At 70.6% G+C, this 57,671-nt stretch carries 46 protein-coding genes and 1 riboswitch (1 of these 47 running past the window's edge); of the genes, 31 read left to right on the top strand and 15 right to left on the bottom strand.

Going from position 1 to position 57,671, the window contains the following annotated elements; translation table 11 throughout:
• Nucleotides 1-1,094 carry the 3' portion of a DUF4153 domain-containing protein gene (locus ACWEBX_RS03900; RefSeq protein WP_451883306.1) on the top strand. Its footprint begins 544 nt before the window's first position, so 1,094 of the gene's 1,638 nt are visible here — the last part of the coding sequence; its start codon lies off the left edge, out of view; it ends in the stop codon at nucleotides 1,092-1,094.
• 264 nt (nucleotides 1,095-1,358) lie between these two features.
• Here ACWEBX_RS03900 and ACWEBX_RS03895 read toward each other — a convergent pair whose 3' ends face one another.
• The gene (locus tag ACWEBX_RS03895) at nucleotides 1,359-2,906 is read right to left on the bottom strand and encodes an MFS transporter (RefSeq protein ID WP_451883305.1); all 1,548 of its coding nucleotides are present in this window, start codon (nucleotides 2,904-2,906) and stop codon (nucleotides 1,359-1,361) included.
• A 190-nt stretch (nucleotides 2,907-3,096) separates the two neighbouring features.
• Here ACWEBX_RS03895 and ACWEBX_RS03890 point away from each other — a divergent pair, with 190 nt between their 5' ends.
• The 3 genes from ACWEBX_RS03890 (at nucleotide 3,097) to ACWEBX_RS03880 (ending at nucleotide 5,355) form a co-directional block, all read left to right on the top strand.
• Nucleotides 3,097-3,720: a TetR/AcrR family transcriptional regulator gene (locus ACWEBX_RS03890; RefSeq protein ID WP_451883304.1), complete on the top strand. Its 624-nt coding sequence runs from the start codon at nucleotides 3,097-3,099 to the stop codon at nucleotides 3,718-3,720.
• A 238-nt stretch (nucleotides 3,721-3,958) separates the two neighbouring features.
• Complete coding sequence (locus ACWEBX_RS03885; RefSeq protein WP_389841119.1) at nucleotides 3,959-4,660, top strand: ribonuclease HII; 702 nt, start codon at nucleotides 3,959-3,961, stop codon at nucleotides 4,658-4,660.
• A 68-nt stretch (nucleotides 4,661-4,728) separates the two neighbouring features.
• On the top strand, nucleotides 4,729-5,355 hold the full coding sequence (locus ACWEBX_RS03880; protein WP_451883303.1) for a hypothetical protein: 627 nt from the start codon (nucleotides 4,729-4,731) through the stop codon (nucleotides 5,353-5,355).
• A 461-nt stretch (nucleotides 5,356-5,816) separates the two neighbouring features.
• Here ACWEBX_RS03880 and ACWEBX_RS03875 read toward each other — a convergent pair whose 3' ends face one another.
• Together ACWEBX_RS03875 and ACWEBX_RS03870 are read right to left on the bottom strand one after the other, a co-directional pair.
• Complete coding sequence (locus ACWEBX_RS03875) at nucleotides 5,817-6,443, bottom strand: hypothetical protein (protein WP_451883302.1); 627 nt, start codon at nucleotides 6,441-6,443, stop codon at nucleotides 5,817-5,819.
• Between the two features lie 223 nt (nucleotides 6,444-6,666).
• Nucleotides 6,667-8,871: a RecQ family ATP-dependent DNA helicase gene (locus ACWEBX_RS03870; protein ID WP_451883301.1), complete on the bottom strand. Its 2,205-nt coding sequence runs from the start codon at nucleotides 8,869-8,871 to the stop codon at nucleotides 6,667-6,669.
• Nucleotides 8,872-9,003: 132 nt separating this feature from the next.
• On the opposite strand from ACWEBX_RS03870, the gene ACWEBX_RS03865 reads away from it, so the two are divergent.
• The 7 genes from ACWEBX_RS03865 (at nucleotide 9,004) to ACWEBX_RS03835 (ending at nucleotide 20,417) form a co-directional block, all read left to right on the top strand.
• Nucleotides 9,004-11,061: a DUF4192 family protein gene (locus ACWEBX_RS03865; RefSeq protein ID WP_451883300.1), complete on the top strand. Its 2,058-nt coding sequence runs from the start codon at nucleotides 9,004-9,006 to the stop codon at nucleotides 11,059-11,061.
• Between the two features lie 647 nt (nucleotides 11,062-11,708).
• The gene (locus ACWEBX_RS03860) at nucleotides 11,709-13,682 is read left to right on the top strand and encodes a glycogen debranching N-terminal domain-containing protein (protein WP_451883351.1); all 1,974 of its coding nucleotides are present in this window, start codon (nucleotides 11,709-11,711) and stop codon (nucleotides 13,680-13,682) included.
• A gap of 126 nt (nucleotides 13,683-13,808) precedes the next feature.
• A complete protein-coding gene (locus ACWEBX_RS03855) occupies nucleotides 13,809-14,567 on the top strand; it encodes an NUDIX hydrolase (RefSeq protein WP_326785084.1) in 759 nt (252 codons plus the stop codon).
• Between the two features lie 123 nt (nucleotides 14,568-14,690).
• Nucleotides 14,691-16,472 carry an ABC transporter ATP-binding protein gene (locus tag ACWEBX_RS03850; RefSeq protein WP_451883299.1) on the top strand — a complete coding sequence of 594 codons (1,782 nt, stop codon included), beginning with the start codon at nucleotides 14,691-14,693 and terminating at the stop codon, nucleotides 16,470-16,472.
• Nucleotides 16,473-16,634: 162 nt separating this feature from the next.
• Entirely contained in the window at nucleotides 16,635-17,522 is an 888-nt protein-coding gene (locus ACWEBX_RS03845; RefSeq protein ID WP_451883298.1) for a FadR/GntR family transcriptional regulator, read from the top strand.
• A gap of 408 nt (nucleotides 17,523-17,930) precedes the next feature.
• On the top strand, nucleotides 17,931-19,466 hold the full coding sequence (locus tag ACWEBX_RS03840) for an RNA polymerase sigma factor (protein ID WP_451883297.1): 1,536 nt from the start codon (nucleotides 17,931-17,933) through the stop codon (nucleotides 19,464-19,466).
• A gap of 132 nt (nucleotides 19,467-19,598) precedes the next feature.
• Nucleotides 19,599-20,417: a serine protease gene (locus tag ACWEBX_RS03835; protein WP_451883296.1), complete on the top strand. Its 819-nt coding sequence runs from the start codon at nucleotides 19,599-19,601 to the stop codon at nucleotides 20,415-20,417.
• A gap of 108 nt (nucleotides 20,418-20,525) precedes the next feature.
• Here ACWEBX_RS03835 and ACWEBX_RS03830 read toward each other — a convergent pair whose 3' ends face one another.
• Nucleotides 20,526-20,756 (bottom strand): DUF7455 domain-containing protein, encoded by a 231-nt coding sequence (locus ACWEBX_RS03830; protein ID WP_121406526.1) that lies wholly within the window; start codon nucleotides 20,754-20,756, stop codon nucleotides 20,526-20,528.
• Between the two features lie 441 nt (nucleotides 20,757-21,197).
• Between ACWEBX_RS03830 and ACWEBX_RS03825 the strand changes: the two genes are divergently transcribed.
• The 6 genes from ACWEBX_RS03825 (at nucleotide 21,198) to ACWEBX_RS03800 (ending at nucleotide 28,380) form a co-directional block, all read left to right on the top strand.
• A complete protein-coding gene (locus tag ACWEBX_RS03825; protein WP_451883295.1) occupies nucleotides 21,198-23,321 on the top strand; it encodes a DNA gyrase/topoisomerase IV subunit B in 2,124 nt (707 codons plus the stop codon).
• A 481-nt stretch (nucleotides 23,322-23,802) separates the two neighbouring features.
• Nucleotides 23,803-24,366, top strand: coding sequence for a DUF1453 domain-containing protein (locus ACWEBX_RS03820; protein WP_451883294.1), 564 nt, complete (start codon nucleotides 23,803-23,805; stop codon nucleotides 24,364-24,366).
• Complete coding sequence (locus ACWEBX_RS03815; protein WP_451883293.1) at nucleotides 24,363-25,514, top strand: sensor histidine kinase; 1,152 nt, start codon at nucleotides 24,363-24,365, stop codon at nucleotides 25,512-25,514. The genes ACWEBX_RS03820 and ACWEBX_RS03815 overlap by 4 nt, the downstream gene beginning before the upstream one ends.
• Nucleotides 25,511-26,197 (top strand): response regulator transcription factor, encoded by a 687-nt coding sequence (locus tag ACWEBX_RS03810; RefSeq protein ID WP_451883292.1) that lies wholly within the window; start codon nucleotides 25,511-25,513, stop codon nucleotides 26,195-26,197. Before ACWEBX_RS03815 ends, ACWEBX_RS03810 begins: the two co-directional genes overlap by 4 nt.
• Before the next feature lie 105 nt (nucleotides 26,198-26,302).
• Entirely contained in the window at nucleotides 26,303-26,791 is a 489-nt protein-coding gene (locus ACWEBX_RS03805; protein WP_451883291.1) for a DUF485 domain-containing protein, read from the top strand.
• Nucleotides 26,788-28,380, top strand: coding sequence for a solute symporter family protein (locus tag ACWEBX_RS03800; protein ID WP_451883290.1), 1,593 nt, complete (start codon nucleotides 26,788-26,790; stop codon nucleotides 28,378-28,380). Before ACWEBX_RS03805 ends, ACWEBX_RS03800 begins: the two co-directional genes overlap by 4 nt.
• A 73-nt stretch (nucleotides 28,381-28,453) precedes the next feature.
• On the opposite strand, the gene ACWEBX_RS03795 is transcribed toward ACWEBX_RS03800, so the two are convergent.
• Entirely contained in the window at nucleotides 28,454-29,146 is a 693-nt protein-coding gene (locus ACWEBX_RS03795) for a response regulator (RefSeq protein WP_451883289.1), read from the bottom strand.
• Nucleotides 29,147-29,307: 161 nt separating this feature from the next.
• Here ACWEBX_RS03795 and ACWEBX_RS03790 point away from each other — a divergent pair, with 161 nt between their 5' ends.
• The 3 genes from ACWEBX_RS03790 to ACWEBX_RS03780 all read left to right on the top strand — a co-directional run bounded on the left by ACWEBX_RS03790 (nucleotide 29,308) and on the right by ACWEBX_RS03780 (nucleotide 32,157).
• Complete coding sequence (locus ACWEBX_RS03790; RefSeq protein ID WP_451883288.1) at nucleotides 29,308-30,123, top strand: ABC transporter ATP-binding protein; 816 nt, start codon at nucleotides 29,308-29,310, stop codon at nucleotides 30,121-30,123.
• The gene (locus ACWEBX_RS03785) at nucleotides 30,113-30,976 is read left to right on the top strand and encodes an ABC transporter permease (protein ID WP_451883287.1); all 864 of its coding nucleotides are present in this window, start codon (nucleotides 30,113-30,115) and stop codon (nucleotides 30,974-30,976) included. Before ACWEBX_RS03790 ends, ACWEBX_RS03785 begins: the two co-directional genes overlap by 11 nt.
• A 122-nt stretch (nucleotides 30,977-31,098) precedes the next feature.
• The gene (locus tag ACWEBX_RS03780) at nucleotides 31,099-32,157 is read left to right on the top strand and encodes an ABC transporter substrate-binding protein (RefSeq protein ID WP_451883286.1); all 1,059 of its coding nucleotides are present in this window, start codon (nucleotides 31,099-31,101) and stop codon (nucleotides 32,155-32,157) included.
• 104 nt (nucleotides 32,158-32,261) lie between these two features.
• On the opposite strand, the gene ACWEBX_RS03775 is transcribed toward ACWEBX_RS03780, so the two are convergent.
• The 4 genes from ACWEBX_RS03775 to ACWEBX_RS03760 all read right to left on the bottom strand — a co-directional run bounded on the left by ACWEBX_RS03775 (nucleotide 32,262) and on the right by ACWEBX_RS03760 (nucleotide 37,228).
• On the bottom strand, nucleotides 32,262-32,942 hold the full coding sequence (locus tag ACWEBX_RS03775; protein WP_451883285.1) for a response regulator: 681 nt from the start codon (nucleotides 32,940-32,942) through the stop codon (nucleotides 32,262-32,264).
• Nucleotides 32,939-34,663 (bottom strand): ATP-binding protein, encoded by a 1,725-nt coding sequence (locus ACWEBX_RS03770; RefSeq protein WP_451883284.1) that lies wholly within the window; start codon nucleotides 34,661-34,663, stop codon nucleotides 32,939-32,941. Before ACWEBX_RS03770 ends, ACWEBX_RS03775 begins: the two co-directional genes overlap by 4 nt.
• Nucleotides 34,664-34,863: 200 nt before the next feature.
• Nucleotides 34,864-35,808, bottom strand: coding sequence for a sucrase ferredoxin (locus ACWEBX_RS03765; RefSeq protein ID WP_451883283.1), 945 nt, complete (start codon nucleotides 35,806-35,808; stop codon nucleotides 34,864-34,866).
• A gap of 160 nt (nucleotides 35,809-35,968) precedes the next feature.
• Nucleotides 35,969-37,228: a citrate synthase gene (locus ACWEBX_RS03760; protein WP_451883282.1), complete on the bottom strand. Its 1,260-nt coding sequence runs from the start codon at nucleotides 37,226-37,228 to the stop codon at nucleotides 35,969-35,971.
• 97 nt (nucleotides 37,229-37,325) lie between these two features.
• Here ACWEBX_RS03760 and ACWEBX_RS03755 point away from each other — a divergent pair, with 97 nt between their 5' ends.
• Nucleotides 37,326-38,516, top strand: a complete 1,191-nt coding sequence (locus tag ACWEBX_RS03755; RefSeq protein ID WP_451883281.1) for a citrate synthase — start codon at nucleotides 37,326-37,328, stop codon at nucleotides 38,514-38,516.
• Nucleotides 38,517-38,604: 88 nt separating this feature from the next.
• Here ACWEBX_RS03755 and ACWEBX_RS03750 read toward each other — a convergent pair whose 3' ends face one another.
• The 3 genes from ACWEBX_RS03750 to ACWEBX_RS03740 form a co-directional block, all read right to left on the bottom strand.
• Complete coding sequence (locus ACWEBX_RS03750; protein WP_328671941.1) at nucleotides 38,605-38,844, bottom strand: hypothetical protein; 240 nt, start codon at nucleotides 38,842-38,844, stop codon at nucleotides 38,605-38,607.
• A 163-nt stretch (nucleotides 38,845-39,007) separates the two neighbouring features.
• A complete protein-coding gene (locus ACWEBX_RS03745) occupies nucleotides 39,008-39,208 on the bottom strand; it encodes a hypothetical protein (RefSeq protein ID WP_451883350.1) in 201 nt (66 codons plus the stop codon).
• 315 nt (nucleotides 39,209-39,523) lie between these two features.
• A complete protein-coding gene (locus ACWEBX_RS03740) occupies nucleotides 39,524-40,081 on the bottom strand; it encodes a DUF6082 family protein (RefSeq protein WP_451883280.1) in 558 nt (185 codons plus the stop codon).
• Between the two features lie 334 nt (nucleotides 40,082-40,415).
• Between ACWEBX_RS03740 and ACWEBX_RS03735 the strand changes: the two genes are divergently transcribed.
• Nucleotides 40,416-41,537: a CobW family GTP-binding protein gene (locus tag ACWEBX_RS03735; protein WP_451883279.1), complete on the top strand. Its 1,122-nt coding sequence runs from the start codon at nucleotides 40,416-40,418 to the stop codon at nucleotides 41,535-41,537.
• 25 nt (nucleotides 41,538-41,562) lie between these two features.
• On the opposite strand, the gene ACWEBX_RS03730 is transcribed toward ACWEBX_RS03735, so the two are convergent.
• Entirely contained in the window at nucleotides 41,563-44,022 is a 2,460-nt protein-coding gene (locus tag ACWEBX_RS03730; protein ID WP_451883278.1) for a DNA gyrase/topoisomerase IV subunit A, read from the bottom strand.
• 381 nt (nucleotides 44,023-44,403) lie between these two features.
• On the opposite strand from ACWEBX_RS03730, the gene ACWEBX_RS03725 reads away from it, so the two are divergent.
• The 4 genes from ACWEBX_RS03725 (at nucleotide 44,404) to ACWEBX_RS03710 (ending at nucleotide 49,189) form a co-directional block, all read left to right on the top strand.
• On the top strand, nucleotides 44,404-45,765 hold the full coding sequence (locus tag ACWEBX_RS03725; RefSeq protein WP_451883277.1) for a M16 family metallopeptidase: 1,362 nt from the start codon (nucleotides 44,404-44,406) through the stop codon (nucleotides 45,763-45,765).
• Complete coding sequence (locus tag ACWEBX_RS03720; protein ID WP_451883276.1) at nucleotides 45,762-47,150, top strand: M16 family metallopeptidase; 1,389 nt, start codon at nucleotides 45,762-45,764, stop codon at nucleotides 47,148-47,150. Before ACWEBX_RS03725 ends, ACWEBX_RS03720 begins: the two co-directional genes overlap by 4 nt.
• 214 nt (nucleotides 47,151-47,364) lie before the next feature.
• Nucleotides 47,365-47,521, top strand: a riboswitch (cyclic di-AMP (ydaO/yuaA leader).
• Nucleotides 47,522-47,533: 12 nt separating this feature from the next.
• Nucleotides 47,534-48,301: a M23 family metallopeptidase gene (locus tag ACWEBX_RS03715; RefSeq protein WP_451883275.1), complete on the top strand. Its 768-nt coding sequence runs from the start codon at nucleotides 47,534-47,536 to the stop codon at nucleotides 48,299-48,301.
• A 195-nt stretch (nucleotides 48,302-48,496) separates the two neighbouring features.
• Complete coding sequence (locus ACWEBX_RS03710; protein ID WP_451883274.1) at nucleotides 48,497-49,189, top strand: GntR family transcriptional regulator; 693 nt, start codon at nucleotides 48,497-48,499, stop codon at nucleotides 49,187-49,189.
• Nucleotides 49,190-49,416: 227 nt separating this feature from the next.
• Here ACWEBX_RS03710 and ACWEBX_RS03705 read toward each other — a convergent pair whose 3' ends face one another.
• Entirely contained in the window at nucleotides 49,417-49,698 is a 282-nt protein-coding gene (locus tag ACWEBX_RS03705) for an HPr family phosphocarrier protein (RefSeq protein ID WP_451883273.1), read from the bottom strand.
• Nucleotides 49,699-49,874: 176 nt separating this feature from the next.
• Between ACWEBX_RS03705 and ACWEBX_RS03700 the strand changes: the two genes are divergently transcribed.
• From ACWEBX_RS03700 to ACWEBX_RS03685, 4 genes are all read left to right on the top strand, one after another.
• The gene (locus tag ACWEBX_RS03700) at nucleotides 49,875-52,703 is read left to right on the top strand and encodes a bifunctional acetate--CoA ligase family protein/GNAT family N-acetyltransferase (RefSeq protein ID WP_451883272.1); all 2,829 of its coding nucleotides are present in this window, start codon (nucleotides 49,875-49,877) and stop codon (nucleotides 52,701-52,703) included.
• 326 nt (nucleotides 52,704-53,029) lie between these two features.
• Nucleotides 53,030-53,617, top strand: a complete 588-nt coding sequence (locus tag ACWEBX_RS03695) for a DUF5998 family protein (protein ID WP_451883271.1) — start codon at nucleotides 53,030-53,032, stop codon at nucleotides 53,615-53,617.
• Nucleotides 53,617-54,804 (top strand): alkaline phosphatase family protein, encoded by a 1,188-nt coding sequence (locus ACWEBX_RS03690; RefSeq protein ID WP_451883270.1) that lies wholly within the window; start codon nucleotides 53,617-53,619, stop codon nucleotides 54,802-54,804. Before ACWEBX_RS03695 ends, ACWEBX_RS03690 begins: the two co-directional genes overlap by 1 nt.
• 43 nt (nucleotides 54,805-54,847) lie before the next feature.
• The gene (locus ACWEBX_RS03685; protein WP_451883269.1) at nucleotides 54,848-55,495 is read left to right on the top strand and encodes a thymidine kinase; all 648 of its coding nucleotides are present in this window, start codon (nucleotides 54,848-54,850) and stop codon (nucleotides 55,493-55,495) included.
• Nucleotides 55,496-55,575: 80 nt separating this feature from the next.
• Here ACWEBX_RS03685 and ACWEBX_RS03680 read toward each other — a convergent pair whose 3' ends face one another.
• Entirely contained in the window at nucleotides 55,576-56,379 is an 804-nt protein-coding gene (locus ACWEBX_RS03680; protein WP_451883268.1) for a VOC family protein, read from the bottom strand.
• Nucleotides 56,380-56,701: 322 nt separating this feature from the next.
• On the opposite strand from ACWEBX_RS03680, the gene ACWEBX_RS03675 reads away from it, so the two are divergent.
• Complete coding sequence (locus tag ACWEBX_RS03675; protein ID WP_451883267.1) at nucleotides 56,702-57,529, top strand: sulfurtransferase; 828 nt, start codon at nucleotides 56,702-56,704, stop codon at nucleotides 57,527-57,529.
• Nucleotides 57,530-57,671: the final 142 nt, after the last annotated feature.

The following is a 57,671-nucleotide window of genomic DNA, read 5'->3' as shown; positions in this document are numbered from 1 at the left end:
TCACCTGGGGCTGGCGCGGGCTGCGGGAACGATTCGGCGGCGCCCGTCGCGGGGTCGGCGTCGGCCTGCGCGCGTTCGTGGTGAGCGCGGTCCTGCTGCTGGTCTTCGGCGCCCTGTTCGCCGGAGCCGACGCCGCTTTCGCCGATCTGCTCAGCGACCTGGTGCCGGACACCTCGGTCACCGGCGGACCCGTGCGCGTCGTGCTCCTGTTGTCGGGCCTGGTCGTGGCGCTGGCCGTGGCCCACACGGCGGCCGCGCCGGTGCGACTGGACCGTGTCGTGGTGCGCCCAGGGCGCCCGCGCAACCGTGTCGAGTGGGCGCTGCCGCTGATCGTGCTCACGGTGCTCTTCGCGGCCTTCAACGCGGTTCAGCTCGTCGTCCTCTTCGGCGGCTACGACGCCGTGCTGAAGAAGACCGGCCTGTCGTACGCGGCGTACGCGCGCCAGGGCTTCTGGCAGCTTCTGTTCGTCACGCTGCTGACCCTGCTCGTCGTGGTGTTCGCGCTGCGCTGGGCCCCGCGGGACGGCGCCGGCGACCGGAAGCTGGTGCGGGGTGTGCTGGGAACTCTCTGCGCGCTGGCGCTCGTTGTCGTGGCATCCGCTGTGCGACGTATGGACATGTATGTGGAGGCTTATGGGCTGACGCGGCTGAGGATCTCGGTGCTGGCCGGGGAGTTGTGGCTGGGCCTGGTCATCGTGCTCATCATGGCGGCCGGTGTGTGGGGTGCCCGCTGGCTGCCTCGCGTCGTCGCGGCCAGTGCGGCGGTCGGCGTCCTCGCGTTCGGGCTGATGTCGCCGGACAGCCTGATCGCCGAGAGCAACGTCCAGCGGTACGAGGACACGGGCAAGTTCGACATCCTGTACGCCCGCGATCTGTCGGCCGACGCCGTACCGGCCCTCGACAAGCTCAAGGAGCCGACGCGGTCCTGCGTGCTGAGAGCGATCGCCGACGATCTGGGCGAGGACGACACACCCTGGTACGCGACCAGTTGGGGTGAGGCCCGGGCCCGGGACATCCTCCGCGAACGCCCGCCCACCCCGTCCGTCGACGAGACTGTGTGCAACTCGCTGACGGAGGTTCCCGAGTACCGCTGACGGTCTTCGTCCGACGCTCGACGGGGCCGGTCTTCGGTGTCTCGGCACTACCGGCGCCGCTGGCACCTCCGGCTTCGTCGGCTCCGCACCGTGGACGGCCGGACCGTGGACGGCCGGACCGTGGTCGCGCCGGGGTCTCCACGACCCGGACCACGACCCGGCCCTCCACGGTTCTGCGCTCAGTTCGGCGCGGGCTCTCCTGTCGTACCGGCGAGAGTGCCCTGAGCCGACGGCGAGTCTCCCGCCGTACCGGCGAGCGCGCTCTCAGCCCGCCGCCGGTTCCGCCGTACCGGCGAGAGCCTCCATGTCGCTCTTGCGGACCCTGATCACCAGTGTGGCGGTGGTCAGGGCGAGCACGGCCATGCCCACCGCCGGCACGAAGGCGGTCGAGATGCCGTGGGCGAGCACATCATGGCCCCAGGGGGCAGGCAGTTGGTGGGTCTTGGCGAACGCCGCCTTCTGCTCGGCCGAGCCGTCCGCCAGGAACTTCGGCATCTGCTTCTGCGCCTCGTCGCGGCTGGCCGAGCCGAAGACCGTGGTGAGGATGGAGAGGCCGAGCGAACCGCCCACCTGCTGCGTGACGTTGAGCAGACCGGAGGCCGCACCCGCCTCGTGCTGGGCGACGCCGGAGACGGCGGTCACCGTCAGCGTCACGAAGTTCAGGCCCATGCCGAAGCCGAACAGCAGCATCGGTCCGAGAACTCCACCGGCGTACGAGTCGTCGGGGCTGATGAAGGTCAGCCAGCCGAGCCCGAGGGCGACGAGCGACGAGCCGGTGACCATGAACGGCTTGGGGCCGAGCACCGGCAGGAAGCGCTGCGAAAGACCCGCGCCGACCGCGATCGCGACCGTCACCGGCAGGAAGGCCACACCGGCCGAGATCGGCGTGTACCCCAGCACGTTCTGCACGAAGAGCACGATGTAGAAGAACATGCCGAACATCGCGGCGGCGAGGCTCAGCATGATCAGATAGGTGCCCGAACGGTTCCGGTCGGCGAACATCCTCAACGGGGTGATGGGTTCCTTCGCCCGCGTCTCGATGATCCCGAAGGCCAGCAACAGCACCGCGGCCGCGCCGAACGACCCGATCGTGAGACTGTCCCGCCAGCCGTTCTCCGCCGCACGGATGAAGCCGTAGACCAGGGAGGCCATGCCCGCCGTCGAGGTGAGCGCGCCCGCGATGTCGAAGCGTCCCGGGTGGCGCTGGGACTCGTTGATGTACATCGGCGCGAGAACGGCGATCAGGATGCCGATGGGCACGTTGACGAAGAGGACCCATCGCCAGTCGAGCCACTCCGTGAGCATCCCTCCGGCGAGCAGACCGATGGCGCCGCCACCGGCCGAGACCGTCGCGAAGACGGCGAACGCCCGGTTCCGCTCCGGGCCTTCGGGGAAGGTCGTCGTGATCAGGGCCAGCGATGTGGGGGAAGCGATCGCGCCACCCACGCCCTGCAGGGCCCGCGCCGCCAGCAACTGCCAGGGCTCCTGGGCGAGTCCTCCGAGCAGTGAGGCGAATGTGAACAGCAGGATGCCGGTCATGAAGACCCGGCGCCGGCCGAGGATGTCACCGGCCCGTGCGCCGAGAAGCAGCAGGCCACCGAAGGTGAGGGTGTACGAACTGACCACCCATGTCAGGTCTGTCGTGCTGAAGTCGAGTGCGTCTTGAATGTGCGGGAGTGCGATGTTCACAATCGTCGCGTCGAGTACCACCATGAGTTGGCAGGCCGCGATGACGGTGAGCGCTATGCCGGGATGTCCCTCCCGGCGTGCCGCACCTGGCTTGCCGTCCTTAATCAACTGAGAGGTTGTCACTATGCTTCCCCCACAAGTGAGTTAGTGAACGCGTGCGTTCACTTGCGCGTCAACGGTAGTGACTCCCCGTCAGTGAACGCAAGCGTTCACTGAAGTCGCTGCCCGACGCGGACGATCCGGTCACGCGCACCCCCGCCCGAAAGCCCGAACCTCCCTGAATACCGCTCCCCTGTACGACGGAGACACTCTGATGGTTACTTCGCGTTGGACGGCCGCCCCCGCTCAGGCGCCCCCCTCGCGCCGTCGCGGCGCCGTGCTCGAGCGCGCGATCCTGGAAGCCGCCCTGGAACAGCTCGGCGCGGTCGGCTGGAACGGCCTCACCATGGAGGGGGTGGCCGCAGGCGCGCAGACCGGCAAGGCCGCGGTCTACCGCCGGTGGCCCTCGAAGGCGGACCTGGTCGCGGACGCCCTCCAGGCCGGACTGCCGGACCTGACGCGAGCTCCCGACCTCGGCAGCGTCCGGGAGGATTTGCTGCAGGTGTGCCGGCGGGTGCGCGAGGCGATGTTCTCGCCGCCGGGAATCGCACTTCGCTCAGTGCTTCACGAATGCGATGTGAGGCAGGCGGAGCGCTTCAATCTGGTCATCCGTGGCAGGGTCGTCGAACCCACGCTGCGTCTGCTCCGTGAGGTCGTTCAGCGGGGTATCGAACGGGGTGAGGTGCGTCCCGAGGCCGCGAACTCGTACGTCTTCGACGCCGTCCCGGCCATGATGATGTACCGCGCCAAGGTGTGCGCGAGCGAATGGAGCGAGCTGGATCTCCAGGAGATGATCGACCAGATGATGGTCCCGCTGCTGTGTGTACGGGTGGGCTGATCCGGCTGTGAGGGTCATCGGACCGGCCTGATCTTGTCGGCCGACCGGCGTGCGCGGGGTCGTCCGACCTGTTCGTGCAGGCCGGCGGGCCCGCAGCGTAGGGCTGAGCTGGCCGGCGTGCGCGGGTGTGCTCCGACGGCGTGTGCGGGTCGGCTCCGCCGGTGCCGGGGAGGGCTTTCCGGCGGCCCGGGGACCTGGGTGTCGCGGGGGGCTCCGGGCGGCGTAGTCTGAGGACGCCATGCCGTACGAACCCCCCACTCATACCGTCGAGCGCTCCCTCCGCGCCACGACCGGAGCGAAGGTCATTGCCGGTGTCGACGAGGTGGGGCGCGGTGCCTGGGCGGGCCCCGTCACCGTCTGCGCCGCCGTCACAGGACTGCGCCGCCCGCCCGAAGGGCTCACCGACTCCAAGCTCCTGACCGTCAAGCGCCGGACCGCGCTCGCCGTGGAGTTGGAGAAATGGGTGACGGCGTACGCCCTCGGGCACGCCTCCCCGGACGAGATCGACCGACTCGGTATGACGGCGGCGCTGCGCCTCGCGGCCGTGCGTGCCCTGGATGCCTTGCCGGTCCGCCCCGACGCGGTCATCCTCGACGGGAAGCACGACTATCTCGGGGCTCCCTGGAAGGTCCGTACGGTGATCAAGGGCGACCAGTCCTGCGTCGCCGTCGCGGCGGCCTCGGTGATCGCCAAAGTGCAGCGCGACAAAATGATGGCCGAACTGGGCATCGACCATGCAGACTTCGGCTTTGCGGCCAACGCCGGGTACCCGTCGCCGGTCCACAAAGCCGCGCTGGAGGAGCGGGGCCCCACCCCGTACCACCGGCTGTCGTGGGCGTATCTTGATGCGCTGCCCCAGTGGCGGCACCTCAAGAAGGCCCGCAGTTCGACGGACGGAAGCGTTCCGGAGATCGAAGGCCAGCTTGGCTTCGATTTCTGACGACTCCGTTCGCACTCATGTGCCACCCGCCGGGGCGATTCGCACCGGCGTTTGATAGATATCAGCTCATGCCTCTCCTTCCCGAGGAGCCTCAGATTCACGAGAGTGCCCAGGGTCCCCGCGTCACTCCGGCCAGTGGCCGAACCGCGCCGACCCCTCGCCCCGTACCCGGTCCCCGTCCCGCGGCCCCGCCGCGTCCCGGCCGTCCGGGTCCTGTCCGGCCGATGCCGGCCCAACGCACCCCGCGCGAGCCGGTCGTGGCCGCACCGGGGCCGTCCGTCAAGCCGGCCGCACCAGCGGCCGGCACCCCGCAGATCCAGCTCGTCCCGGCCTCGGCCGACGGTGCGCTGGACGCCGCGGAAGAAGCCCTCGACCTGCTGCTGGAGTCGGGCCGCGCCCCCGGTGAGGTGCTGGTGATCACCACCGGCGATCCGCACCCGTGGGCCGTGCACGAACTCTCCTTCGGTGAGGCCGCCTACTGGGCGCAGCACGACGCCGGCGACGACGTCTTCTACGTCGACGCCGCTGCCGCGCGCCGCGCCGCTTCCCGTCCCGTGGTCGTGGTCGCGGTCAACGGTGGTTCCGGCGAGGTCGCCGCGACCGCCCTGCCCCTGGCCCTCGGCCGGGCCGGTGCCCTGCTGATCGTCTGCGGCGACCCGGAGCAGATCAACTCGGTCCTGGCCGCCGGCGTCTGAGCGCGTTCCGGACCCGGTCCGGAACGCGCCCGGCGGGACGCTGAGGGTGCCGCCGCGGCGGCACCTGCACGGCGGTCCCTTCGGCGTACCCGCACGCGTCGAGTCCGCCCCGCACCCGTGGACCTGTTCGGCTCCCGGCTGATGTCGCAGCACGGAGTCCGACCGCTCCGCACGTGCGTCTTACCGGTTCAGCGCCCGCGCCTGCTCGGATCCTTCGCCCGGCATGGCGCGGTCACCCTGCGTGCACCGCACCGCTCGGTCTGGGCCGCGCCCTGCCGACGGCAGGGCAGGTGCATCGGCGTATGCCTATCGGTCGCCGAACATGGGCGCGCTCCGGATCGGGCCGCGCTCTACGCCGCACCGGTGCGCGAGCGGTACGGCCCTGCGGTTCGCCCCGGCCGGCCGTGCGTGGCCCGCCTTCCCCCGGAGGGACGGGCCACCGATCGTGACGGACCGGTCTCTCAGCGGGCGGCCGCCCGGCGCATCACCTCGGAGGCGACGCCCCCCGTGCGGGGCAGGGGCGGCAGCACCTCACCCAGGTAGAACTCCGGCGCCGACTCCGAATTGGGGCGCCGTCCGCCGCGGCCCTCGCCGAGGACCTGCCAGCCGTCACGTGTCAGTGTGATGTACGCACCGCACCGCAGCCCGTGGAGCGTGCAGGCATCGCGCAGTCCCCACATCCAGGCCCCGTCCTCCTCCGTCCAGCGCGCGTCGCCGTCCCGGCAGTACAGCAGGACGGCCGTGCGCGCGGGAGTGCGGCGCCGCAGGTCGTGCGGGATGACCCGGCGAAGCTGTGCAAGCAGCGCGTTGCGGAACATCCAGCCGTCCGCAGGTGCCGAACGCCGGGTGAAGGAGGCGCTCGCCATCAGCCGTTCGTCCTGGTCGAGCACCGCGACGACCGCGGTCGTCGGTCTGGGCCGGTGCCGGGCGTGAAGGCCGCTCACGACCTCACGGGGATCGCGCAGAAGCGGAATTCCGGCCGAGGCCCATTCGGCGGGTTCCAGCATGCGGGTCAGTGGGTTGGTGGAAGCGGCGGACAGGTCGGGAGACATGGTTGCCGCCGAGGACGGAGCGAATCCGAAGGTCACGGTCCTCCCTTCGGCTACGTGCCCGAACAGCGGGCGGGGTCGGACTTGGGGGATGGCACGCCGCAGCAGAGCCCTACCGGACCACGGGCAAACCGTGCGGGGAGCGGAGCTCAATTCTTCCTGTCGAACTGGGTTGCGGCAACGAGCAATTGGGGACACCGACCGTTTTCGGGCGATTAGCGTCCTATATACCTGCCCGGTGTTTCGAATGGCGACACGCGAGTCACGCCTGTACAGCGAGGACCAGCGGCAACACTGCCTGGGCACCCGCTCTGCGAAGCATCCGCGATGCCACCGCCAGCGTCCAGCCCGTGTCCGTGGCATCGTCCACCAGCAGTACCGGACCCTCCGTTTCTCTCAGGACGTCGGCCAGCCGCGGCGGCACGGTCAGGGCCCCGTCCAGCGCCTTGAGCCGCTGCGCGCTGTTGCTGCGGGAGATCTGGGCCGCCTCGCCGACGTACTCCACGGATCCCAGCAGCGGCAGCCGGCCGATCTCCGCGATCCGCGCGCCGAGCGAGTTGATCAGTTGCGGCCGCGAGCGCGAGGCGATGGTCACCACGCCGACCGGGCGAGGCGTCGCGTCGGGCTGCCCAGAGGCCCAGCCACCAGGGCCCTTCGCCCAGTCGGCCAGGACACCGACCACGGCCTGGGCCACGTCGTCCGGAACAGGCCCGTCCGGGGCCTGCGGGGCGAGCATCGGCCGCAGCCGGTTGCCCCAGCCGATGTCCGAGAGCCGTCCCAGGGCACGCCCCGGAGCGGCCTGTTCGCCGACCGGGATGCGGCCCTTCAGATCGACGCCGACCGCCGCCAGCCCGGTCGGCCACATCTTCCGGGGCTCGACCTCGACGCCCGCGCGGTCCAGCTCGCCGTTCGCCGCGTCCAGCGCGGCCGCGGACACGGACTCCTGGAACCGCCCGCCGGCGCAGTTGTCGCATCGCCCGCAGGGCGCGGCGCCCTCGTCGTCGAGCTGCCGCCGGAGGAACTCCATGCGGCAGCCGGTCGTCGACACGTAGTCGCGCATCGCCTGCTGCTCCGTCGCCCGCTGCTTGGCGACCCAGGCGTAGCGCTCGGTGTCGTACGTCCAGGGCATGCCGGTGGAGATCCAGCCGCCCTTGACCCGGTGCACGGCCCCGTCCACGTCGAGCACCTTGAGCATGGTCTCCAGGCGGGATCTGCGCAGCTCGACCAGCGGTTCCAGCGCGGGCAGGGAGAGCGGACGCTCGGCCCGGGCCAGGACGTCCAGGGTGCGCCGCACCTGCTCCTCCGGGGGGAAGGCGATCGAGGCGAAGTATTCCCAGATCGCCTGGTCCTCCTTCCCCGGCAGAAGCAGCACCTCGGCGTGCTCCACCCCGCGACCCGCGCGTCCCACCTGCTGGTAGTAGGCGATCGGGGAGGAGGGCGACCCCAGGTGCACCACGAAGCCGAGGTCGGGTTTGTCGAAGCCCATGCCCAGCGCCGACGTGGCGACCAGTGCCTTGACGCGATTGGCGAGCAGGTCCTCCTCGGCCTGCTGGCGATCGGCGTTCTCCGTCTTCCCGGTGTACGAGGCCACGGTGTACCCGCTCTGGCGCAGGAACGCGGTGACCTCCTCGGCCGCGGCCACGGTCAGCGTGTAGATGATTCCCGAGCCCGGCAGGTCGTTCAGATGCTCGGCGAGCCAGGCCATCCGGTGTGCGGCGTCCGGCAGCCGCAGCACAGCGAGGCTCAGGCTCTCCCGATCCAGGGGGCCGCGCAGCACCAGTGCGTCGGTGCTCACGCCGGTGCCGAGCTGCTCGGCGACATCGGCCGTCACGCGCGCGTTGGCCGTCGCGGTGGTGGCCAACACCGGGGTGTCGGGCGGGAGGTCGGCGAGCATGGTGCGCAGGCGGCGGTAGTCCGGCCGGAAATCGTGGCCCCAGTCGGAGATGCAGTGCGCCTCGTCCACCACCAGCAGTCCGGTGGCCGCTGCCAGCTTCGGCAGTACCTGGTCGCGGAAGTCGGGATTGTTCAGTCGTTCCGGACTCACGAGGAGGACGTCGACCTCGCTCGACGCCACCTCGGCCTGAATGGTCTCCCACTCCTCCGTGTTGGAGGAGTTGATCGTCCGCGCGCGGATTCCGGCGCGGGCCGCCGCCTCCACCTGGTTGCGCATCAGCGCGAGAAGCGGCGAGACGATCACCGTGGGCCCTGCGCCCATCTCGCGCAGCAGCGCGGTCGCGACGAAGTACACCGCGGACTTACCCCAGCCGGTGCGCTGCACGACCAGCGCTCTGCGCTTGTCGGCCACCAGCGCCTCGATGGCGCGCCACTGGTCCCCGCGCAGCCGCGCCTCGCCCGTCGGCGCGCCGACCAGGCGGGCCAGGACGGCGTCGGCCGTTGCCCGGAGTTCTTCGCGGGAGGTGTCGTGAGCGTTGTCGGGGGCTGTGGGTCGCGGGTCTGCGTTGGTCATGGCTCCATGCAACCGGATGGGTCCGACAATGCGCGAACGAGACGTCGAGCTGTGGACAACTTCTGTCGTGATCATGGTGACGGTTATCCACAGGTTAAACCGGAATCTCGCGATCCGCGGGATGGTCACCGCATGACGAATCACGACGAATCGACCGGCACGTCCGGCGACAAGAACATCAGCGCGGTCGGCGGATGCGGCTGGAACCCCGGGCGCGACCGATCAGGTGGTGAAGGCGGCGAAGGCGGCCAGGGTGACCGGAGCGGGCCGGGCGGCCGCGGCGACGGCGGCCACGGCGGCGAAGCGTGGAGTGATCCGGACGGCCGGTCCGGCGACGGGTCGGAGGGTCTGGACGGCCACTCCTGCGACGGGCTGGAGGGTCTGGACGGCCTCTCCGTCGGAGGGACGGACTGTCTGGACGGTCGCTCCCGCGACGGGTTGGACGGCGCGGGTGGCCGGTCAGGCGACCGTCGGGACGGTCCGGCCGGTTGGCCCGGGTACGGGGGCCGGTCCCGGGCGATTCGTCAGGTCGGCCCGGTGGTCCACGGCGGCACGGCCATTCCCGGCGAACTGCGCCACGGCGGCGACGCGGAGCATGTCCGCGACCGTCATCACGCGGACGGCATGGGCCTGCCGGGTGGAGAGCATCAGGTGACGCTCCGCACCCCGGCGGAGCTGGCCGACGCGCTGCCCTATCTCCTCGGATACCGCCCCGACGACAGCATCGTGCTGGTCGCCCTGCACGACCGGGAGCGACGGGGCCGGTTCGGAGGCCGGGCCCGCCTCGGCATTCCGGCCCACGCGGAGGACTGGCCGGCCGCCTCCGACCAACTCGCACAGGGACTGGTGAGGGGGAGCGAGCGCCGAGGTACCCGCCCCGGGAGCATGGTGGCGTACCTGTGCCAGGAACCCGGGCGCGGTGAATCGGGCCGGGACGTCATGGAACGTCTGCGCCCGCTCGCACAGCTACTGCGGACGGCCTGCGGACGTCTCGACGTGCCGGTGATCGAGGCACTCTGCATCTCCGACGGACGCTTCTGGACCTACACCTGCCCGGGGCAGGGATGCTGTCCGCCGGAAGGCACGTCGATGGGGCTGCCGGGCACGTCCGTCCTCGCCGCCGCCGCGACATACGCGGGCCTTCAGGTGCGCGGATCACTGAAGGAGCTGACAGCCAGGTTCCATCCCTGGGAGTCCACCGCCGCGCTGGGGCAGGAGGTCGCGCTCGACACGGCCAGCATCGCCCTCGTACCGAGGATCCTCATGGACGACAGCCGAACCGAGGTGGCCGAGGAAACCCTCGCCATGGCCCGGCGGATCAGGGACCGATTCGCCGCGGCCTTCCCCGTGTCGGGTACGCGCCCGTCGGACCTGCGCGACGACGGACTCCTGGAGAACGACGAGGCCGCCACATTGATTCTCGGCCTCCAGGACCGCACGACCCGCGACCGCGCCGCCGAGTGGATGGAGGGCGACGAGGCCGCCCCGGCGCTGCGCCTGTGGCGGGCACTGGCCCGTCGCTGTGTCGGCCCCTACCGCGAGCACGCCGCGGCACCCCTCACCCTCGCTGGTTGGGTCGCCTGGTCCATGGGCGACGAGCTGGAGGCGCGAGAGGCGCTCGCCATGGCACTCGGCGCCGATCCCGAGTACCTGTTCGCCCGCCTGCTCCACCAGGCCTGCAATGAGGGCCTGGATCCGGAATCCGTCCGCCGCTGTCTGCGCGCGGAGCGCACGAACAGCGACCTGACGGAGGCGGAACGGTCGACCGAGGCGGAGAGGGCGGTCGATACCGAGGGGTGGGTCGATACGGAACAACCGACCGACTCGGAACGCCCGGTCGACTCCGGCACGCCGATGCCGGTCGTCGGCCAGACGTCGCCCGGTTCCCCCGCGCTGGCCGACGCGCCCCGGAGGCCGACTCCCTCACCCTCGACGGCCACCCCGCAGATGAGGTCGGCCACCTCACCCTCGACGCCCGCCGCATCGCGCCGCTGCAGGCCTCGGTCAGCGGCGATCGGCGGCAGCCGACCGAGCCGGCGTGGCCCGGGGACCTCGAACCCCCAGGGGGGCCGCCCGACGGGCGATGTCTCACAGGCCGGAGACCGGTCACGGCGAGCGGCGGACCGGGCGGACGGCCGGCGGGGAGGGCGGGAGAACAGCGAGCGGCATGGTGCCGGGGAGGACGCGTGAGCGACCGGGGCGTAGCACGGCGGGAGAGGGCCGGGACACGGACGGGCCAGCCTTCTCTACCGGAGACAGCCCGGCCTTGTCGGCCGGAGACAGCCCGGCCTTCTCTGCCGAGGAGTGGCCGACTTTCTCGGGCTGGGTCCGGCTGGCCTTCTCGGTCGGGGCGGATCGGGATTCCCGGCGCCCCGAGGGTGGCCCGCCGCCCGATCCTGCCGTTGCCGGACGGTGCGTCTCCCGACGAGCCGGGGCACCACCCGCGCGGTCGGCGACCATCCGACCGGTGCCAGTGCCGGTGCGACCGGTGGCCGACAGCACCGCCATTCGGTCGGCTTCCTGGTCATACGCGTGACCCGGGACCGGGCTGGCCCGTTCACCTGAGTGGCGGAATCCGTGGCCGGATTGCGCCGCCGCAACGCCCCCGACCCCGCGGAGCCCCCACCCGGAGCCCAGCGCACTCCAGGCGCATCGAGCGCGGAGGAAGCCATCCCATGTCCATGCCCCATCCGTCCTCGGCGCCCGACGGCGGTCGTCCGTCCGGGCCCGAACCCGCACAGGCCGCCGGACGCGGGGGCGCTCCGGCGGCCTCGCGACCGGGCCGTGACGCCGGTGAGCCGTTCCTCCCGGCAGGGCGCGGCCCCGGCGCTCCCCGGATGCCCCTCCCCGTACCGGGCCGGCCGGCGGACCTGCCACCGGCCCACACCACGCTGATCTGTGCCGCCCTTCCCGGGCTGGTCATCTCGACGGAGGAAGGACAGCTCACCGGTCGTGGCCTCGAGGGCTTCTACATGGCGGGCCGACGGACTCTGTCCCGTTGCCTGGTACGGGTCGCGGGCCGGGAGCCGCTGGCGATGCAGGCCCGGATGCTCGCGGCCGACCGCGTCCGCTTCGTGGGTACGCTGCGCGCCTGCCCCGACACCGGCCCGGACCCGGACGTGATCGTCGAAAGAACCCGCCAGGCGGACGGCGTCGAAACGATCACCCTGCGCAGCTCGGCTCTTCGCGTCCTGCGCGTGCCCGTCGAGGTCGCCCTCGGGACGGACCTCGCGGAACTGGGCGACGTCGCCTCGGGCCGGGCAGGCGCCGAGCTGCCCGCCAGCGTCCACGGCGCCGGTCTGCGCTGGTCATGCCCCACGGGCCATGTGACCGTCTCCGCCGATCCGCCGCCCACAGACGCCCTGGCTTCGGCGGGACTGCTGCGCTGGGAGGTCGAACTGCCACCGGGGGGCACGCTCACGGTGGAACTGCGTGTCAGACCGGACGGCCAGGGGCCGGTCGGCGCGGTGGGCCGCGGCGCGGCAAGTCCGTTCGCCGAAGCCCGGGTGGTGAGCGACGAGTCCGGAGCCGAAGCGCTCCTGAGCACCTGCGTCGACGACCTTCGAGCCCTGCTGCTGCGCGACCCCCGGCACCCGGCCGACACCCACCTCGCGGCGGGAGCGCCCTGGCGCTGCGGGCTGGCGCCGGCCGAGGCACTGGCCGCGGCCCGGATGACCCTGCCGCTGGGCACTCGTCTCGCCGCGGGCACGCTGCGCACCCTCGCCCGGACCCAGGTCGCCGGTCCGGGACCGCATGCCGGACTGATCCCGGGACCGCTCCGGGACAGCGGGCCGCACCTGCCGCCCGGCTGCACGGCGACCGAGGCCACCCTGCTCTTCCCGGTGCTTCTCGCCGAGGCCTGGCGCTGGGGGATGGCCGAGCGGGAGGTGCAGGAGTTGCTGCCCGCGGCGGAGCGGTGCCTGGAGTGGCTGCGGACCACGATCGGCGACGGCACGTACCTGCCCGATCCGCAGCCGGGCGGACCCTTCCGCTGCGAGACGCAGGCACACGCGCATCGCGCTGCGCTGCTCGGTGCCGATCTGCTCGACGAGCACGGACGGACCGGCGGCACGGGGCTGCGGCAGTGGGCCCGGGCGATGCGAGGGGCGTTCCGCGACGACTTCTGGGTCGAGGACCAGGCCGGTGGCCGGCCTGCCGCCGCTCGCACCAAGGACGGGCGCCCCGTGCCCCAGCTCGGTTCGGGCGCCGCCCATCTCCTTGACACAGGTCTGTCGGGCGCGGGTGAGCACGCCCCCGGTCTGCTCGACAAGGTGCGGACCGAACAGCTCGCGCGGCTGCTCGGAGGTCCGGCCATGGACTCGGGCTGGGGGTTGCGCAGCCTCGGGGCGAAGGAGGCGGCGTACAACCCGTTCGGTCATCGCAGCGGGGCGGTGCGGGTCCACGAGACGGCCGTCGCCGTCACGGGGCTCGCCGCCGCGGGCCACGAGAAGGAGGCCGGCGCTCTCCTGCGTGGCGTACTGGCGGCGGCCGAGTCCTTCGGCGGCAGACTGCCCGAGATGTACGCGGGGGAGCAGCGCACGCGGGGGAGCACGCCGGTTCCTCATCCGGCCGCCTCCCGGCCCGCCGCCACGTCGGCCGCCGCAGGGGTGCTGCTGCTCTGCTCCCTGGCCGGGATCCGCCCCGATGCGCCCGCGGGCACGGTGACCCTGCGCCCGTTCCGGGCCGCGCCCCTGGGAGAGATCGCGCTGACGGGCCTGCGGATCTCGGGGGCCTCCTTCTCCGTGCGCGTCAGCAGGCTCGGGCTCGCCATGGTCGAGGAAGCGGGCGAGGGACTGCAGTTGGGGGTGTGACGCCGCGGGACGCGTCATCGACCGGATCCTGGGCGCTGGGCGCCGTACGGGACGGGAAGTTGATCAACCTGGGACCGGGCTCCCGAAGGAGGTGTTTATCGTCAGGAAGACGACTATGATCGCGGCATGCCCTACGACCCGTCAGCCTTTCCGCCCTTCGCCGTGACCGTGGACCTGGTCGTGCTGACCGTGCGCCGCCACGCCCTGTGCGCGCTGGCGGTACGGCGGGGCGAGCAGCCGTTCCAGGGGCGATGGGCGCTGCCCGGCGGATTCGTACGGACCGACGAGGACCTGGCGCAGGCCGCGGCGCGCGAGCTGGTCGAGGAGACGGGACTGTGCGCCCACGACCCCTCGGTGCCCGCGCAGGACAACGGCGCACACCTCGAGCAGCTCGCGACCTACGGTGACCCCAAGCGCGACCCCCGGATGCGGGTGGTGAGCGTCGCGCACCTCGCCCTCGCCCCCGACCTGCCCGCTCCCCGCGCGGGCGGAGACGCGAACAGCGCGCGCTGGGCGCCGGTCGAGGAACTGCTGCAACAGGGCGGATACGGGCGTGACGGGGAACAGGCGGCGCCCCTCGCCTTCGATCACGCGCAAATCCTCTCGGACGGTGTGGAGCGCGCCCGGTCCAAGATCGAGTATTCGTCGCTGGCGACCGCCTTCTGCCCGACGGAGTTCACCGTCGGCGAGCTGCGCCGTGTCTACGAGGCCGTGTGGGGCGTGGTGCTCGACCCGCGCAACTTCCACCGCAAGGTGACCGGTACGCCGGGCTTCCTCGTGCCCACCGGGGGCACGACCACGCGCCAGGGCGGCCGCCCCGCCCAGTTGTTCCGCGCGGGCGGCGCCACGCTGCTCAACCCGCCGATGCTGCGCCCCGAGGTCTGAGGAAGGCCGCGAACACGGTTCAGGGTGCCGGGACCTCGGCGCCCTCGCCGGACCTGTGAGGCCCTTCGGGGGCGAGCCGCATGGCGCCCGGAAAATCCGAAATGTCGCGCTATCTTGCTTTGGGTGATCCAGGCCATCGGACTGACCAGCAACACCCGCAAGGCGCGTCCGCCCGCCGTCGACGACGTGTCCTTCGAGGCGCACGCGGGCCACGTCACAGCGCTCGTCGGAGCCCCGGGCGCGGGCAAGACGACGGCACTGAGACTCATGCTCGAACTCCAGCAGGGCCGCGGAATCACCTACTTCCGGGGCAGGTCGCTGCACCGGATCGCCCATCCCTCCCGCGAGGTCGGCGTACTCCTGGGCGAGGTGCCGGGCCATCCGGCACGCACGGTCCGCGGCCAGCTCCGCATGCTGTGCGCCGCCGCCGGGGTACCTGCGCGCCGCTCCGACGAAGTCCTCGAAGTGGTCGGGCTCGTCAGCCTGCGGGACGCGAGCCTGGGCACGCTCTCCCGCGGCATGGACCGCCGGCTCGGACTGGCCTGCGCGCTTCTGCCCGACCCCCACACCCTCGTGCTCGACGCCCCCGCGGACGGACTGTCCGTCAGAGAAGGCCGATGGCTGCACGGGATGCTGCGCGCCCACGCGAACCAGGGCGGCACGGTGCTGTTCACCACGGACGACCCCAAGGAGGCCGCACGGACCGCCGACCGGGTCGTCACACTGGAGCAGGGACGCCTCGTCGCCGACCAGGAGGCCGCCGAGTTCGCCCGCACCCGGCTCCGGCCGCGGGTCGCCGTCCGCAGCCCGCACGCCGCCCGGCTCGGCTCCCTCCTGACCAAGGAAGCCCGAACGGCACGGCGCTCGGTGGAAGTCGTGCGCGAGGAGGGCAACCGGCTTTCGGTGTACGGCAGCACCTGCGCCGACGTCGGCGAGACGGCCTTCCGGCACGGCATCCTCGTACACCAACTCGCCGACGAGACAGGGGACATGGGGCCCGCGCCAGCAGCGTCGCCGTCGAAGGAGGGCGAGCAGCCCGCCGACGAGCCGCGCTCCAGCGACGAGCCGCGCCCCGCCGAGACCCCGGCTGCGGATGACGCGTCCGCCCTTCCGCCCCCCATCGCCGTACGCCATGCCCGAAGCCCGTTGCGCCCCCTGCGCTACGAACTGCGCAGAGCGGCCGGTGTCGGTACCGGCTACTTCACGGCGGCCGCCGTTCTCGTCACCTCGGCCCTCCTGTCCGTCCTGCTGGCCAGAATCGGTCACACACCGCAGCCGCGCCTGCTGGCCGCGTGGCCGCGGGAACTCCCGCTCCCGCCCGCAGCGCTCGGCGCCGGGCTGCTGGGCGCCGTCGCCTTCGGCGAGGAGTTCCGCCACCCCGCCCTGGCCGCGGACCGCGGCACCGTCCCGCGACGGCTGGGACTGCTGACCGCCAAGCTCCTCGTCGCCTCCGCCACCGCGCTGACGCTGGCGTTCCTCACCGTGGGATGCGACCTCGAAGTGCTCTACCTCGTCTACGGACGGGAGCTCGCCGGAGTTCCGTCGGACTGGCTCTCGCTGAGCGCGAGTTGGCTCGGGCTCGTGGTGGGCTGCGCGTGGGCGGGCGTGCTGGCGGCCGGCATCTTCCGGTCCACCGCCGCCGGGCTCGCGGCGGTCCTCGCCGTGCCGGTCGTCGTCGTACCGCTCGTACAGAAAGCCTTCCAGGGGCCGTCTGTACGGTCGGCGGCCGGATTCCCGGAGCGGCTCCGCGAACTGGTCCTCATGCAGTGGCCGTTTGGCGGCGGGCGCTACCTGGCGGCCGCCGTGCGGGTGCTCGCCCAACCCGTGGGCGGAGCACTGCTGTTGTCGCTGACCGCACTGCTCTGCGCATATCTGCTCACGACCCTGCGGAGCCGGGTCCGATGACGACCGTCCGTACCCTTCCGTTTCCCCTGTGCACACAACTCCCCGAAGAACGCCCATTTCTTTCCGATAAGGCGTCAATTGCGACGGTGTGAGCGATCACCCTTTCGTGTGCTTTTCACCAAAGACCTCAAGGCAGTTGGAGCCGGCGCCGACAAAAGACCCGTGAGTACCCTTGCGCAGACCATGATGACCGCCGCCCGTTCCTCAGACTCCGGCCTCGCCGGACCGGGCGAACTCGACCGTTACCCCTACGCCGACGCGTCCGGTCCCGACCGTGTCGGCCCCCCTGTGTGGGACAGCGCCGAGCCGGAGCTCGGCCGCGTCGGCCGGCGCGCCGCCGGCAGTCGCGGACGCGGACTGCACGGCCAGCTCGTCCAGCAGCTCGGCCAGATGATCGTCTCCGGAGACCTCGGCGCGGACCGTCCGCTCGTGCCCGAGGAGATCGGCCAGCGATTCGAGGTCTCCCGGACCGTCGTCCGTGAGTCGCTCCGCGTCCTGGAGGCCAAGGGGCTGGTCAGTGCCCGCCCGAACGTCGGCACGCGCGTGCGTCCCGTCAGCGACTGGAACCTCCTCGACCCGGACATCATCGAATGGCGGGCCTTCGGTCCGCAGCGGGACGACCAGCGGCGCGAGCTGAGCGAGCTCCGCTGGACGATCGAGCCGCTCGCCGCGCGCCTCGCGGCCGGACACGGGCGCGAGGAGGTCCAGCAGCGGCTCGGCGACATGGTCGAGATCATGGGCCACGCCATGTCGCAGGGTGACGCCCTGACCTTCTCGCGGGCCGACACCGAGTTCCATTCGCTGCTCATCCAGCTCGCGGGCAACAGGATGCTGGAGCACCTCTCGGGGATCGTGTCGGCGGCGCTCCATGTCTCCGGCAGCCCGGTCACCGGCTGTGACCGGCCGAACGAGGCCTCGCTGGGTCACCACGCGCGCATCGTCGACGCCCTCGGGGCGGCCGACGGCGCGGCGGCCGAGACGGCCATGCGGCAGCTCCTCACCGTCCACCCCGAGGTGGAGCGTGTCGTGCCCGCGCCGCGCGAGCACTGATCGCGCGGCGCGGGTGACGCGGTCCGGAGCGCGTGCGCGTCCGTGGCGGCGTCGGACCCGAGGGTCATCACCCGTCGGGACCTCGCCGAATCCTTCCCGGATGAGGTGAGGTCCCGACGGTGCGACCGGGCGGCGGATCATGAACTAACCTGGATTGACAGGATCTGTCATCTTTTGGGCACTTGCGGGGTGTGACTCGGGCCACGCAGATTGGGCGTAACGCTCTTCGGGGCAGCGCGATGACCTAAGAGGTGATAGCCGAGGAAGGAATACAGACGCCGTTTGTGGCGCTGTGCATCTTCCCGGTCCCCGCCCGCGCCGTCGGCCCATCCCCAGTCGGCGGTCGTCGGTTCCTGTCCACAGCGGACAGGGCCGGAAGCCGTTTTCCAACGTTCCGAGAGGTTGTTCGTGTCGGCCAGCACATCCCGTACGCTCCCGCCGGAGATCGCCGAGTCCGTCTCTGTCATGGCGCTCATCGAGCGGGGAAAGGCTGAGGGGCAGATCGCCGGCGATGACGTGCGTCGGGCCTTCGAAGCTGACCAGATTCCGGCCACTCAGTGGAAGAACGTACTGCGCAGCCTCAACCAGATCCTCGAGGAAGAGGGTGTGACGCTGATGGTCAGTGCCGCGGAGCCCAAGCGCACCCGAAAGAGCGTCGCAGCGAAGAGTCCGGCCAAGCGCACCGCCACCAAGACCGTGGCGGCCAAGACGGTGACTGCCAAGAAGGCCACCGCCACCGCGGCTCCGGCTGCCCTCGCCGACGATTCGGCCGAGGACGCCTCCGCAGGCAAGCCCGCCGCAGCCAAGAAGACGACGGCGAAGAAGGCCGTCGCCAAGAAGACGGTCGCCAAGAAGACGGCGGCCAAGAAGACGAGCGCCAAGAAGGACGACGGCGAGCTCGTCGACGAGGAGACGGCCGAGGAGACCCCCGGCAAGCCCAATGCGGACGAGCCCGCCGAGGACGGCGCCCAGGGCTTCGTCCTGTCCGACGAGGACGAGGACGACGCGCCCGCGCAGCAGGTAGCCGCCGCCGGTGCCACCGCCGACCCGGTCAAGGACTACCTCAAGCAGATCGGCAAGGTCCCGCTGCTCAACGCCGAGCAGGAGGTCGAGCTCGCCAAGCGCATCGAGGCCGGTCTGTTCGCCGAGGACAAGCTCGCCAACGCCGACAAGCTCGCCCCCAAGCTCAAGCGTGAGCTCGAGATCATCGCCGAGGACGGCCGCCGCGCCAAGAACCACCTCCTGGAGGCCAACCTCCGTCTGGTGGTCTCCCTGGCCAAGCGCTACACCGGTCGCGGCATGCTCTTCCTGGACCTCATCCAGGAGGGCAACCTCGGTCTGATCCGCGCGGTCGAGAAGTTCGACTACACCAAGGGCTACAAGTTCTCCACGTACGCCACCTGGTGGATCCGTCAGGCGATCACCCGCGCCATGGCCGACCAGGCCCGCACCATCCGTATCCCGGTGCACATGGTCGAGGTCATCAACAAGCTCGCGCGCGTCCAGCGCCAGATGCTCCAGGACCTGGGCCGTGAGCCCACCCCGGAGGAGCTGGCCAAGGAACTCGACATGACCCCCGAGAAGGTCATCGAGGTCCAGAAGTACGGCCGTGAGCCCATCTCCCTGCACACCCCGCTGGGCGAGGACGGCGACAGCGAGTTCGGTGACCTCATCGAGGACTCCGAGGCCGTCGTCCCGGCCGACGCGGTCAGCTTCACGCTCCTCCAGGAGCAGCTGCACTCCGTCCTCGACACCCTGTCCGAGCGCGAGGCGGGCGTCGTCTCGATGCGCTTCGGTCTCACCGACGGTCAGCCGAAGACCCTCGACGAGATCGGCAAGGTGTACGGCGTGACCCGCGAGCGGATCCGTCAGATCGAGTCCAAGACCATGTCGAAGCTGCGCCACCCGTCGCGTTCCCAGGTGCTGCGCGACTACCTCGACTAGGCCTCGGCCGCATGTCGACGAGGGCCCGACCTCCTCCTGGAGGTCGGGCCCTCGCCGTGTGCGCGGAATGCGTGTGTTCGCGCATTGGATCACTCTGGGTGTTCCACGACCCTCCCAGTGTGAGGAGCGCGCATGCGCCGTCCCTACGCCCCGACGCTGGCCCTTGCGGCCGCCACAGCGGTGATATCACTGACCACCCCCGCCCTGGCGTCCTCCGACAGCGTTGTCATAGGAAGCCGTCCGGTCCAGATCTCCGACAGTCCCTGGACGGTCGCACTGTCCAGCCGTGACCGGTTCGGGGGTACGCGCGCGGGACAGTTCTGCGGAGGAGTGGTTGTCGGTCCGACCACCGTCCTGACCGCGGCCCACTGCCTCGGCGACGACGTGCTGGGGGCGCCACCGCAAGACGACCGCGATCTGAAGGTGATCGCGGGCCGGGGCGACCTGATGTCCCACGCCGGCAAGGAGATCTCCGTGCGCGACATCTGGGTCAACCCGCACTACGACAGTGATACGAACGCCGGGGACTTCGGCGTGCTGACCCTCGCCGAGCCGCTGCCGGCCGCCTCCGTGATCCGTATGGCCCCCTCGGGCGACCCGGCGTACGAGCCGGGGACCGCCGCCACCGTCTATGGCTGGGGTGATCTGACGGGCGGCGGCGACTACGCGAACAGCCTGCGCGCCGCGGATGTGCACGTGCTTCCCGACGCCGACTGCGAGCGGGCCTATCCCGGCGACGAGTCCGGCACCTACGACGCCGCGTCCATGGTCTGCGCCGGCGATCCCGCAGGCGGCCGTGACGCCTGTCAGGGGGACAGCGGCGGGCCGCTGGTCGCCCAGGGCCGGCTCATCGGCCTGGTGTCCTGGGGGAGCGGCTGTGGGCGCCCGGAGAGCCCCGGGGTCTATACGCGGGTCTCAGAGGCCGTCCACGCGTTGAACGCGGGCCGCTGAGAGCTCTCGACGTTGCGATACGAGTGTGGGCGGCCACTCCCTGTGTCCAGGGTGTGACCGCCCACTCACCGGCCTGTCGCCGGTACCCGCTCGTCGTTGATGCGAAGGTCAGCGTTCTTCGTCGTTGACGCTCTCGGGAACGGACGTCAGCCGCTCCGTCTCGTCCTGTATCTCAGCGGCGATCTTCTTGAGTTCCGGCTCGAACTTGCGACCGTGGTGGGCGCAGAAGAGCAGTTCTCCGCCGCTCAGGAGGACGACGCGCAGATATGCCTGGGCGCCGCAACGGTCGCAGCGGTCAGCGGCCGTCAGCGGGCTCGCGGGGGTCAGAACAGTAGTCACGTCGCCTCTTCTCTAGCTCGACGAGCTGTCGTACCAGGGTCAACATCCAACCAGGCCGAAAACGTTCCCGCTCGCGGCTTTTCCTCGAAATTTTCTTTCGAAGCGGCTGTCTGCTGCCGGGTGGCGGCGAATGAGCCGTATTGCGTGTCTTTGTGTCTGTACGGGTTCGCGCTGTCTGTCAGGTGTCGGTCCTCCCGGCTGGATTGCCGGTTGTTCATGAGGACGTGCCCGGAGCCTAAATGGTTCATGCCTCGAAGGGAACGTGATATGTACTTCACTCCATCGAGGGATCGAACACTCATACGATCCTGGACTAGGGTGAGTTCATGCGAGGGTGGTGCTACAACGGCTCTACCAGGCCTCGGTACCCTCTGAGCGGCGACCGAAGCCGGGCCCTTACCCAAAAGGGTCTCCCATGAAATTCAGCGAGGAGCGAACCGCGTGACCGCCGATACGTCCGTGCCGTCCACAGCGCTGCTGACCGGAGCAGACCGGGACGGCTCCAACTACACCGCGCGGCACCTGCTCGTCCTTGAAGGGCTCGAAGCAGTGCGGAAGCGCCCGGGCATGTATATCGGGTCGACGGACAGTCGCGGCCTGATGCACTGCCTCTGGGAGATCATCGACAACTCCGTGGACGAGGCCCTCGGGGGCTACTGCGACCACATCGACGTCATCCTGCACGACGACGGCTCCGTCGAGGTGCGCGACAACGGCCGAGGCATCCCGGTCGACGTGGAACCCAAGACCGGCCTCTCCGGCGTCGAGGTCGTCATGACCAAGCTGCACGCCGGCGGCAAGTTCGGCGGCGGCTCGTACGCGGCCTCCGGCGGTCTGCATGGCGTGGGCGCCTCGGTCGTGAACGCGCTCTCCGCCCGCCTGGACGTCGAGGTGGACCGCAGCGGCCAGACCCACGCCGTGAGCTTCCGACGCGGCACCCCGGGCGCCTTCAAGGCCGACGGACCGGACGCCGCCTTCGGCGCGAGCGGCGGCCTGCGCAAGATCAAGCGGATCCCGAAGACCCGCACCGGCACCCGCGTGCGCTACTGGGCGGACCGCCAGATCTTCCTCAAGGACGCCCGGCTCTCCCTGGAGCACCTCCACCAGCGTGCCCGCCAGACCGCCTTCCTGGTGCCGGGCCTGACCATCGTCGTCCGTGACGAGTTCGGGCTCGGCGAAGGCGGCAGCAAGGGCGAGGAATCCTTCCGCTTCGATGGCGGAATCAGCGAGTTCTGCGAGTTCCTGGCCTCCGACAAGCCGGTCTGCGACGTCCTCCGCTTCTCCGGGCAGGGAACCTTCAAGGAGACCGTTCCCGTCCTCGACGAGCACGGCCAGATGACGCCGACCGAGGTCACCCGTGAGTTGGGCGTCGACGTCGCTATGCGCTGGGGCACCGGCTACGACACGACCCTGAAGTCGTTCGTGAACATCATCGCCACGCCCAAGGGCGGCACCCACGTCGCCGGCTACGAGCAGGCCGTCGCCAAGACGATGAACGAGGTTCTGCGGTCCAAGAAGCTGCTGCGCGTCGCGGAGGACGACATCGTCAAGGACGACGCGCTGGAGGGTCTCACGGCCGTCGTCACCGTGCGTCTCGCCGAGCCGCAGTTCGAGGGGCAGACGAAGGAGGTCCTCGGCACCTCGGCCGCCCGCCGCATCGTGACGAACGTGGTGACCAAGGAATTCAAGGCGTTCCTGACCTCCACCAAGCGGGACGAGGCCGCGCAGGCTCGGGTCGTCATGGAGAAGGCGGTCGCCGCCGCGCGCACGAGGATCGCCGCCCGTCAGCACAAGGACGCGCAGCGCCGCAAGACGGCTCTGGAGTCCTCCTCGCTGCCGGCCAAGCTCGCCGACTGCCGCAGTGACGACGTCGAGCGCAGCGAGCTCTTCATCGTCGAGGGCGACTCCGCGCTGGGTACGGCGAAGCTGGCCCGGAACTCCGAGTTCCAGGCGCTGCTGCCGATCCGGGGAAAGATCCTCAACGTTCAGAAGGCGTCCGTCACGGACATGCTGAAGAACGCCGAGTGCGGTGCGATCATCCAGGTCATAGGGGCCGGCTCCGGGCGGACCTTCGACATCGACGCCGCACGCTACGGCAAGATCATTCTTCTCGTCGACGCCGATGTCGACGGCGCGCACATCCGGATCCTGCTGCTGACGCTGTTCCAGCGTTACATGCGGCCCATGGTCGAGGCGGGCCGGGTGTTCGCTGCGGTTCCGCCGCTGCACCGGATCGAGCTCAGCCAGCCCAAGAAGGGGCAGGACAAGTACGTGTACACGTACTCGGACCGTGAGCTGCGGGAGACGGTGCTGGAGCTGCAGCGCAAGAATGTGCGCTACAAGGACTCGATCCAGCGGTACAAGGGTCTCGGTGAGATGGACGCTGATCAGCTCGCCGAGACGACGATGGATCCGCGGTTCCGGACGCTGCGCCGGATCAACATCTCCGACCTGGAGGCGTCCGAGCAGGTGTTCGACCTGCTGATGGGGAACGACGTGGCGCCGCGCAAGGAGTTCATCTCCAGCTCGGCGGCGACGCTGGACCGGTCGCGCATCGACGCGTAGCCCTCCGGGGTGCCACCGGGGCCGGGTTCGGTCCGGTGGGTGGGTCGGGGCCGTGCGGTACATCCGCCCGTCGCCGTTGGATCAGGCGTGGGTCCGAGAGGGAGCCGCTGCTGGATCCGGGCGTGAGCGACGGGCATGTGATGTACCGGCACGGCCCCTTCCGTGCGTCCCCGGCCGCTGGTGCGGGAATTCTCAGCCCCTCCGGCCTTTGAGGAGCGGGATCCGGGGCCGGAGCGCCGGGTACGCGATGGGTAGGGGCGGAGGGGCGAAACAAGCCTTAGGCCCCGGCATCGGGGCTCCGGCCGCGTGGTGGGCGCTTGGCGTCTGGGGTGGGTCCACCCGTGGGTGGAGAGTCGGGGGCCCGGGGAATCCACCCAGGGTCCACCCCGGCGCCGATCTCCCGAGGCCGCGAGGTCCGTAGCGTCGATGGGGTCGGCAGCGCTCGCTGCGGACAGCCACTTCTCGCTCACGGAGGCCGCGCATGTCCGGGCTCATGAATGCTGCGCTGATCCTCGCGGTCGCCGCAGTGGTGATCGCGCGCCAGTTCAGCGCACGCCGAATCGGCGCGGACCGCCGCTGGTGGCTCGTGCCCGCCGTTCTCGCCGTCATGGCGCTGCGCGAGCCCGGCGTGATCGACCCGCACCACCAGATCGAGGCGTCCCTCCTGCTCGGCACGGAACTGGTGACGGCGGTGGCCATCGGAGCCGGATGGGCGTGGACGACGCGGATATGGACGGAGCCGGACGGCGCCGTGTGGAGCAGAAGCACCAAGGCCGGCGGAGCCGTCTGGGCCGCCGGTATCTGTCTGCGACTGGGTCTGTTCGGCATAGGGACCCTGGTCGGCGTGCACCAGACCTCTTCGGCCCTGATGCTCGGCCTCGCGGCCACCCTGCTGGTCCGCTCCGGGCTGCTGACCTGGCGGGCACAGTCCCTGCGGCCGGCGGTGACGGGACAGAGCCCGGGACACAGCCAAGGACACAACCAGGGACAGGGCCAAGTACACGGTGACGGTGTCGGCCGCGCCCTGCGGAAGGAGCGCCTGTGACGGACAACGCCTGGATGCGCTGGCCCTCTCGTGAGGCACTCGCACGCGTGGGCGTGCACAAGGCCCGCCGTGTGCTCGCCCTGGTCACGCGCGCTGTCGTCCTCGCCACCCTCGTCGCCACGACACTGACGAACCCGGAGCTCGGCGGCTGGGCGCTCGCCGGGGGCATCGCGGGGATCGTGGTGTGCGGGATCCTCGCCTGGGGCCTCTGGCGGACCACCCTGGAGCATCGTCTGCTGCCGTCCTTGGCGCTGCTCGCCCTGCTGCTGGCGGTCGCGTCCGTGGGGCACCAAGCGGGCTTCCGGGTCCCGGCGCTCGTCCTGCTGTGTGGGTGTGCCGTCGCGGCCATCGAACGGCTGCCCCTCGTGGCGGCCCTGCCGGCCACTGCGGTCGCGCTGAGCGTCTACGCGGCGTTCGACGACGACGCCTGGCTGACCACCGCGGCCACAACTGTGGGACTGGCGCTCGCTGGATACGTGCTGCGCCTCGACGCGGAAGCGCGGGCCGGTGCGCAGCGACTGCTGGCCCAGGAGCGCGCTGCTCGCGCGGCCGAGGCAGAGTCGGCGGCCCTCGGGGAGCGAGCGCGGATAGCCAGGGAGATCCACGACGTCCTGGCCCACAGCCTGTCGGCGCAGCTCGTGCATCTGGAGGCGGCACGACTGCTCATCGAGAGAGGGGCGGACCGGGAGGTCATTCTCGAACGGGTCGTGGCAGCACGGGGAATGGCCCGCGAGGGGCTCTCGGAGACCCGGCAGGCACTCTCCGCGCTCCGGGGCGAGATGACTCCGCTGGAGGACTTCCTCGGCGAACTCGTGGCCGCCGCCGACCGCGCCGGTGTCACCGTCACCGGCGAGCGTCAGCCGCTTCCGGCTGAGGCTTCCCAAGCGGTGCGCCGAGTCGCGCAGGAGGCGCTGACGAACGTACGCAAGCACGCTCCGGGGGCCGCGGTACACATCCGGCTGGACTACGGCGAGCACGAAGTGACGCTGGATGTACGGGATTCGGGTGGAAAACCGGGTGACCTCAGCGGTTCGGGAGCCGGGTACGGTCTGCTGGGCATGCGGGAGCGCGCCGAGCTGCTCGGCGGCTCGCTGGATGCCGGACCGGGCGAGGAGGGGTTCGTGGTGACGTTGAAGGTGCCCGTATGACCGAGCGGGAGGAGCGCATGGGACCGGCGAGGGTCGTGGTCGCGGACGATCAGACCGTCGTGCGCGAGGGCATCGTGATGCTGCTGGGGCTGCTGCCCGGGATCGAGGTCGTCGGAGCGGCCGGTGACGGGGCCGAGGCGGTGGAGCTGGTGGCCGAACTCGCGCCGGACGTCGTGCTGATGGATCTGCGCATGCCTCGCTGTGACGGGGTCGAGGCGACCCGGCGCATCCGTGCCGAGTATCCCGGGACCCAGGTCGTCGTGCTCACGACGTTCGCGGACGACGAGTCGCTGTTCCCCGCGCTGCGTGCCGGGGCCCGGGGCTATCTGACCAAGGACGCGGGAGGTGACGAAATCGTGCGGGCCGTGCAGAGCGTGCTCTCCGGGGACGCGGGGCTCTCGCCGAGCATCCAGCGACGGCTGCTGGAACGGCTGTCGGCCCCGAAACCGGAGCCCGGCCCGCCCCCAGAGGCCCCGGACGGCCTCACCTCGCGCGAGACGGAGGTTCTCCTGCTGATCGCCGAGGGCCTCAGCAACCACGAGATCGCCCGCAGGCTCCATGTGTCCACGGCCACCGTGAAGACCCACATCAACAATCTCTTCGCCAAAGCCGGTCTCAAGGACCGTGCCCAAGCAGTCCGTTACGCCTATGGGAAAGGTCTCGTGCGGCCGCCCGCGGGATGACGTCACCTGATGGGGTGAAGAGCGCGGAGACAGGGGTCAGGGAGCTCTCCGATCTGCACATCCTTGGGCACGCGGCGGAAACGGGTCGCGGACAAGGAGAGTTCGGTGGACAAGCACGACGGCGGCGACACGGGGGAGGTCCGGTTCGACGACCCCTGGTACGACGCGCTCGCTTCCGGCTGGGGCGAGTTGGACGGCACGGGTGCGCTCGCTCCCGCCGTGCCGGCCGCCCGCTCGGGGAACGAAGGACGTACGGGCGACGCCGCCCGCGTCTACATCGAGGTGCAGCGCAGCGCCGCCTTCCAGGAGGTGCGCGGCCGGTACCGCAGGTTCGTGATTCCGGCTGTCGCCGTCTTCTTCCCCTGGTACGTGGGGTATGTGGTGGCCGCGACCACCGCGCCGGGGTTCATGGCGCGTCCCGTCGCCGGCGCGGTGAACGTGGCACTGCTCGCGGGACTCGGGCAGTTCCTCACGACGTTCCTGCTCGCCTGGGCGTACGCGCGGCACGCTCGGCTGCGCCGGGACCGGGCCGCGCTCGAACTGCGCTGGGACACCCAGGAGATGACCCGGAACGCCAGGAGTGGTGAGCGGTGAGCGGCCACCATCAGACCTTGGCGCTCCTGCTGTTCAGCGCGTTCGTCGCGGTCACGCTGGCGATCACGACATGGGTGAGTCGCAACCGGCACGGTTCGGCCGAGGAGTTCTACGCGGGCGGGCGGTTGTTCTCGCCGATGGAGAACGGTTTTGCCCTCTCCGGGGACTACATGTCGGCGGCTTCCTTCCTCGGTGTCACGGGACTCATCTCCCTGTACGGCTACGACGGTCTGCTGTACGCCGTGGGATTCCTGGTGGCCTGGCTGGTCGTTCTCTTCTTCGTCGCCGAACTGGTGCGCAACTGCGGGCGGTTCACGCTCGCCGACGTCGTCGCGGCCCGGATGGACGAGCGGCCGGTGCGGATCGCGGCCGGAACGTCCTCGGTCGTCGTGTCCGTGCTGTATTTGGTGGCGCAGATGGTGGGCGCGGGGAGCCTGGTCTCGCTGCTGCTGGGCGGCACGAGCGACGCGGCGCGCAACTGGACGGTGATCGGTGTCGGCGCGCTCATGGTGATCTACGTGTCGATGGGAGGGATGCGGGCGACCACCTGGATCCAGATCGTCAAGGCGGTTCTGCTGATCGGCGGGGCCATCGCTCTCACCGTGCTGGTCCTGATGCGATTCCACGGAGACATCAACGAACTGCTGCGGGCGGCCGCGCGGCGCAGCGGCCACGGCAAGGACTTTCTCGCACCCGGGCTGAAGTACGGCGGCGACTGGACGGCACGCTTCGACTTCATGAGCCTCGGGCTCGCGCTCGTGCTCGGCACCGCCGGGTTGCCGCACATCCTGTCGCGCTTCTACACCGTGCCGACCGCGCGGGCCGCCCGGCGCTCGGTGCTGTGGTCGATCGGACTCATCGGCGGCTTCTACCTGATGACGATCGTGCTGGGCTTCGGCGCGGCCGCCGTAGTCGGTCCCGAGGCGGTGCGTGGATCGAACGCCGCGGGCAACACCGCCGTTCCGCTGCTGGCCCTGGACCTGGGCGGCGGGGCCAACTCCACCGGCGGAACAGTCCTGTTCGCGATCGTCGCCGCCATCGCCTTCGCAACCATTCTCGCGGTCGTCGCCGGAGTCACCCTCGCGTCCTCGGCGGCCGTGGCCCATGACCTGTACGGCTCGCTGCGCCGCCGCCGCGCGAAGCCGCGCGGCGAGGTGACGGTGGCGCGCGCCGCGTCGGTCGGCATCGGCGTGATCAGCATCGCCCTGAGCCTCCTCGCCCGCGATCTCAACGTGGCCTTCCTTGTCGGGCTCGCCTTCGCCGTCGCCGCCTCGGCGAACCTGCCGGTGCTGCTGTACTCCCTGTTCTGGCGGTCCTTCACGACGCGCGGTGCCGTGTGGGCCGTATACGGCGGTCTGGTGCCCGCGCTGTTGCTCGTGCTGCTGTCGCCGGTGGTGTCGGGCAGCCCCGAATCGCTCTTCCCAGGTGTGGACTTCGAGTACTTCCCGCTGCAGAACCCGGGCCTCGTCTCCGTCCCCTTGGGCTTCGTCGCCGGCTGGCTCGGCACCGTCACCTCGGCGGAACCGCCGGACGAGGCCAAGCACGCCGAGATCGAGGTCCGCGCGCTCACGGGCGCCGGGGCCGTCTGACGGCCGCGAGGGTCGAGTACGCCCGCCCTGAGGCGGCATGACTCCGGCAGTCCGTTGCCGCAGGAGTGCCGGCTCAGGGCGCCACCCAGGCGTAGCGGTGTTCCGGTCGTCCGGTGTCGCCGTACTTGAGGGAGAGGCGCAGCCGTCCCGCTTGTTCCAGGTGCCGCAGATAGCGCTGGGCGGTGGATCGGCTCAGACCGGTCTCGGAAGCCACCTCGTGGGCCGACAGCGGCTGGTTCGCCTGGTGCAGCACATCGCAGATCAGGTCCGTGGTCGGTTCCGAGTGACCGCTGGGGAGCCCGGGGGAGGACGGCGTGGGGGCGGTGCGCAAGGCCCCGAAGATCCGGTCGACCTGTTCCTGGCCCGTCACACTGTTGGCGCCCACCCGGTCGACGGTACGGCGCAGGGCGGCGTAGGAGTCGAGGCGTGTGCGCAGGGCGGTGAACGTGAACGGTTTGATCAGGTAGTGCAGGGCACCCAGACGCATCGCCGCCCGTACGGTGGCGACATCGGCTGCCGCGGTGATCATGATGACGTCGGTGCCGTGACCGTTCTCCCGCATCCGGTGGACGAGTTCGAGTCCCGTCCGGTCGGGCAGATAGTGGTCGAGCAGCACCAGATCGACGGGAGTGCGCTCGATCGCGGCCAGAGCCTGGGCAGCACTGTGCGCGCGGGCGGCCACCCGGAATCCGGGAACCTTGCTCACGTACTTCGCGTTGATCTCGGCGACGCGGAAATCGTCGTCCACGACCAGGACGTCAATCATCGGGCCTCTTTCTCTCAAGGCCTGGGCGTGTGTTGCGCCCGTGTTTCGGCTCCGCTGTTGTAGCGCGAGCAAAATGAGCACAACAGCCCCTTGCGAGCAGAAGAACGACTTGCGCCCAGAAGACTGATGGTGTGCCCGCCCCACATCTACGGTCCCGGGCCATGAGCACAGACACCGGCCCCGCCATCGAGCTGCGGGGCGCGAGCAAGATCTTCAAGACCCCGTCGGGGGGTTTGCACACGGCCGTCAGGGAGCTGGACCTGACCGTCGGCCGGGGCGAGTTCGTGGCCGTCGTCGGACCGACCGGCTGCGGGAAGTCCACCACGCTGACCCTGGTCAGCGGTCTCGAGGAGCCCACCGAGGGCGATGTCCTGGTCGCCGGGGAGCCCGTCGTCGGCGTCGGGGACAAGGTCGGCTTCGTCTTCCAGCAGGACGCCACCTTCCCCTGGCGCACCGTGCTGTCCAACGTGATGGCCGGACCCCGGTTCCGCGGCGTGCCCAAGGCCGAGGCGAAGGCACGGGCCCGGGAATGGCTCGCCAGGGTCGGGCTCGCGGCCTTCGAGGACCGGTATCCGCACCAGCTCTCCGGTGGTCAGCGCAAGCGTGTCGCCCTCGCCGCCACCTTCGTCAACGACCCCGAGATCCTGCTGATGGACGAGCCCTTCTCCGCGCTCGACGTACAGACCAGGGCGCTGATGTCCGACGAACTGCTCGAACTGTGGGAGGGCACGGGCGCCTCGGTCGTCTTCGTCACCCACGACCTGGAGGAGTCGATCGCGCTCGCCGACAGGGTCGTCGTGATGACCGCGGGGCCCGCCACCGTGAAGCAGGTCTTCGACATCGATCTGCCACGGCCGCGCAAGGTCGAATCGGTGCGCCTGGAGCCGCGGTTCATCGAGATCTACCGCGAGATCTGGGAGTCCCTCGGCGAAGAGGTCCGCATCACCCGCGAAAGGGGCGCCGCCCATGTCGCCTGAGGTTCTCAGCGCTCCGGTCGTCGACACGGCCAAGACTCCGGGCCGCGCGCACTCCCGCGCCCGTGCCGCCCGCAGACGCAAGGTCGTGGTGGCAGCCGCCCGGGTGCTACTCCTGGTCGCCGTGCTCGGCCTGTGGGAGGTGCTCTCGCGAGCCAAGGTCATCGACCCCTTCAACTTCTCCATGCCGTCGAAGATCTGGGAGCAGATCCAGACCTGGGTGATGCACGGAACCGCGCTCGGTCCGCTCGGCGAACAGATCTGGTACACGCTTCACGAGGCGCTGCTCGGCTGGGTCATCGGTGTCGTCGCCGGCGTGCTCTTCGGTATCGCGCTGGGGCGCGTCACCTTGCTCGCAGACATCCTTGGTCCATACATCAAGGTGCTCAACTCCATACCGAGGATCGTCCTCGCACCGATCTTCGTGATCTGGTTCGGGCTCGGACCGGCGTCCAAGGTCGCCTCGGCCGTGGTGCTCGTCTTCTTCCCGGTGTTCTTCAACGCCTTCCAGGGCGCCCGGGAGGTCGACCGGAACCTGGTGGCCAACGCCCGGATCCTCGGCGCGAGCGACCGCAGGGTGACGCTGCAGGTCGTCATACCGTCCGCCACCTCGTGGATCTTCACGAGTCTTCATGTCAGTTTCGGGTTCGCCCTCATCGGCGCGATCGTCGGCGAGTACATCGGCGCCACCAAGGGCATCGGCCTGCTCGTCGCGCAGTCGCAGGGCACTTTCAACGCGGCAGGGGTGTACGCGGCGATGGTCATCCTCGCCGTCGTCGCCCTGCTCGCCGAAGGACTGCTGACATTCGGCGAACGCCGCATCTTCCGCTGGAAGCCGTCGGAATCCGACCGCTGACCCCCGCGCCCTCAAGGCCTCTTCCTCGACCTCTCCCTCTCGCACCCACGGGTCCGCCCGTACGCACGATCCCGCCGTACGTAGGCGCGGCTTCCCCTCCACTCACAAGGACGTGAACCACCATGCGTAAGACCGCCAGATACTCCGCGCTGGCAGCCGCCGGTCTGCTCGCTCTCTCCTCGCTCACCGCCTGCGCCAATGACGCGGCCGGCACCACCGCCGGCTCCGGCGGCGGGGGTGGCGGCAAGGGGGAGCACGTCAAGATCATGGTCGGTGGGCTGGACAAGGTCATCTACCTGCCGGCGATGCTCACCCAGCGGCTCGGCTACTTCGAGGACGCCGGTCTGGACGTCGAGCTCCTCAGCGAGCCGGCCGGTGTCCAGGCCGAGACCGCCCTCGTCTCGGGACAGGTGCAGGGAGCCGTGGGCTTCTACGACCACACTCTCGATCTGCAGACCAAGGGCAAGGCCGTCGAGTCCGTCGTGCAGTTCTCGCACGCTCCGGGTGAGGTCGAGATCGTCTCCGACAAGCGTGCGGGCGACATCACGTCACCCAAGGACTTCAAGGGCAGGAAGCTCGGTGTCACCGGACTGGGTTCCTCGACCGACTTCCTGACGAAGTACCTCGCCGTCAAGAACGGCGTGAAGGTCAGCGAGTTCACCCCGGTCGCCGTCGGCGCCGGACCGACGTTCGTCTCCGCCCTCCAGCAGGGCGCCATCGACGGCGGCATGACGACGGACCCCACCGTCGCCACGGTCCTGGAGAAGAACCTCGGTAAGGTCCTCATCGACATGCGCACACCCGAGGGCTCGCAGAAGGCGCTCGGCGGGCCGTACCCGTCGTCAAGTCTGTACATGCAGACGGACTGGGTCAACGGTCACAAGGAGACGGTCCAGAAGCTGGCCAACGCCTTCGTGAAGACCCTTCGGTGGATGTCCGCTCACAGCGCCTCCGAGATCGCCGCCAAGATGCCCGCCGACTACTCCCAGGGCAACCAGACGCTGTACGCCGGGGCGATCGAGAGCACGCTGCCGATGTTCACCGTGGACGGCGTGATGCCCGAGAACGGTCCCGAGACCGTGGAGAAGGTCCTCAAGGCGTTCAACCCGAACATCAAGAACGCCGACGTGGACCTGAGCAAGACGTACACCACGGAGTTCGTGAAGAAGGCGGTCGGCTGACCACCTCCGGCCCGGAACGCGCCGAGCCGCCCCGTCGCCCGTACGACCGTGCCCCCGCCGGTCGTACGGGCGACGGGGCGGCCGTTCCCGCTTCGGGTAGATCCTCAGACGCGGGTGGCCCACACGTAGCGGTGCTCCGGGCGGCCCGCGTCGCCGTAGCGGAGGGTCAGACGCACCTTCCCCGTACGCTCCAGGAGCTTCAGATACCGCTGTGCGGTCTGCCGGCTCAGCCCGGTCTCCTCCGCGACCTCCTGGGCGGACAGCGAGCCCTCGGCGTTCAGCAGGGCGCGCCGTACGAGGTTCGCCGTCGCGGGGGAGTGCCCCTTGGGCAGGTCGGGCACGGCCCCCGAGGAGAGCGCCCCGAAGATCAGGTCCACATCGGACTGCTCGGCCGTGCCGCCGCGGTCGAGCGTGCGTCGCAGGTCGGCGTACGTCTCCAGTTTGGCCCGCAGCCCGGCGAACGAGAACGGCTTGACCAGGTACTGCAGTACGCCCTGCCGCAACGCCGCCCGTACGGTCGTGAGGTCACGCGCGGCCGTCACCATGATCACGTCGATCTGATGGCCCCGTCGGCGCATCTCCTGGACGACCGCGAGGCCTGACTCGTCCGGCAGATGGTGGTCCATCAGGACGAGGTCCGGGCGCGGCAGCCCTTCCATCCGGCGCAGCGCTTCGGCCGCGCTGTGCGCCTGCCCCGCGACACGGAAGCCCGGCACCCTCTCCACGTAGGCGGCGTTGACGCGCGCGACCCGCGCGTCGTCGTCCACGACCAGAACCTCGATCATCCCGGCTCCCCGTCGGAGTTCCCGGCGCTCCAGCCGGTCCCGGTGTTCCCGGCATTCCAGGTGTTCGTGGCGTTCACGGTGCTTCCGGGGGCAGCCTTCGGCGCCAGCGACGGGTCCGTCAGCGCTTCCGGCAGGACGACCGTGAACTCCGCGCCGCCGCCCTCCGCGTCGGCCACCTCCGCACTGCCTCCCTGCCGCTCGGCGAGGCGCCGCACCAGGGAGAGCCCGATTCCACGCTTGCCGTGCGCGGGCGGCTGCTTCGTGCTCCAGCCGTCCGTGAAGACCAACTCCCGCCGCTCCTCGGGGACGCCGGGCCCGGTGTCCCGTATCCGCAGTACGGCGGTTCGCCCCTCGGCGCGCAATTCGACCTCCACGCGCGCGTGCGGCGCACCCGCGACGGCGTCCAGCGCGTTGTCGACGAGGTTCCCGACGACGGTGACGAGCCCACGCGGATCGACCAACCGGTCCGGGAGCAGCGTCCGGTCCGAGATCCACAGCGCCACGCCCCGCTCCGTCGCCACGGTCGCCTTGCCGACGAGGAGCGCGGCGAGCAGCGGATCATGGATCTTCTCGGTGACCTGTTCCGCGGTGACCCTGTGGTCGCCGACCACTTCCCCGACGAACTCCACGGCGTCGTCGTACATCTCCAGTTCGAGCAGTCCCAGGAGCGTGTGCAGATGATTGGCGTGCTCATGGTCCTGCGCGCGCAAGGCGTCGATCAGTCCGTGCGTGGAGTCGAGCTCACGGCCGAGCTGCTCCAGTTCGGTCCGGTCGCGCAAGGTGGCGACGGCGCCGCCGTCCTCGGTGGGCATCCGGTTGGCGACCAGGACGCGCTGGCCACGGACGGTGAGCAGGTCCGTGCCGGTGACGCGTCCCGCCAGCACATCCGTCGTACGGCCTGGACCCAGCGCGTCGTCGAGTGCCCGCCCGACGGCCTCGGCGCCGACCCCGAGCAGCCGCTGCGCCTCGTCGTTGAGCAGGCGTACGCGACCGCCCCGGTCCAGGGCGACCACGCCCTCGCGGATGCCGTGCAGCATCGCCTCACGTTCCGCGAGCAGCGCCGAGATATCGGAGAAGGCCAGGTCATGGGTCTGGCGCTGGACTCTGCGGGAGATCAGATACGCGGCCAGCGCGCCGACGGCCATGGCCCCGCCCGCGTACGCGAACAACCCCGGGATCGCGTCGATCAGCCGGGCCCGCACACTGTCGTACTTGATACCCACCGACACCGCGCCGACGATCCGGCCGGCGGCGTCGCGCAGCGGCACCTTTCCCCGTGCGGACCGTCCCAGAGTTCCGGTGTCGATCTCCATCACGTCCCTGCCGGCCAGGGCCTGCCGCGGGCTCGTCGAGACCGGTTCGCCGATCCGTGCGGGCTCCGTGTGCGACCAGCGGATGCCCCGCATGTTCATCACGACGACGTAGTCGGCGCGGCTCGCCTTCCGTATCCGCTCGGCCTCGACCTGCACGGGGCCGGTCCTGGAGGGGGCTGTCGTCTGGAGGTCCTCGGCTATCTGGGGCTGGGCGGCCGTGGTCCGCGCGATCGCCAGGGCGCGCTGCATGGCCTGGTCGTCCAGCTGTGCGCTCAGCGGCGCCAGGAACAGGCCGGTGGCGAGCACGGCGACTCCCGCCGCGATCGAGATCTGCATCAGCAGCACCTGAGCGAACACCCGCCGTGGCAGACCGAGGCGCAGTCGTCGTGCGAGGGGAGTGGGGCTCATGCCCACGACCGTACGGCGGTGCCTCGTCCCTCCACAGAGAGTGTGGTGTGGATCTCTTGATCAATGCCCGAGGCGGCTGTGGTGCGACCGCAGCGCCGGGGATCCGACGGTGGGCGCCTGCCACGGCTTCCGGCCGTTTCGTGCGGCGCGCCCGGTTTCGTGCGACGCACCCGGCCTCGGTCGAACCAGGGACCGGGCCGTCAGCAGGCCACGGCGACAGCCGTCGCCTCGAGCTGGCGTACGGCCACCACGTCCATCCGCGCGGGTGAACCGAGCGCCGAACCGCAGCTCTCCGGGCGGGGCGGCAGCGAGGCACCCCGCGCGACGACGACCCGCCACAACCGGCCGTCGGAGTGGGCGACGGTGACCTCCCAGCGCGGCGCGCTGCCGTCCGTACGGATCACCGTCAGGACGTCGGCGGCCTGTTCCCCCGAAGCCGTCCGTACGGCCAGCTCGGCCGCCTGGCCGGGGCGTTCCCAGGCGGAGTTCCCGCGACACCCCTCGGTGACGACCCGGCCCTCCCGGACGCCCTGGAGGACCTCCTTGACGGTATGGGCCTCGGCACGGCCGTAGGCGTACCCGTACGGCAGGACCAGCACGGTGGGAGAGAAGCGATGACCACCCAGATGGGTGACCTCCCAGATGCCACCGACGCCGGAGGCGGCCAGTTCCGCCGCCAGAGGGCGTCCGAGCAGGGCGCAGCAGCGGTCGCGCTTGCCGTTGGTGCAGACGAGGGCCAGCGGATCGCCCGTGTGGTGCCGTCCTTGGAGCACCTCGTCGAAGGAGTGCGGGTCGCCCGCGCCGAGCGCCGAGAAGTCGAGGTCGAGCAAGTCCCCGGGATCGCGCGTCATGGCGCTGTGCACCCAGGCGTTTCCCGGGGTGGTGTGGGCCACATACACCTGCCGTTCGGCGAGTGGACCGCAGTCGGCATGGCGCCCGGGACGCCGGATGAGCGCGATGCGCACCCCGGTGCCCTGCGCGGCCGCTTCGAGGGCGCGGCCGAGCGCGGGATCCAGGTGGCTCGAAGTGAGCGCCTTGGCACCCCAGGGTCCGGGCTGCTCGATGAGCAGCCATGTCCTCGCAGTGGCCGCGGTCCCGGAAAATGGCTCGTCGAGCTGCCGCGACACAGTCGTGCACGTACTCACAGAGGTGAGCCTAACCTGACTTCGCCCGGGGCGACTTCCCCGCCCACCGGGGGCGCGCCAGGGGGCGTCCGGGCGCGTGGCCGGGCGCGCGGAAGCGCGCGTGGCGAGATGGTGCCTGGACGGTGCGCACAGTCCTTTCTCCGCGCCCGGCGTGCGCCGTCTAGCGCGGGAGCGGCTGGGGCGGCCGCTCGCCCACGTAATGGCCGCTCGGCCGCATCCGCAAGGGTCGCTCCGCGTACTCCTCCAGGGTGTGGGCGATCCAGCCCGCCGTCCGGGCGACGGCGAAGACCGTCTCTCCCGCCGAGGCAGGCATGCCGGACGAGACGGTGAGAACGGCCAGTGCGAGATCGACATTGGCGTGCAGAGGAGCGTGTCTGGCCGTGGTGGTCACCACGTCGCGGGCCGCCGCCAGAGCGGGCTCCGCACCGGGCACCTCCTCCAGGAGGGCGAACAGGGCACGCGCGCGTGGATCCTCGCCGGGGTAGAGCCGGTGACCGAGTCCGGGGACGCGGCGCCCGGCGCGCAGTTCGTCGGCGACCACGGGAGCGGCGGTGCCCTGGTCCAGAACGTCCAGCAGCAGTCGGTGCGCGAGCCCGCTGGCTGCCCCGTGCAGGGGCCCTTCGAGGACGCCGAAGCCGGCCGACACGGCCGCGTACGCATGGGCGCGGGCCGACGCCGCGACCCGGACCGCCAGTGTCGAGGCGGCCAGGTCGTGGTCGACGAGCAGTCCGAGTGCCGTGTCCAGCACACGTACTGACGCCTCGTCGGGTGCGCGTCCGCTGAGCCGTGCCCACAGCCGGCGGGCCAGTGGACCTTCGTCGCGGTGGTCGTGCCGCACGGTCGGAAGCGCGGCGACGAGGGTGGGGATGAGGGTGCGTCCGGTGCCCAGCACGGCGCTCTCGGAGAGGTCGAAACGCAGGGGGTCGGAGGCCGCCGCGGCGATCGCCGCGACGCGCAACCGGTCGGTCGGGCCGCTGTGCTCGGGCAGTGCCTCGACGCTGCGCCGGGCCGCCGCCACGGCCCCCTCCGGGGCCGTGAACGTGATCCCGGGGCGCAGCTCGCCGGTCCACAGCCACTCGGCGATCTCCTCGTAGGAGTACCGGGCGGCCAGCTCCGTCGCGTCGACGCCACGGAAGTAGTACCGGTCCTTGTCGATCAGCGTGATGCGGGTGCGGACGGAGAGCTCGCCGCCACCGCTCGAACTGCCGCCGCCCTCCCGTCTGTTGCGCCGTGCGAGGGCCTCGACCTCCTTGGTGTCGAACGTGCTCCCGCGCCCTCCCGGCTCCCGCCTGCTGCTGAGCTGACCGCGGCTCACGTACGCGTACACGGTCTCCGGCTTCACACCGAGCAGCTCGGCGGTCTCCTTGGTGCTGAGCCGTCGGCCCTCGTGGGCGGATGCTGCCGCTTCTCGATCCCTCATGAGCGCCACCGTATCTGTGGATCGGCATATTGATTCAATCAATATTGACAGTTAGAGAGTCAAGCATGGACAGTCGAATCAAGTCCAGGGAGGAAACATGCCGATCAACCAAGCCGCGTTCACCTCTGCCGACGTAGTCGCAGACGCACGTGCCGATGTTCCGCGAGGTCTCGCCGGAGTCGTCGTCACCGACACCGAACTGGGTGACGTCAGAGGGCTGGAGGGCTTCTACCACTACCGTCAGTACTCGGCCGTCGACCTCGCGCGGGCCTGTGGCTTCGAGGAGGTCTGGCATCTGCTGGCCCACGGCGAGCTGCCCGACGAGGGTCGCTGCGCCGCCTTCGCCGAGCGGACCGCGCGACTGCGCCGACTGCCGGACGACGTGCGTGCCGCGCTGCCGGCGATCGCGGCGGCGACCGGACCGGCGGGCCCCCTCGCCGGGCTGCGCACCGCGTTGTCGCTGCTGGGGGCCTCGCTGGGGTTCCGTCCGGTGTACGACATCGACGCCGGCCGCCGCCGCGACGACGGCCTCGCCGCGACGGCGGCCGTCCCGACCCTCCTCGCCGCGCTGTACCGGCTCGGGCAGGGACTGGACCCTGTGGAGCCACGTGAGGACTTGGGGTACGCCGCCAACTACCTGTACATGTTGACGGGTTTGGAGCCGGACGACGCCCGCGCCCGTGCAGTCGAGCAATACCTCATCTCAACCATTGATCACGGATTCAATGCATCAACGTTCACGGCACGGGTGATCGCTTCGACCGGCGCGGATGTGGCCGCCTGCCTCGTGGGTGCGGTCGGGGCTCTCTCCGGTCCGCTCCACGGAGGCGCTCCCAGCCGTGCCCTGGACACCCTTGACGCGATCGCGACCCCCGACCGCATCGACCCCTGGATCCGCGAACGCGTGCTCGCCGGCGAGCGCATCATGGGTTTCGGGCACCCCGTCTACCGCACGGAGGACCCGCGCTCGCGGATGCTCCGCGAGATGGCTCAGGGGTTCGGTGGCCCGCTCGTGGAGTTCGCGGTCGAAGTGGAACGACAGGTGGAGGCGATCTTGGCCGAACTCAAGCCGGGCCGCGAGCTGCACACCAACGTGGAGTTCTACGCCGGCGTGGTCATGGAACTCTGCGGGCTGCCCAGGGAGATGTTCACACCCACCTTCGCCGCCGCCCGCGTGGTCGGCTGGAGCGCGAACATCATGGAACAGGCACAGGACTCAAAGATCATCCGTCCGGCGGCTCGTTATGTGGGCCCGGTTCCGCCGGTGGCGGTGCCTGCGCGCGGCTGACCGGAGACCGAGCCGCCCGGAGATCGAAACGGGCCCGGCAACAAGTCGTTGCCGAGCCCGGGTGGTGGTTGTTCCGGAAACGCTGCCGCTAGGCGGGCGGAATGTCGTCCTTGGCCCGCAGGAGTGTCTCGCGTGTGATGACCACGATCCGCTCGTAGTCGGCTCGTGCGGCATCGGACGGGAGCTCTGGCTCGAGCTCCAGGGTTGCATCGCGCCCGATGACGGCGAAACTGCCGTCGCTCAGCTCGAAGATGTCGGGACAGGACTGACCTGATGCGCTGCCTCGTGCACGGGGAGGGGCACCAATTCGACGGATGACAGTAGTCATTGTCTTGGCCTTTCGTGCGGTGATTGTGAGGTCAAGTTGCTGAACGACCTGTGACCGCCAACCACGCGGGGTGGCATGCGGAACGGGGCTACCCAGGGCGAAGCGAACGCACGACGACGTGCGCTTGTGCCGATGCTCGAGCGAGTTTGTGGCGTTCAGCCGCCTATGCGTCGGGAATATCCGCCTTCGCGTGAATGAGGGTTTCGCGGGAGACTACGACGATTCGCTCGTAGTCCGCGCGGGAAGCATCGAAGGGTAGTTCGGCGTCGAGCTTCTCGGTGACATCTGTCCCGATCACGGCGAACGTACCGTCGGACAGTTCGAAAATGTCCGGGCAATTGGCACCTGACGTACTGCCCCGCATGACGGGAGGAGTGCCGATCCGACGGATGATGTGGCTCACTCTTCTTGCTTCCCTTTGATCTCGAGGTGGGATTGCCTGCGCGCTGTTGCTGCGCGGCGCGTTGCGGCCCTGTGGGGCCGCAACCTCGGACCGGGCGGCGTGGAGCGACGACGTTCGGTGGGGATCGACCCAATACGTGATTGCGCAGTAGTCAACCCTGTTGGCATCTGGGGAAACGCGCTGGTTTACCCGTTCGTTATCGCCCGACCGTGTGATTCGCCCAGCAGGGTGGCGCAAGTGGACGCGTTTGCGCCGGAGTGCGACAGGTGTCGGGCGCTACTCGCTCGACGGTTCGCCCACTACCCACCACTCATCTGCATCGGCTTCCTCCATTTGTGCGAGGAAGCCCTCGACCATAAGTCCGATTTGAGCTTCTTCCGATGTGCTGATCAGAGTTGCCCGATGAGGGCGTGTTGCGTACCAGTACTCGCGGAAGATCGGGTTTTGGAGCCACCCGCGGGCAAAGCCGAAGAATTCCTCCCGGGTCATGTTGCCCATGCGGTAGTAGCAGAGCGCGTTCGTGTACAAGGCGTTACTGAACAGGAACTGGCGCTGTTTCCTTGGGGACACGGTCCCGTCGTACGCGTCCAGGACCTCGGCCAGCTCGGGATCGTCCATGGCCTTGCTCAGCAGTTCCCAGTGGAGTCGCTGCTGGTGAGCGAGATTGGCCTGGCGCTGGGTCTGGGCGGCCTGCTCCAGCAGCTCGATCCGCGCGTGCAGCGCGTCAAGGGTGGCTCGCTGCGCGACGAGGGTGACGGCGGCCCCCGCCAACAGGCCGACCGCCGCGGCGGCGGCGGAGCGCAACCCATGAACCTTGACTTTCATTGTGGCCATGCCAACCCCCGAATCAGGCGACCGTCCGCCGGTCGTCGGTTGTGGGGCGACAGGGAGCGGACCGGCGAGCGGTGGGCGACGCGCTTGCCGTCTCCCAGTGTTGCCGAGCGGCTCTGATCGGCGGGGAGGCGGAGAGGAGGCGCACGGAGGGATGTGCGGGTCGCATCCACCGGCGCCATGTCCAACGTGTGCCCCGCGAGCGCCGCTAACAATCGTTCACTTCGGGGCGTTTCCCCTCACTCGTATGCTGGGTCGGCATTCAATCCCCATTCATCCCCCGCGTGAGCGCCGGTCCTGCGAGCCGGTGCGCGCACAGGTTCAGAGAGGGCGCGTGGTGAGTCGGTCGAGTACCCGTCAGATCCCGGTCGTCGTTCTCGCCGGCTTCCTGGGTTCCGGCAAGACCACACTGCTCAACCATCTCCTGCACCGCAGCGGTGGCAGCCGGATCGGAGCCGTCGTCAACGACTTCGGCGCGATCGAGATCGACGCGATGGCGGTGGCCGGAGCGCTCGGCGACTCCACCGTCTCGCTCGGCAACGGATGTCTGTGCTGTGCGGTCGATGTCAGCGAACTTGATCAATATCTTGACCGGCTCGCTCAACCCTCCGCCCGGATCGACGTCATCGTCATCGAGGCGAGCGGGCTCGCCGAGCCCCAGGAACTCGTGCGCATGGTGCTCGCCAGCGAGCATCCGGGAATCGTGTACGGAGGGCTCGTCGAGGTCGTCGACGCCGCCGAGTTCGCCGGCACGCGCGAGAAGCATCCTGAGATCGACCGGCACCTCGCCCTCGCCGATCTCGTCGTCGTGAACAAGATCGACCGGGCCGAGGACGCGGGGCGTGTACTGGGCGTCGTCCGGGAGCTCGCCGACCGGGCCGCGGTCGTCCCCGCCACCTACGGCCGTGTCGATCCGGAATTCCTCTTCGACTGCCGGCCCGGCGAGGAGCGCATCGGACAACTGTCCTTCGACGATCTCCATCGCAGCGACGACGGCGACGAGGTCAACCAGAGCGAAGGGGGCGACGGCCATTCGGGGGACGGTGGCCACGAAGAGCGCGGCCTCGAGGCTCACGGCCACCTCCATCTCCACTCCGCCTACGATTCCCTCTCCTTCAGCTCCGAAGTCCCGCTCGGTCCACGACAGTTGATGACCTTCCTCGACAGTCGGCCCGAGGGGCTCTACCGGATCAAGGGGTACGTCGACTTCGGCGTCCAGGACCTTCGCAACCGGTACGCGGTGCATGCCGTCGGGCGGTTCCTGCGTTTCTATCCGGAGCCCTGGACCGCTGCGGACGAGCGGCTCACCCAGCTCGTCCTCATCGGCTCCGGGATCGACACGGCGGCGTTGGCCAAGGAACTGGAGGCATGCAAAGAGGACGCCCCACACGCCGACGAACACAGCATGTGGGGCGTCCTCCGCTACGTACAGGAGCCGGAGCCCAGCCCGGAGGGCTGACCGCGGGCTGCACCGGGCCGGCGGCCTACACCGGGCCGGCCACCACCGACACCGGCCTGCCCAGCGACACGCCCGAGCCGTCACGGCGCGGGTCGATCTCCGGCAGGTCGACCGGCATGCCGGTCTTCTGCGCCGCGCGCCCCGGCACCGGACCGGCCCAGGCCAGCGACAGGCAGTCCTCGCCCTTCAGGAACCGCTGGCAGCGCACACCGCCCGTGGCGCGGCCCTTGCGCGGATACTGGTCGAACGGGGTCAGCTTGGCCGTCGTCTGGACGGAGTCGTCCAGCGTCCCGCGCGAACCCGCCACCGTGAAGACCACCGCGTCGACCGCCGGGTCGACCGCGGTGAACGAGATCACCTTCGCGCCGTCCGTCAGCTTGATGCCCGCCATGCCGCCCGCGGCACGGCCCTGCGGGCGCACCTGGGAAGCCTGGTAGCGCAGGAGCTGGGCGTCGTCCGTGATGAAGACCAGGTCCTCCTCGCCGGTGCGCAGCTCGACGGCGCCGACGATCCGGTCGCCGTCCTTGAGGGTGATGACCTCCAACTCCTCCTTGTTCGAGGGGTAGTCGGGCACCGTACGCTTGACGACACCCTGCGCCGTGCCGATCGCGAGACCGGGAGACGTCTCGTCGAGCGTCGTCAGACAGATCACGGTCTCGTCCGGCTCGAGGGCGGGCAGGAACTCCGAGATCGGAGCGCCCCCGGAGAGATTGGGTGCGGACGCCGTCTCGGGGAGCTGCGGGAGGTCGATCACGCTCAGGCGCAGGAGGCGGCCCAGGGACGTGACCGCGCCGACCTCGCCCCGCGCCGTAGCCGGCACGGCGGAGACGATCACGTCGTGCTTGGCGCGCTTGCCGTCCGGGTCCTGCCCGAAGGGCTCACCGGTCACCGTACGCGCCAGCAGCCCCGTGGAGGACAGCAGGACGCGGCACGGGTCGTCGGCGACCTGGAGCGAGACGGTCGGGGCGGGGGCGCCCGCGGACTCCAGGAGCACCGTGCGCCGGTCGGTGCCGAACTTCTTTGCCACCGCGGCCAGTTCGCCGGAGACCAGCTTGCGCAGCTCGGCGTCCGAATCCAGGATTCCGGTGAGCTCGTCGATCTCGCCGTTGAGACGGTCGCGCTCCGACTCCAGCTCGATGCGGTCGAACCGGGTGAGGCGGCGCAGCGGCGTGTCGAGGATGTACTGCGTCTGGATCTCGGAGAGCGAGAAGTGCTCGATCAGGCGTTCCTTGGCCTGCGCCGAGTTGTCGCTGGAGCGGATGAGGCGGATGACCTCGTCGATGTCCAGGAGGGCGACGAGGAGACCCTCGACCAGGTGCAGCCGGTCACGCTTCTTGGTGCGGCGGAACTCGCTCCGGCGGCGCACGACGTCGAAGCGGTGGTCGAGATAGACCTCCAGCAGCTCCTTGAGGCCCAGGGTGAGCGGCTGACCGTCCACCAGCGCCACGTTGTTGATGCCGAAGGACTCCTCCATCGGCGTCAGCTTGTAGAGCTGTTCGAGGACCGCCTCCGGCACGAAGCCGTTCTTGATCTCGATGACCAGGCGCAGGCCGTGCGCACGGTCGGTGAGGTCCTTGACGTCGGCGATGCCCTGGAGCCTCTTCGAGCCGACCAGGTCCTTGATCTTGGAGATCACCTTCTCCGGACCCACGGTGAAGGGCAGTTCGGTGACGACGAGGCCCTTGCGGCGCGCCGAGACGTCCTCCACCGACACCGTGGCACGGATCTTGAAGGTGCCGCGGCCCGACTCGTAGGCGTCCCTGATCCCGGAGAGACCGACGATGCGGCCGCCGGTGGGCAGGTCGGGTCCCGGGACGTGCCTCATCAGCGTCTCGAGGTCGGCGCCCGGGTAGCGGATGAGGTGCCGGGCGGCGGCGATGACCTCGCCGAGGTTGTGCGGCGGCATGTTCGTGGCCATGCCGACGGCGATGCCCGACGAGCCGTTGACCAGCAGGTTCGGGAAGGCGGCCGGAAGGGCCACCGGCTCCCGCTCCTGGCCGTCGTAGTTGGGCGTGAAGTCGACGGTGTCCTCGTCGATCGACTCGGTCATCAGCGACGTCGCGTCGGCCATCCGGGCCTCGGTGTAACGCATCGCCGCCGGCGGGTCGTCGTTGCCGAGGGAGCCGAAGTTGCCGTGGCCGTCGACCAGGGGTACGCGCATGGAGAAGGGCTGCGCCAGACGCACCAGTGCGTCGTAGATCGACGCGTCGCCGTGCGGGTGCAGCTTACCCATGACCTCGCCGACGACACGGGCGCACTTCACATAGCCGCGGTCGGGGCGCAGGCCCATCTCGTTCATCTGGTACACGATGCGGCGGTGCACCGGCTTCAAGCCGTCGCGGGCGTCCGGCAGGGCTCGCGAGTAGATGACCGAGTACGCGTATTCGAGGAAGGAGCCCTGCATCTCGTCCACGACGTCGATGTCGAGGATCTTCTCCTCGTACGAGTCGTCGGGCGGCGGGGTCTTCGTGCTGCGGCGGGCCATCGCTGCTGCGGCTCCTTCACAGTCTCTGCCGGGGCATGAACGGGTTCTGACGCGCACCATTGTGGACCGCCCCACTGACAACCCCGACCGCGACCCGTCCGTTGCGCCCCTCGGGCAGGCTCCGCGGGCGCCGCCGGGACCGTTCCCGAGCGGCTGTCCGGGCCCGGTGCGCGGGTGGCCCGCGAGTACGTCCGGCCGGTGCACGGCGGTCCCCGAGGGCGTTCGCGGCGGATCCCGGAGGCCTTCCCCGGGCGCGCCGGGGACACGCGCGAGTCTCGCTCTCGGCGTACGAGGCGCGGGAACTTCGCCAGCCGTCCACGCGCTTGCATACAGTGGCAGGACCGACAGGAATGACGCAGTTCCGCGATCGAAGGGACGTACATGCCCATGGGTCACACGGCCACAGCTGAGGCAGGCTCCGGCGGCCTGACAGCGACCGAGCACCGCCTGGCCAACGGCCTGCGCGTGGTGCTCTCCGAGGACCATCTGACCCCGGTCGCCGCGGTGTGCCTCTGGTACGACGTCGGCTCGCGCCACGAGGTCAAGGGCCGGACCGGACTCGCCCACCTCTTCGAGCACCTGATGTTCCAGGGCTCCAAGCAGGTTCATGGCAATGGTCATTTCGAACTCGTCCAGGGCGCCGGCGGCTCGCTCAACGGCACGACGAGCTTCGAGCGCACCAACTACTTCGAGACCATGCCCGCCCACCAGCTCGAGCTCGCCCTCTGGCTGGAGGCCGACCGCATGGGATCGCTGCTCGAGGCGCTGGACGACGAGTCCATGGAGAACCAGCGCGACGTCGTGAAGAACGAGCGCCGCCAGCGTTACGACAACGTCCCGTACGGCACCGCCTTCGAGAAGCTCACCGCGCTCTCGTACCCCGAGGGCCACCCGTACCACCACACCCCGATCGGGTCGATGGCGGACCTGGACGCGGCCACCCTGGAGGACGCCCGCGCGTTCTTCCGTACCAACTACGCGCCCAACAACGCTGTCCTGTCGGTCGTCGGCGACATCGACCCGGAGCAGACGCTCGCCTGGGTCGAGAAGTACTTCGGCTCCATCCCCGGGCACGACGGCAAGCCCGCCCCGCGGGACGGATCGCTGCCCGACATCGTCGGTGAGCAGATCCGCGAGGTCGTCGAGGAGGACGTCCCGGCGCGCGCCCTGATGGCCGCCTACCGCCTCCCGGAGGACGGCACGCGCGCGTGCGACGCGGCCGACCTGGCGCTCACCGTCCTCGGCGGCGGCGAGTCCTCCCGGCTCTACAACCGGCTCGTACGCCGTGACCGCACCGCCGTCGCGGCCGGGTTCGGCCTGCTGCGGCTCTCCGGAGCGCCCTCCCTGGGGTGGCTGGATGTGAAGACGTCCGGCGACGTCGAGGTCCCGGTCATCGAGGCCGCCGTCGACGAGGAGCTCGCCCGGTTCGCCGAGGAGGGCCCCACGGCCGGGGAAATGGAGCGCGCCCAGGCCCAGTTGGAGCGCGAGTGGCTCGACCGGCTCGGTACCGTCGCCGGCCGCGCCGACGAATTGTGCCGGTACGCCGTCCTGTTCGGCGACCCGCAGCTCGCTCTGACCGCCGTACAGCGCGTCCTCGACGTCACGGCGGAGGAGGTCCAGGAGGCCGCCAAGGCCCGTCTGCGCCCCGACAACCGCGCGGTGCTCGTCTACGAACCGACCACAGCCGAAGCCGCCGACGCGGCCGGCTCCGCCGACGAGACCGACGAGGAGGCGGCGAAGTGACCGAGCTCGCCACCATGGACTTCCACCCACAGCCCCAGGCAGGACAGCCGAAGCCGTGGGCGTTCCCCGCCCCCGAGCGCGGCACCCTGGACAACGGTCTGACCGTGCTGCGCTGCCACCGCCCCGGTCAGCAGGTCGTCGCCGTCGAGGTGATCCTCGCCGCGCCGCTGGACGCCGAGCCGGCGGGCCTGGACGGCATCGCCACGATCATGGCGCGCGCCTTCTCCGAGGGCACCGACAAGCACTCTGCCGAGGACTTCGCCGCCGAACTGGAGCGTTGCGGCGCCACGCTCGACGCGCACGCCGACCACCCCGGCGTACGCCTGTCCCTCGAAGTGCCCGTCTCGCGCCTGGCCAAGGCCCTCGGCCTGCTCGCCGACGCCCTGCGGGCCCCCGCGTTCGCGGACAGCGAGGTCGAGCGGCTGGTGACCAACCGGCTGGACGAGATCCCGCACGAGACGGCCAACCCCGCCCGTCGTGCCGCCAAGGAGCTCTCCAAGGAACTGTTCCCGGCGAGCGCGCGCATGTCGCGCCCCCGCCAGGGCACCGAGGAGACGGTCCAGAACATCGACGCGTCGGGCGTTCGCGCCTTCTACGAGAAGCACGTACGCCCCGCCACGGCCACCGCGGTCGTCGTCGGTGACCTGACCGATGTCGATCTCGACGAACTGCTCGCCGACACGCTCGGCTCCTGGACCGGCTCCTCCGCCGAACCGCGTCTGGTGCCGCCGGTGAGCGCCGACGACACCGGCCGCGTGATCATCGTCGACCGCCCCGGAGCCGTCCAGACGCAGCTCCTCATCGGCCGTGTCGGTGCCGACCGGCACGACCGCGTGTGGCCCGCCCAGGTCCTCGGCACCTACTGCCTCGGCGGCACCCTCACCTCGCGCCTGGACCGCGTCCTGCGCGAGGAGAAGGGCTACACCTACGGCGTACGGGCGTTCGGGCAGGTCCTCCGCTCCGCGCCGGACGGCACGGGCGCCGCGATGCTCGCCATCAGCGGTTCTGTGGACACTCCCAACACCGGCCCGGCGCTCGACGACCTGTGGAAGGTGCTGCGCACCCTCGCGGCCGAAGGCCTGACCGACACCGAGCGCGATGTCGCCGTGCAGAACCTGGTGGGTGTCGCGCCCCTCAAGTTCGAGACGGCGGCGGCCGTCGCGAGCACGCTCGCGGACCAGGTCGAGCAGCACCTGCCGGACGACTACCAGGCGACGCTCTACCGGCAACTGGCGGCCACCGGCACCGTGGAGGCCACCGCGGCGGCCGTGAGCGCCTTCCCGACGGACCGTCTGGTGACCGTCCTGGTCGGCGACGCGGCACAGATCGCGGACCCGATGAGGGCCCTCGAAATCGGTGAAGTCACCGTGGTGGCAGCCGAGTAGAACCGTGCGACGGAAGAGGGCCCTGACGGCTGAAGAGCCGTCAGGGCCCTTCCCTTTCCGGACATCGGTCCCAAGATGTCCGTATTCGTACGGCGGTTGCCCTTCTGCCCTGTGGGATGCGTTACAAAAATCGTGATCCGTTTGTTGTTCGAAAGACACCGCGTTTAGCGTCGGTGCGGCTGTTCGTCACGCAGTGCGCCGCGCCCGCGGCACCGGACAGTCATCGCCGAGTCCCCGTGACGTGAGTCAGGGGAGCCGGGGACCCACGCAGTCCCTGGGGTGAATCGGACGCCCTCTTCGGAGGGAGCCCGTAGGAGACCTTCCTGCTCCGAACCCGTCAGCTAACCCGGTAGGCGAGAGGGAAGGAAAGGACCAGCCCCTACATGGCGTTCACCTGTGGCACCGGCAAGCATCGTCGTACGAGCAGCCGGGTGCACAGCACCACCACGACCGCCGTCGGGGTCGCGGCGCTCACCACCACCGGCGTGATCGGAACCCTGGCCGCCCCCGCGTTCGCCGCGGAAGCCTCCGTCGAGCAGACCGGGCTCACCCAGGCCGTCACCCTCAACGACACGGTCGCCGACCAGATCGACGCCCAGGCCTTCGCGCAGCAGCGCGCCGCCGACGAAGCCGCAGCGCGCAAGCAGGCCGAGCAGACCGCCCGCAAGCAGGCCGCCGAGCAGGCCTCGAAGCTCCGCGAGGCCAAGGAGCGCGCCGCCCGCGAGGCCGAGCGCAAGCGCCTGAACACGTTCGTCATGCCGATCACCGGTTCGTACGTCTCCACCGGCTACCAGGCCAGCAGCGCCCTCTGGTCCTCCGGCAGCCACACCGGCGTCGACTTCCACGCCTCCTCCGGCACCTCGGTCCACGCCGTCGGATCCGGCACGGTCGTCACGGCCGGCTGGGGCGGCGCCTACGGCAATCAAGTCGTGGTCAAGATGCACGACGGCACGTACACCATGTTCGGCCACCTGTCGTCCATCGGGGTGTCCGTGGGGCAGGCCGTCACTCCGGGGCAGCAGATCGGCCTCTCCGGGGACACCGGCAACACCACGGGACCGCACCTCCACTTCGAGGCGCGTACGACCGCGGAGTACGGCTCGGACATCGACCCGGTCGCCTACCTGCGCTCGCACGGCGTCAACGTCTGACGACCGCTTCGCGGCTTCCCACCGCTTTTGATGCCCCGGCTCACCGAGTCGGGGCATCGTCGTTTCCGGACGCCGTCTGTCCAAAAAATATCCATGGATTCAGGCCCGCCATCGGAAATTCAGGCTTCCTGCAATAGAGTCACTGAACAAGCGTCAATCGACGGCGTTTCACGGGGATTAAAGCGGAGGTCGGTCATGCGTATTCCGGCACACTCGGTGTGCACGGCGATCCGTGACGACATCGTCGCGGGTGTCTACGAGCGCGGCGGCCGGCTCACCGAGGAACTGCTCGCACGCCGCTACGGCGTCTCGCGCGTCCCCGTGCGCGAGGCGCTGCGCACGCTGGAGGCGGAGGGCTTCGTGGTCACCCGCCGGCACGCGGGCGCCTGCGTCGCGGAGCCCAGCGAGCTGGAGGCCGCGGACCTCCTGGAGATGCGCATGCTGCTGGAACCGCTGGGGGCCGCTCGGGCCGCGCAGCGGCGCACGGAGGCCCACCTGAAGGTGTTGCGGGGGCTGGTCCGGCTGGGGCAGGAGCGTTCCAGGCGAGGCCACAGCGAGGATCTGCGCTCGCTGGGCGGCTGGTTCCACGAGACGCTGGCGCAGGCGTCCGGAAGCCCCGCGCTGACCTCGACGCTCGCCCAGCTTCGCCACAAGATCGCCTGGATGTACTCGGTGGAGGCGCCGGCCGACCCCGCGGAGTCCTGGGCGGAGCACGGCGGCATCGTGGACGCGGTCGCCCGGGGGGACGGCGAGCGGGCCCGCGCGATCACGGCCCTGCACACCGAGCGCGCCACGGCCGCGCACCGGCTCCGATTCCCCGGAGGCGACCGGGCGGACCGTGTGAGAAGTTCGCAACATCCCGTAAACGTGACGGGCCCGCGTCATTAACACAGGCGCCGTATACAAAGAGGGATATTCGGCGGGGGCTCATTTCTGATGCCCTTTTATTCGCGTGTCCGGAATTCCGGTGCACGCCATTTCCGCGGCCGCGGCGCGAGGCGCGCCTGACACCGGGGGAATGTGCGGGCGAGGCCACGGAAAACGGCCGGGCCGCGCCACCCGGAGAATGGGTGGAGCGGCCCGGCCGTGCGTGTCCGACTGTCCTGGGAGCGGGCTCAGACGGTCTCGGGGAGCTCGTCGAGCCCCTCGGCGACCAGCTTCGCCAGACGGTCGAGAGCGACCTCCGCGCCGTCGGCGTCCGACGAGAGGACGATCTCCTCGCCACCCTGGGCGCCCAGGCCGAGGACCGCGAGCATGGAGGCCGCGTTGACGGGGTCGCCGTCGGCCTTCGCGATCGTCACGGGGATGCCGGAAGCCGTGGTGGCCCGGACGAAGATGGAGGCGGGGCGGGCGTGGAGGCCCTCGGTCCAGCCGACGTTGACGCGGCGCTCAGCCATGAGATGCTGCCCTTCGGGTTTTCAGGGTTGTCTAGACCATTGTTCCATATCGCGAGGTGTGCCTGGACGGACCCGGGCGCCACCCGCCGCGGTGTCGGTCGAAGACCCGTGCCGACGCCCCGTCGTCCTCAGACTGCCCCGCGCCGTTGTCGTACGCGAGCCGTACTCTGGGGCCCATGCAGACCTCGTCGGACCGGCACGAGTACCCAGCCCACTGGGAGGCCGACGTGGTGCTGCGCGACGGCGGCACCGCACGCATCAGGCCCATCACCGTCGACGACGCCGAGCGCCTGGTCAGCTTCTACGAGCAGGTGTCGGACGAGTCGAAGTACTACCGCTTCTTCGCGCCCTATCCGCGCCTGTCCGCCAAGGACGTCCGCCGCTTCACCCACCACGACTTCGTGGACCGGGTCGGCCTCGCGGCCACGGTGGGCGGTGAGTTCATCGCCACCGTGCGCTACGACCGGATCAACGCGGACGGCATGCCCGCCTCCGCGCCCGCCGACGAGGCCGAGGTCGCCTTCCTCGTGCAGGACGCCCACCAGGGCCGGGGTGTCGCCTCCGCACTGCTCGAACACATCGGAGCGGTGGCCCGCGAGCGTGACATCCGCCGCTTCGCCGCCGAGGTGCTGCCCGCCAACAACAAGATGATCAAGGTCTTCACGGACGCCGGATACACCCAGAAGCGCAGCTTCGAGGACGGTGTCGTACGCCTGGAGTTCGACCTCGAACCCACCGACCGGTCCCTCGCCGTCCAGCGCGCGCGGGAACAGCGCGCCGAGGCCCGCTCCGTCCAGCGGCTGCTCGCCCCCGGCTCGGTCGCCGTCGTCGGCGCCGGGCGCGCACCTGGAGGGGTCGGCCGCAGCGTCCTCGACAACCTCCGCCAGGCCGGTTTCACCGGACGCCTGTATGCGGTGAACGCGGCACTCCAGGAGAAGGAACTCGACGGAGTCCCGGCCCACCGCTCCATCAGGGACATCGCCGACCCCGTCGACCTCGCCGTCGTCGCCGTGCCTGCCGAACTCGTCCCCCAGGTCGTGACCGAATGCGGCGAACACGGCGTGCAGGGACTGGTGGTGGTCTCCGCAGGCTACGCCGAGAGCGGCCCCGAGGGACGCGAGCGCCAGCGCGAACTCGTACGGCACGCGCGCACGTACGGGATGCGCATCATCGGGCCCAACGCCTTCGGTGTCATCAACACAGCGCCCGACGTACGGCTGAACGCCTCGCTCGCCCCCCAGATGCCCCGCCCCGGACGCATCGGCCTGTTCGCGCAGTCCGGCGCCATCGGCATCGCCCTGCTGTCCCGGCTGCACCGGCGCGGCGGCGGCGTCACCGGCGTCACCGGCGTGTCGACCTTCGTCTCCTCGGGGAACCGCGCGGACGTCTCCGGCAACGACGTCCTGCAGTACTGGTACGAGGACCCGGACACCGACGTCGCCCTGATGTACCTCGAATCCATCGGCAACCCGCGCAAGTTCACCCGCCTCGCGCGGCGGACCGCGGCCGCGAAGCCGCTGGTCGTCGTCCAGGGAGCGCGGCACGGCGGGGCAGCTCCCCAGGGACACGCCATCCGGGCCACACGGCTGCCGCACGCCACCGTGTCCGCGCTGCTGCGCCAGGCCGGAGTGATCCGGGTGGACACGATCACCGAACTCGTCGACGCGGGCCTGCTGCTGGCCCGCCAGCCGCTGCCCCGGGGACCCCGCGTGGCGATCCTCGGGAATTCCGAGTCCCTGGGGCTGCTGACGTACGACGCCTGCCTCGCCGAGGGGCTCAGGCCGCTGCCGCCCCGGGACCTCACCACGGCTGCCTCGGCGGAGGACTTCCACAAGGCCCTGTCGCAGGCGCTCGCCGACGACGGCTGCGACGCCGTCGTCGTGACGGCCATACCGGCCGTGGGGGAGACCTCGGCCGCCGACGAGGCGCTCGCCGAGGCGCTCCGGTCCTCCGCTCTGGAGGCTCCGGCGAAACCCGTGCTCGTGGTGCACGTCGAGCTCGGCGGACTCGCCGAAGCCCTGTCCGCCGCCGCGAGCACCGCCCCGCAGGCCCCGGAGGGTGCATCCGGCGCGTCACCCGGCGCCCGCTTCCACCCCTCGGACCGGTCACCCGCAGCGCCGCGTGCCGAGACCGCGCCGGACTCCCGGCTCATCCCCGCCTATCCCGCCGCCGAACGTGCCGTCCGCGCCCTCGCCGAAGCCGTCAGGTACGCCCAGTGGCGCACGGACGCCCATGAGCCCGGCAAGGTGCCCGATTACGAGGACATCGACGAGAAGGGGGCCGCCCGGCTGATCGACGACCTCCTCGCGCGCGGGGAGGGTCTCACCCTGGGCGGCGAACAGACGGCGGAGCTGCTCGGGCGCTACGGCATCGACGTACACCAGGCCCTGCCCGCCCCCACTCCGGACGACGCCGTGGCGGCCGCGCGCGCCATCGGATACCCCGTCGCCCTCAAGACCACCGCCCCGCACCTCCGGCACCGCGCGGACCTCGGCGGCGTACGCCTGGACGTGGCGGACGAGGAGCAGTTGCGCCGGGCGTACGCGGAGCTGACCGAGCTGTTCGGGCCGCCCACGGTGCTGCGCCCTGTCGTGCAGAGGATGGCGCCGCGCGGTGTCGACACGGTCGTCCGCGCGGTGATCGACCCGGCGGCCGGGGCGGTGCTCTCCTTCGGGCTCGCCGGAGCCGCCTCCGAACTGCTCGGTGACACCGCGCACCGGCTGGTCCCGGTCACCGACCGGGACGCGGCCTCGCTGGTCCGGTCGATCCGGACGGCACCGCTCCTGTTCGGCTGGCGGGGCTCCGCGCCGGTCGACACGGCGGCCCTCGAAGAGCTCATGCTGCGGGTCTCCCGGCTGGTCGACGACCACCCGGAGGTCGTCGCGGTCTCGCTGGAGCCGGTGGTGGTGGCCCCGGCCGGCCTGAGTGTCCTGGGCGCCACGGTACGGCTGGCCCGCGCCCCGCTCCGTGACGACCTCGGCCCCCGCACCCTGCCGGTCGTCTGAGTCGCACGGGCCCCAGGGCTGTCCAGGGAGTCCGAGTCCAGGCAGTCCAGGCAGTCCGGGCCGTCCCGGCCATGGAGGCCACCGGAGCCTTCCGGGGAGTCCGGGCCGGCCGGTCGCCCGAGCCGTCCTGGCCGGCCGAGTGGCCCCGGCCTGCCGAGTCGTCCGGGGCGCCGGAAGGCAGTGTCCCCGTGACGGCGGGCACTCCGCCCGGACGCCTGCCGTGCCCGCGTCCCGCCCGTCACCCCGCGCGATACGGTCTGATCCGTCCACGACAGACCCATGCGAGCGGTGCCTCGCAGTCAGTGGGCCCCCGTAGGATGGACGGCATGGCCAAGACCAGTACGACGACCCAGGGGCTGCGAGCGGCGATCGAGCGCAGCGGCTACTACCCGGCCCTCGTGGCCGAGGCGGTGGAGGCCGCGATCGGCGGCGAGACCATCCGGTCGTACCTGGTCCACCAGGAGACCACGTTCGACGCGAACGAGGTGCGGCGGCACGTCACCGTGCTGGTCCTCACCGGCAACCGTTTCATCGTGAGCCACACCGACGAGCAGAACGCGGACACCACCTCCCCGACGCCGTACGCCACGACCTCGACGGAGTCGGTCAAGCTCGGCCGGATCTCGTCGGTCGTCGTCAGCCGCGTCGTCGCGAACCCCGAGTCGTACTCGCCCGGCACACTGCCCCGCGAAGTGGTCCTCACCATCGGCTGGGGCGCCGTCTCCCGCATCGACCTGGAGCCGGCCGCCTGCGGTGACCCCAACTGCGAGGCCGATCACGGCTACACCGGCAACTCGACGGCGGACGACCTGAGCCTGCGGGTGAGCGAGGCGGGTGACGGTCCTGAGACCGTCCGCCAGGCCCTGGCCTTCGCGCAGTCCCTCTCCGAGGCGACCGCGGACGTCGCCCGCTGATGGCTCTGCCCACCTGGGACCACCCGGAGCCGCTCGCCGTCGACTCCGCGCCCGTCCCCGAGTACGGCACCGGTTCGCTGGCCGATCTGCTCCCCACGCTCGCCGCCGGGATGTCGGTGCCCGGCGTGACCGTCGCCATACCCGAGCTGACCGCGGCCGACCGGAACTGCGTTTTCCTGATCGACGGTCTCGGATGGGAGCAGCTCAAGGCCCACCCGGACGAAGCACCCTTCATGACGTCGCTCCTGGCGTCCTCGCGCGGCGGCACCGGCCGTCCGATCACCGCCGGCTACCCGGCCACCACCGCGACCTCCCTCGCCTCCGTGGGCACCGGCCTGCCCCCGGGCGCGCACGGTCTGCCCGGCTACACCGCGCGCAACCCCGCCACCGGCGAGCTGATGAACCAGCTCCGCTGGAACCCGTGGACCGAGCCGCGCGCCTGGCAGCCCTATCCCACGATCTTCCAGCAGGCCGACGCGGCGGGTGTACACACAGCCCAGGTCTCCTCGCCGACCTTCCAGAACACCCCGCTGACGAAGATCGCGCTGAGCGGGGGTACGTTCCACGGCCGGCTGTCGGGCGAGGAACGTATGGACTTCGCCGCCGAGCAACTGTCCGCCGGTGACCGCTCCCTGGTCTACACGTACTACGCGGAAGTGGACGGCAAGGGCCACCGCTTCGGTGTCGACTCCGACCCCTGGCGCGGACAGCTCATGTACGTCGACCGGCTGGTCCAGCGTCTCGCGGAGCAGTTGCCGCCGCGCTCGGCGCTGTACGTCACGGCCGACCACGGCATGATCGACATCCCGTTCGACGAGCAGCACCGCATCGACTTCGACGAGGACTGGGAGCTGCGCGCCGGGGTCGCCCTGTTGGGCGGCGAGGGCCGTGCCCGCCATGTGTACGCCGTCCCTGGCGCCGAGGTGGACGTGCTGACCTGCTGGCGCGAGGTCCTGGGCGAGCAGTTCTGGGTCGCCTCCCGTGACGAGGCGATCGAGGCGGGCTGGTTCGGTCCGCAGGTCGACGAGCGGGTCTACGCCCGGCTGGGCGACGTCATCGCCGCCGCCCGGGACGACGTCCTGATCACGGCCTCCGAGCGGGAGCCGAAGGAGTCGCTGATGGTCGGCAACCACGGCTCGATGACCCCGGCCGAGCAACTGGTACCCCTCCTCCAAGTACGCTCCTGACGTCCTCCCTTCTTCCCTGTTGCCGAAAGGTGCTCAACTCCCCATGCCCGAGCTGGTGTTCTTCTCCGGAACGATGGACTGTGGGAAGTCCACACTGGCTCTCCAGATCGAGCACAACCGCTCGACGCGGGGTCTGCAGGGCATGATCTTCACGCGTGACGACCGCGCGGGCGAGGGCAAACTCTCCTCCCGCCTCGGGCTGGTCACCGACGCGGTCGAAGTGATGGACGACCAGGATCTGTACGCGTATCTGGTGGACCACCTCTCGCAGGGCGGCCGGGCCGACTACGTGATCGCGGACGAGGCACAGTTCCTGGCCCCCGCGCAGATCGACCAACTGGCCCGCGTGGTGGACGACCTGGACGTCGATGTCTTCGCCTTCGGGATCACCACCGACTTCCGGTCCAAGCTCTTCCCCGGCTCCCAGCGCCTCGTCGAACTCGCCGACCGGGTCGAGGTCCTCCAGGTCGAGGCCCTGTGCTGGTGCGGCGCCCGCGCCACGCACAACGCCCGTACTGTGGGCGGCGAGATGGTCGTCGAGGGTGCCCAGGTCGTCGTAGGTGACGTCAACCAGCACGAGAGCATCGGCTACGAGGTCCTGTGCCGCCGGCACCACCGGCGTCGTATGACGGCCGCCACGGCCCGTGCGAGCGCCCTGTCCCCCGACGTCCTGCCGATCGCCCCGGTCTGAGGCCTGTTCCGGAGTTGCGCCTCCGGAATTTGCGGCTCCGGTTTCCGCCCCCAGGGATCCGTCTCCGGAGATCCGCCGGGTCAGGTGACGGCGTGGATCAAGGAGAAGACCGCGCCCTCAGGATCCGCCACCGTCGCCACCCGGCCGTGCGGCGAGTCGTGGGCCGGCCGCAGAAGGCGCCCGCCGAGTTCCGTGACGAGGTTGACGGTGTCGTCCAGTTCGGCGGCCTCGAAGTACGTCAGCCAGTGTGGTCCCCGGTCGCGCGGCAGGGCGTTCCCGACGCCGTGGACGCCGGCCACCGGCCGTCCGTCGATGCGGAGGGTCACGTAGTCGAAGTCGGCCGAGCCGGCCGGCTGCAGCTCGTAGCCGAAGACCCCCTTGTAGAACTTCACGACACTCTCGGTGTCGCGCGTCACGAGTTCGTTCCACGCCGGGGTGCCCGGCACTCCGGTGATCTCGGTGCCGAGGTGGGCGACCCTCTGCCAGATCCCGAAGACGGCGCCCGACGGGTCGGAGGCGATGGCCAGGCGGCCGGCCTCGGCGGCGTCCAGCGGGCCCACGCCCACGGTTCCGCCGCTGTGCCGTACGGTCTCGGCGGTGTGGTCCACGTCTGCCGAGGCGAAGTAGGGCGTCCAGGCGACCGGCAGATGCCGGTCGGGCGGCAACTGGCCGATCCCGGCCACCTCCTGGCCGTCGAGCAGTGCCCGCGCGTAGGGGCCGAGCTGCGGGGGACCGGGCTGGAACTCCCAGCCGAACAGCGCTCCGTAGAAGTTCTGGGTCGCGGCCGTCTCGTGCGCCATCAGGCTCACCCAGCAGGGTGTCCCGGGCGTGTTCCGAGCGTGCGTGGTGCCGTTCGCGCCGGCCGATTCCCGTGCCTCGGTCATCGTCACTCTCTTCTCGGCCCCTCGCGGTGGCCGGTCACCTTCCGCTTGCGAACACGCGTACCCAGTCGCGTGCGTGCACGCCCCGTGCCGATGTCCGCACCACCGGTCTCGCCGGAGTTCCCTCCCGCGCCACCGTCGAGCGGCGTGGGAACGGGGACGCCCGGTCCGCCGTCTCCCGTCCGTCGCCAAGCGATTGCCGTGTGGTGTCCATCGGTTGTACAGCATGTGCCCGATCCCGTACGCCGGGTGATCGGACCTGCCCGGCGGAGCACAGTAGCGGGACATGGACGAAGCGGCCACCCCGTGCGCAAGGATGGGGACCATGAACGCCATCATCACGGCACCCGAACTCGCGAGTGACCTGGCGGGGCCGAACCCGCCGGTCCTCCTCGACGTCCGCTGGCAGTTGGGCGGCCCCAACCTGCGCCCCGAGTACGAGAACGCGCACATCCCCGGTGCCGTCTTCGTCGACCTGGATTCCGAACTCGCTGGTCCGGCCGGTGCGGCGGGCCGGCATCCCCTCCCCGACCCCGAGGTCTTCGGCGCGGCGATGCGGGCCGCGGGAGTGTCCGAGGACCGCGATGTCGTCGTGTACGACGGCGGGCAGGGCTGGGCCGCCGCGCGCGCCTGGTGGCTGCTGGGCTATTCGGGTCATCCGTCGGTACGCGTGCTTGACGGCGGGTTCGCCGCCTGGAGCGGGCCGGTGTCCTCGGAGGTCCCCTCGCCGGTGCCCGGAACGTTCGTACCGACGGCCGGTGCCCGGCCGGCGCTCGACGCGGACGGGGCGGCCGCGCTCGCCCGCACCGGGCTGCTGCTGGACGCCCGTGCGGGGGAGCGGTACCGGGGCGAAATCGAGCCGATCGACCGGGTCGGCGGTCACATCCCGGGCGCCGTCTCCGCGCCGACCGCCGGGAACGTCACGGAGGACGGGCGGTTCCTGCCGGCGGCCGAACTCGCGGACCGTTTCAAGTCCTTCGGCGTGACACCGGAGTTCGAGGTCGGCGTCTACTGCGGCTCCGGCGTCTCGGGTGCCCATGAGGTGCTGGCCCTCGCCGTGGCCGGCGTTCCCGCGGCGCTGTACGTGGGTTCGTGGTCGGAGTGGTCCCAGGACGCGGACCGTGCCGTCGCGGTGGGCCCCGACCCGCAGTGACCCCCGTGCTGCCGGGAGCGACCTCGGCGAGGGAGCCCCCTGGCGAGTGCGGGCTCTCCCGGATGATGCCGGGGGCCCGCGCGGCGCGTGACACGGTCGGTCACGCCGCTCGTGCATGACGGCGGGGCCCGCACCGGACGGG

The sequence above is a fragment of the Streptomyces sp. NPDC005070 genome (assembly GCF_053600395.1).
Note: the sequence above shows the minus strand (reverse complement) of the source record. Positions and strands in the feature narration are given on the sequence as shown.

Coding starts and splice junctions, on each gene's coding strand:
- ACWEBX_RS03795 (WP_451883289.1), bottom strand. CDS start 29,146: ATGATTGACGTCCTGGTCGTGGACGACGATTTCCGCGTCGCCGAGATC.
- ACWEBX_RS03680 (WP_451883268.1), bottom strand. CDS start 56,379: ATGACCGAGGCACGGGAATCGGCCGGCGCGAACGGCACCACGCACGCT.
- ACWEBX_RS03730 (WP_451883278.1), bottom strand. CDS start 44,022: ATGGCCCGCCGCAGCACGAAGACCCCGCCGCCCGACGACTCGTACGAG.
- ACWEBX_RS03770 (WP_451883284.1), bottom strand. CDS start 34,663: ATGAGCCCCACTCCCCTCGCACGACGACTGCGCCTCGGTCTGCCACGG.
- ACWEBX_RS03685 (WP_451883269.1), top strand. CDS start 54,848: ATGCCCGAGCTGGTGTTCTTCTCCGGAACGATGGACTGTGGGAAGTCC.
- ACWEBX_RS03775 (WP_451883285.1), bottom strand. CDS start 32,942: ATGATCGAGGTTCTGGTCGTGGACGACGACGCGCGGGTCGCGCGCGTC.
- ACWEBX_RS03780 (WP_451883286.1), top strand. CDS start 31,099: ATGCGTAAGACCGCCAGATACTCCGCGCTGGCAGCCGCCGGTCTGCTC.
- ACWEBX_RS03755 (WP_451883281.1), top strand. CDS start 37,326: ATGCCGATCAACCAAGCCGCGTTCACCTCTGCCGACGTAGTCGCAGAC.
- ACWEBX_RS03675 (WP_451883267.1), top strand. CDS start 56,702: ATGAACGCCATCATCACGGCACCCGAACTCGCGAGTGACCTGGCGGGG.
- ACWEBX_RS03690 (WP_451883270.1), top strand. CDS start 53,617: ATGGCTCTGCCCACCTGGGACCACCCGGAGCCGCTCGCCGTCGACTCC.
- ACWEBX_RS03865 (WP_451883300.1), top strand. CDS start 9,004: ATGACGAATCACGACGAATCGACCGGCACGTCCGGCGACAAGAACATC.
- ACWEBX_RS03710 (WP_451883274.1), top strand. CDS start 48,497: ATGCGTATTCCGGCACACTCGGTGTGCACGGCGATCCGTGACGACATC.
- ACWEBX_RS03715 (WP_451883275.1), top strand. CDS start 47,534: ATGGCGTTCACCTGTGGCACCGGCAAGCATCGTCGTACGAGCAGCCGG.
- ACWEBX_RS03890 (WP_451883304.1), top strand. CDS start 3,097: ATGGTTACTTCGCGTTGGACGGCCGCCCCCGCTCAGGCGCCCCCCTCG.
- ACWEBX_RS03750 (WP_328671941.1), bottom strand. CDS start 38,844: ATGACTACTGTCATCCGTCGAATTGGTGCCCCTCCCCGTGCACGAGGC.
- ACWEBX_RS03705 (WP_451883273.1), bottom strand. CDS start 49,698: ATGGCTGAGCGCCGCGTCAACGTCGGCTGGACCGAGGGCCTCCACGCC.
- ACWEBX_RS03760 (WP_451883282.1), bottom strand. CDS start 37,228: ATGAGGGATCGAGAAGCGGCAGCATCCGCCCACGAGGGCCGACGGCTC.
- ACWEBX_RS03885 (WP_389841119.1), top strand. CDS start 3,959: ATGCCGTACGAACCCCCCACTCATACCGTCGAGCGCTCCCTCCGCGCC.
- ACWEBX_RS03695 (WP_451883271.1), top strand. CDS start 53,030: ATGGCCAAGACCAGTACGACGACCCAGGGGCTGCGAGCGGCGATCGAG.
- ACWEBX_RS03835 (WP_451883296.1), top strand. CDS start 19,599: ATGCGCCGTCCCTACGCCCCGACGCTGGCCCTTGCGGCCGCCACAGCG.
- ACWEBX_RS03725 (WP_451883277.1), top strand. CDS start 44,404: ATGCCCATGGGTCACACGGCCACAGCTGAGGCAGGCTCCGGCGGCCTG.
- ACWEBX_RS03880 (WP_451883303.1), top strand. CDS start 4,729: ATGCCTCTCCTTCCCGAGGAGCCTCAGATTCACGAGAGTGCCCAGGGT.
- ACWEBX_RS03790 (WP_451883288.1), top strand. CDS start 29,308: ATGAGCACAGACACCGGCCCCGCCATCGAGCTGCGGGGCGCGAGCAAG.
- ACWEBX_RS03740 (WP_451883280.1), bottom strand. CDS start 40,081: ATGGCCACAATGAAAGTCAAGGTTCATGGGTTGCGCTCCGCCGCCGCC.
- ACWEBX_RS03700 (WP_451883272.1), top strand. CDS start 49,875: ATGCAGACCTCGTCGGACCGGCACGAGTACCCAGCCCACTGGGAGGCC.
- ACWEBX_RS03860 (WP_451883351.1), top strand. CDS start 11,709: ATGCCCCTCCCCGTACCGGGCCGGCCGGCGGACCTGCCACCGGCCCAC.
- ACWEBX_RS03855 (WP_326785084.1), top strand. CDS start 13,809: ATGCCCTACGACCCGTCAGCCTTTCCGCCCTTCGCCGTGACCGTGGAC.
- ACWEBX_RS03745 (WP_451883350.1), bottom strand. CDS start 39,208: ATGCGGGGCAGTACGTCAGGTGCCAATTGCCCGGACATTTTCGAACTG.
- ACWEBX_RS03810 (WP_451883292.1), top strand. CDS start 25,511: ATGACCGAGCGGGAGGAGCGCATGGGACCGGCGAGGGTCGTGGTCGCG.
- ACWEBX_RS03870 (WP_451883301.1), bottom strand. CDS start 8,871: ATGACCAACGCAGACCCGCGACCCACAGCCCCCGACAACGCTCACGAC.
- ACWEBX_RS03785 (WP_451883287.1), top strand. CDS start 30,113: ATGTCGCCTGAGGTTCTCAGCGCTCCGGTCGTCGACACGGCCAAGACT.
- ACWEBX_RS03820 (WP_451883294.1), top strand. CDS start 23,803: ATGTCCGGGCTCATGAATGCTGCGCTGATCCTCGCGGTCGCCGCAGTG.